The 50086-nt window shown below is 43.1% G+C and carries 51 protein-coding genes and 1 pseudogene; 25 read left to right on the top strand and 27 right to left on the bottom strand.

Annotated elements, in window-relative coordinates:
- From AACU59_RS05195 to AACU59_RS05145, 11 genes and pseudogenes are all read right to left on the bottom strand, one after another.
- Positions 1-452 (bottom strand): annotated as a pseudogene (locus tag AACU59_RS05195) (glycosyltransferase); the annotation flags it as partial.
- Complete coding sequence (locus AACU59_RS05190) at positions 439-1851, bottom strand: glycosyltransferase (RefSeq protein WP_094144754.1); 1413 nt, start codon at positions 1849-1851, stop codon at positions 439-441. The gene AACU59_RS05190 and the pseudogene AACU59_RS05195, both read right to left, overlap by 14 nt.
- Before the next feature lie 6 nt (positions 1852-1857).
- The gene (locus AACU59_RS05185; RefSeq protein ID WP_094144755.1) at positions 1858-2922 is read right to left on the bottom strand and encodes a DegT/DnrJ/EryC1/StrS family aminotransferase; all 1065 of its coding nucleotides are present in this window, start codon (positions 2920-2922) and stop codon (positions 1858-1860) included.
- Between the two features lie 6 nt (positions 2923-2928).
- The gene (locus AACU59_RS05180; protein WP_094144756.1) at positions 2929-3510 is read right to left on the bottom strand and encodes an N-acetyltransferase; all 582 of its coding nucleotides are present in this window, start codon (positions 3508-3510) and stop codon (positions 2929-2931) included.
- 47 nt (positions 3511-3557) lie between these two features.
- Positions 3558-4502: a Gfo/Idh/MocA family oxidoreductase gene (locus tag AACU59_RS05175; protein ID WP_094144757.1), complete on the bottom strand. Its 945-nt coding sequence runs from the start codon at positions 4500-4502 to the stop codon at positions 3558-3560.
- Positions 4503-4517: 15 nt separating this feature from the next.
- A complete protein-coding gene (gene tviB / locus AACU59_RS05170) occupies positions 4518-5792 on the bottom strand; it encodes a Vi polysaccharide biosynthesis UDP-N-acetylglucosamine C-6 dehydrogenase TviB (RefSeq protein WP_161437789.1) in 1275 nt (424 codons plus the stop codon).
- Between the two features lie 19 nt (positions 5793-5811).
- Complete coding sequence (locus AACU59_RS05165; RefSeq protein ID WP_094145292.1) at positions 5812-6852, bottom strand: Gfo/Idh/MocA family protein; 1041 nt, start codon at positions 6850-6852, stop codon at positions 5812-5814.
- Between the two features lie 97 nt (positions 6853-6949).
- Positions 6950-7162: a hypothetical protein gene (locus AACU59_RS05160; protein WP_237666641.1), complete on the bottom strand. Its 213-nt coding sequence runs from the start codon at positions 7160-7162 to the stop codon at positions 6950-6952.
- 12 nt (positions 7163-7174) lie between these two features.
- Positions 7175-7327, bottom strand: coding sequence for a hypothetical protein (locus tag AACU59_RS05155; protein ID WP_237666640.1), 153 nt, complete (start codon positions 7325-7327; stop codon positions 7175-7177).
- A 36-nt stretch (positions 7328-7363) separates the two neighbouring features.
- Positions 7364-7705 carry an ISAs1 family transposase gene (locus tag AACU59_RS05150; RefSeq protein WP_237666639.1) on the bottom strand — a complete coding sequence of 114 codons (342 nt, stop codon included), beginning with the start codon at positions 7703-7705 and terminating at the stop codon, positions 7364-7366.
- 98 nt (positions 7706-7803) lie between these two features.
- Positions 7804-8085, bottom strand: coding sequence for a transposase family protein (locus tag AACU59_RS05145; protein ID WP_237666638.1), 282 nt, complete (start codon positions 8083-8085; stop codon positions 7804-7806).
- A gap of 412 nt (positions 8086-8497) precedes the next feature.
- Between AACU59_RS05145 and rfaD the strand changes: the two genes are divergently transcribed.
- The 3 genes from rfaD (at position 8498) to AACU59_RS05130 (ending at position 12023) form a co-directional block, all read left to right on the top strand.
- Positions 8498-9439 (top strand): ADP-glyceromanno-heptose 6-epimerase, encoded by a 942-nt coding sequence (rfaD, locus tag AACU59_RS05140; protein WP_094144782.1) that lies wholly within the window; start codon positions 8498-8500, stop codon positions 9437-9439.
- A 191-nt stretch (positions 9440-9630) separates the two neighbouring features.
- Complete coding sequence (locus AACU59_RS05135; protein WP_094144781.1) at positions 9631-11400, top strand: polysaccharide deacetylase family protein; 1770 nt, start codon at positions 9631-9633, stop codon at positions 11398-11400.
- Between the two features lie 62 nt (positions 11401-11462).
- Positions 11463-12023 (top strand): acyltransferase, encoded by a 561-nt coding sequence (locus AACU59_RS05130; RefSeq protein ID WP_094144780.1) that lies wholly within the window; start codon positions 11463-11465, stop codon positions 12021-12023.
- Positions 12024-12114: 91 nt separating this feature from the next.
- Here the strand turns inward: AACU59_RS05130 and AACU59_RS05125 are convergent, their stop codons facing one another.
- The gene (locus tag AACU59_RS05125) at positions 12115-13320 is read right to left on the bottom strand and encodes an O-antigen ligase family protein (protein ID WP_202598890.1); all 1206 of its coding nucleotides are present in this window, start codon (positions 13318-13320) and stop codon (positions 12115-12117) included.
- A complete protein-coding gene (locus AACU59_RS05120; protein ID WP_198300499.1) occupies positions 13295-14032 on the bottom strand; it encodes a glycosyltransferase family 25 protein in 738 nt (245 codons plus the stop codon). Before AACU59_RS05120 ends, AACU59_RS05125 begins: the two co-directional genes overlap by 26 nt.
- Positions 14033-14210: 178 nt before the next feature.
- Here AACU59_RS05120 and waaF point away from each other — a divergent pair, with 178 nt between their 5' ends.
- From waaF to AACU59_RS05080, 8 genes are read left to right on the top strand one after another with little or no spacing between them, the layout of a single operon-like run.
- Positions 14211-15248, top strand: coding sequence for a lipopolysaccharide heptosyltransferase II (waaF, locus tag AACU59_RS05115; protein ID WP_094145532.1), 1038 nt, complete (start codon positions 14211-14213; stop codon positions 15246-15248).
- On the top strand, positions 15245-16285 hold the full coding sequence (locus AACU59_RS05110) for a glycosyltransferase family 9 protein (protein WP_094145533.1): 1041 nt from the start codon (positions 15245-15247) through the stop codon (positions 16283-16285). Before waaF ends, AACU59_RS05110 begins: the two co-directional genes overlap by 4 nt.
- An 11-nt stretch (positions 16286-16296) precedes the next feature.
- Positions 16297-17091 (top strand): glycosyltransferase family 32 protein, encoded by a 795-nt coding sequence (locus AACU59_RS05105; protein WP_161437788.1) that lies wholly within the window; start codon positions 16297-16299, stop codon positions 17089-17091.
- A 1-nt stretch (position 17092) separates the two neighbouring features.
- Positions 17093-18358: a lipid IV(A) 3-deoxy-D-manno-octulosonic acid transferase gene (gene waaA / locus AACU59_RS05100; protein WP_094145535.1), complete on the top strand. Its 1266-nt coding sequence runs from the start codon at positions 17093-17095 to the stop codon at positions 18356-18358.
- 14 nt (positions 18359-18372) lie between these two features.
- Positions 18373-18753 carry an HAD-IIIC family phosphatase gene (locus tag AACU59_RS05095; RefSeq protein ID WP_088732963.1) on the top strand — a complete coding sequence of 127 codons (381 nt, stop codon included), beginning with the start codon at positions 18373-18375 and terminating at the stop codon, positions 18751-18753.
- Positions 18744-20327 (top strand): capsular biosynthesis protein, encoded by a 1584-nt coding sequence (locus AACU59_RS05090; RefSeq protein WP_094144869.1) that lies wholly within the window; start codon positions 18744-18746, stop codon positions 20325-20327. Before AACU59_RS05095 ends, AACU59_RS05090 begins: the two co-directional genes overlap by 10 nt.
- Positions 20324-21067, top strand: coding sequence for a glycosyltransferase family 2 protein (locus tag AACU59_RS05085; RefSeq protein WP_094144870.1), 744 nt, complete (start codon positions 20324-20326; stop codon positions 21065-21067). The genes AACU59_RS05090 and AACU59_RS05085 overlap by 4 nt, the downstream gene beginning before the upstream one ends.
- Positions 21064-21993, top strand: coding sequence for a WavE lipopolysaccharide synthesis family protein (locus tag AACU59_RS05080; protein WP_094144871.1), 930 nt, complete (start codon positions 21064-21066; stop codon positions 21991-21993). The genes AACU59_RS05085 and AACU59_RS05080 overlap by 4 nt, the downstream gene beginning before the upstream one ends.
- A 3-nt stretch (positions 21994-21996) precedes the next feature.
- On the opposite strand, the gene AACU59_RS05075 is transcribed toward AACU59_RS05080, so the two are convergent.
- On the bottom strand, positions 21997-22956 hold the full coding sequence (locus AACU59_RS05075; protein WP_161437790.1) for a WavE lipopolysaccharide synthesis family protein: 960 nt from the start codon (positions 22954-22956) through the stop codon (positions 21997-21999).
- A 16-nt stretch (positions 22957-22972) separates the two neighbouring features.
- Positions 22973-23665, bottom strand: a complete 693-nt coding sequence (locus tag AACU59_RS05070) for a 3-deoxy-D-manno-octulosonic acid kinase (RefSeq protein ID WP_176428519.1) — start codon at positions 23663-23665, stop codon at positions 22973-22975.
- Between the two features lie 115 nt (positions 23666-23780).
- Between AACU59_RS05070 and AACU59_RS05065 the strand changes: the two genes are divergently transcribed.
- Both AACU59_RS05065 and AACU59_RS05060 read left to right on the top strand, forming a co-directional pair.
- Positions 23781-24851 carry a glycosyltransferase family 9 protein gene (locus AACU59_RS05065; protein ID WP_094144872.1) on the top strand — a complete coding sequence of 357 codons (1071 nt, stop codon included), beginning with the start codon at positions 23781-23783 and terminating at the stop codon, positions 24849-24851.
- A complete protein-coding gene (locus AACU59_RS05060; RefSeq protein WP_094144873.1) occupies positions 24848-25633 on the top strand; it encodes a glycosyltransferase family 2 protein in 786 nt (261 codons plus the stop codon). The genes AACU59_RS05065 and AACU59_RS05060 overlap by 4 nt, the downstream gene beginning before the upstream one ends.
- Here the strand turns inward: AACU59_RS05060 and AACU59_RS05055 are convergent.
- Positions 25602-26636 carry a glycosyltransferase family 9 protein gene (locus tag AACU59_RS05055; protein ID WP_094144874.1) on the bottom strand — a complete coding sequence of 345 codons (1035 nt, stop codon included), beginning with the start codon at positions 26634-26636 and terminating at the stop codon, positions 25602-25604. The two genes, AACU59_RS05060 and AACU59_RS05055, sit on opposite strands and share 32 nt — an antisense overlap.
- Before the next feature lie 123 nt (positions 26637-26759).
- Between AACU59_RS05055 and coaD the strand changes: the two genes are divergently transcribed.
- Positions 26760-27251, top strand: a complete 492-nt coding sequence (gene coaD / locus AACU59_RS05050) for a pantetheine-phosphate adenylyltransferase (RefSeq protein WP_026028196.1) — start codon at positions 26760-26762, stop codon at positions 27249-27251.
- A 15-nt stretch (positions 27252-27266) separates the two neighbouring features.
- Here coaD and mutM read toward each other — a convergent pair whose 3' ends face one another.
- The 5 genes from mutM to radC all read right to left on the bottom strand — a co-directional run bounded on the left by mutM (position 27267) and on the right by radC (position 30132).
- Positions 27267-28076, bottom strand: a complete 810-nt coding sequence (gene mutM, locus AACU59_RS05045) for a bifunctional DNA-formamidopyrimidine glycosylase/DNA-(apurinic or apyrimidinic site) lyase (protein ID WP_094132192.1) — start codon at positions 28074-28076, stop codon at positions 27267-27269.
- A gap of 83 nt (positions 28077-28159) precedes the next feature.
- On the bottom strand, positions 28160-28627 hold the full coding sequence (locus tag AACU59_RS05040) for a hypothetical protein (protein WP_013855728.1): 468 nt from the start codon (positions 28625-28627) through the stop codon (positions 28160-28162).
- Between the two features lie 135 nt (positions 28628-28762).
- On the bottom strand, positions 28763-28930 hold the full coding sequence (gene rpmG, locus AACU59_RS05035) for a 50S ribosomal protein L33 (RefSeq protein WP_010318992.1): 168 nt from the start codon (positions 28928-28930) through the stop codon (positions 28763-28765).
- Positions 28931-28943: 13 nt separating this feature from the next.
- Positions 28944-29180, bottom strand: coding sequence for a 50S ribosomal protein L28 (gene rpmB, locus AACU59_RS05030; protein WP_004397476.1), 237 nt, complete (start codon positions 29178-29180; stop codon positions 28944-28946).
- A gap of 277 nt (positions 29181-29457) precedes the next feature.
- The gene (radC, locus tag AACU59_RS05025) at positions 29458-30132 is read right to left on the bottom strand and encodes a RadC family protein (protein ID WP_010318993.1); all 675 of its coding nucleotides are present in this window, start codon (positions 30130-30132) and stop codon (positions 29458-29460) included.
- 221 nt (positions 30133-30353) lie between these two features.
- Between radC and coaBC the strand changes: the two genes are divergently transcribed.
- The 4 genes from coaBC (at position 30354) to lpxM (ending at position 34371) form a co-directional block, all read left to right on the top strand.
- The gene (gene coaBC / locus AACU59_RS05020; RefSeq protein WP_237666637.1) at positions 30354-31568 is read left to right on the top strand and encodes a bifunctional phosphopantothenoylcysteine decarboxylase/phosphopantothenate--cysteine ligase CoaBC; all 1215 of its coding nucleotides are present in this window, start codon (positions 30354-30356) and stop codon (positions 31566-31568) included.
- Between the two features lie 208 nt (positions 31569-31776).
- Positions 31777-32367 carry a nucleoid occlusion factor SlmA gene (slmA, locus tag AACU59_RS05015; protein WP_013855724.1) on the top strand — a complete coding sequence of 197 codons (591 nt, stop codon included), beginning with the start codon at positions 31777-31779 and terminating at the stop codon, positions 32365-32367.
- Between the two features lie 56 nt (positions 32368-32423).
- Entirely contained in the window at positions 32424-33371 is a 948-nt protein-coding gene (gene lpxL, locus AACU59_RS05010; RefSeq protein ID WP_017048263.1) for an LpxL/LpxP family Kdo(2)-lipid IV(A) lauroyl/palmitoleoyl acyltransferase, read from the top strand.
- A gap of 22 nt (positions 33372-33393) precedes the next feature.
- Positions 33394-34371 carry a lauroyl-Kdo(2)-lipid IV(A) myristoyltransferase gene (gene lpxM, locus AACU59_RS05005; protein WP_094144876.1) on the top strand — a complete coding sequence of 326 codons (978 nt, stop codon included), beginning with the start codon at positions 33394-33396 and terminating at the stop codon, positions 34369-34371.
- 101 nt (positions 34372-34472) lie between these two features.
- On the opposite strand, the gene pyrE is transcribed toward lpxM, so the two are convergent.
- Together pyrE and rph are read right to left on the bottom strand one after the other, a co-directional pair.
- Complete coding sequence (pyrE, locus tag AACU59_RS05000; RefSeq protein ID WP_013855722.1) at positions 34473-35114, bottom strand: orotate phosphoribosyltransferase; 642 nt, start codon at positions 35112-35114, stop codon at positions 34473-34475.
- A 469-nt stretch (positions 35115-35583) separates the two neighbouring features.
- Positions 35584-36300: a ribonuclease PH gene (gene rph / locus AACU59_RS04995; protein ID WP_017042236.1), complete on the bottom strand. Its 717-nt coding sequence runs from the start codon at positions 36298-36300 to the stop codon at positions 35584-35586.
- A 178-nt stretch (positions 36301-36478) separates the two neighbouring features.
- Here rph and AACU59_RS04990 point away from each other — a divergent pair, with 178 nt between their 5' ends.
- The 4 genes from AACU59_RS04990 (at position 36479) to AACU59_RS04975 (ending at position 40622) form a co-directional block, all read left to right on the top strand.
- Entirely contained in the window at positions 36479-37345 is an 867-nt protein-coding gene (locus AACU59_RS04990) for a YicC/YloC family endoribonuclease (protein ID WP_013855720.1), read from the top strand.
- A gap of 185 nt (positions 37346-37530) precedes the next feature.
- Positions 37531-38814, top strand: coding sequence for a tyrosine-type recombinase/integrase (locus AACU59_RS04985; protein WP_053037470.1), 1284 nt, complete (start codon positions 37531-37533; stop codon positions 38812-38814).
- A 115-nt stretch (positions 38815-38929) separates the two neighbouring features.
- Positions 38930-39703 carry a type IV toxin-antitoxin system AbiEi family antitoxin gene (locus AACU59_RS04980; protein ID WP_046127239.1) on the top strand — a complete coding sequence of 258 codons (774 nt, stop codon included), beginning with the start codon at positions 38930-38932 and terminating at the stop codon, positions 39701-39703.
- Between the two features lie 4 nt (positions 39704-39707).
- Entirely contained in the window at positions 39708-40622 is a 915-nt protein-coding gene (locus AACU59_RS04975) for a nucleotidyl transferase AbiEii/AbiGii toxin family protein (RefSeq protein ID WP_053037469.1), read from the top strand.
- A gap of 37 nt (positions 40623-40659) precedes the next feature.
- Here AACU59_RS04975 and AACU59_RS04970 read toward each other — a convergent pair whose 3' ends face one another.
- The 3 genes from AACU59_RS04970 to AACU59_RS04960 are packed head-to-tail and all read right to left on the bottom strand — an operon-like array spanning position 40660 to position 42828.
- Positions 40660-40905 (bottom strand): helix-turn-helix transcriptional regulator, encoded by a 246-nt coding sequence (locus tag AACU59_RS04970; protein ID WP_029550504.1) that lies wholly within the window; start codon positions 40903-40905, stop codon positions 40660-40662.
- A gap of 56 nt (positions 40906-40961) precedes the next feature.
- Positions 40962-42623 carry a DUF927 domain-containing protein gene (locus AACU59_RS04965; protein ID WP_094144877.1) on the bottom strand — a complete coding sequence of 554 codons (1662 nt, stop codon included), beginning with the start codon at positions 42621-42623 and terminating at the stop codon, positions 40962-40964.
- 16 nt (positions 42624-42639) lie between these two features.
- Entirely contained in the window at positions 42640-42828 is a 189-nt protein-coding gene (locus tag AACU59_RS04960) for a helix-turn-helix transcriptional regulator (RefSeq protein WP_041416689.1), read from the bottom strand.
- Between the two features lie 299 nt (positions 42829-43127).
- Here AACU59_RS04960 and AACU59_RS04955 point away from each other — a divergent pair, with 299 nt between their 5' ends.
- A complete protein-coding gene (locus AACU59_RS04955; RefSeq protein ID WP_168929840.1) occupies positions 43128-43277 on the top strand; it encodes a hypothetical protein in 150 nt (49 codons plus the stop codon).
- Here the strand turns inward: AACU59_RS04955 and AACU59_RS04950 are convergent.
- Positions 43274-43624, bottom strand: coding sequence for a hypothetical protein (locus AACU59_RS04950; protein WP_094144878.1), 351 nt, complete (start codon positions 43622-43624; stop codon positions 43274-43276). The genes AACU59_RS04955 and AACU59_RS04950 overlap by 4 nt on opposite strands.
- A 1316-nt stretch (positions 43625-44940) precedes the next feature.
- Here AACU59_RS04950 and AACU59_RS04940 point away from each other — a divergent pair.
- Positions 44941-46707 (top strand): hypothetical protein, encoded by a 1767-nt coding sequence (locus AACU59_RS04940; RefSeq protein WP_094144880.1) that lies wholly within the window; start codon positions 44941-44943, stop codon positions 46705-46707.
- Entirely contained in the window at positions 46704-49907 is a 3204-nt protein-coding gene (locus AACU59_RS04935; protein WP_094144881.1) for a hypothetical protein, read from the top strand. Before AACU59_RS04940 ends, AACU59_RS04935 begins: the two co-directional genes overlap by 4 nt.
- The last annotated feature ends 179 nt before the right edge of the window (positions 49908-50086 follow it).

The raw sequence follows: 50086 nt of genomic DNA, 5'->3' as shown, positions 1-50086 counted from the left end.
TCAATAACCTGAGGAAATAGAATACATATTTCAGGAGCTTTCATGTTTTCTGGATAGGTTGCTTGAAAGTACTCATATTTGCTGCTGTCATACTTCTGAAGTGCAGTTTTCCAAGGTTTGGTCATACATACTATACCATCAGCTTGTTCAAAGCACTCTTCATCATATGGGCTAGCAAACCAAAGTTTGGGAGAAGGTGAATCTAGGAAAACCTGCTTGTTGTTGCGAATGTAAACTAGATCATACTCCCCGTCTTTAGGCGTATGAATAACACGATTCTTATCACCAAAAGCCCTATCTTCAGGATTAACAATAACACCATTATAATATACTTCATACTCTTCGAGCATTGATCTAATGATATTCATTTCGTTTATTCTATCGCCAGACATTGGCTCAAGGTATGCTTCTGAACTCAGCAAAAAATATATTTTCTTCTTAGGTGCGATCATTTTTTCTGACTCTTTCTATAAATTCTAAGTATCTATTTGGTATATCTTCACTAAAAAAAACCATCGACTCGTTCTGATATTTACTACTAACATCATCATAGCAACTTATCGAATCTAATATTTGCTTTGCGGCTTCATCAACGCTTTCAATTGTATGACACATAGGGAACGCACGTTTCGCTCCATCAAAAGGAGCTAGCAGTGGCCAGTTTCTAACTACAGGGACACATCCATAAGCCATACCTTCAATAATAGATTCATGAGAACCTTCCCTTTCGCTAGTGGAAAGCATAAAGCCAACTTTTCTAAAGAACGAGTCAACATTAGAAATATATCCTAATTCCTGAACTACTCCGTCCGGGAGTAAGCTAATTTCCTTAAGCAACAATTCGTTTTCTTTTGAGTGTATTTCACCTAAAGTTTGACCACATAGCAATAGTTTAAACTCATTATCCTGTTGATAAACAATCTTAAAAACTTCAAATGCAAATCTAAAATCCTTGACGGGTAATGCATATTGCATCATTCCCAGAGTTTTTTTTCGACCTACAGTAAACTCTATAGAAGCAGGACAAACGCGTTTTTTACAACGAATATTATCAATAACATCAATAGGAAGATTAGCAGGGAGCAACCACCCCCACATTTCTAAAAACATATCTCGAATGCCGTTAGAAATGAAAACTAAGCCATCGATTCGACCAAAGTTTATTGTTGGAGGGAAAAATGAAAGAACTTCGTAGGAATGAATCCTGACGATAATTTTCTTGTCTGCACCACTATTTTCAAGCACCCAATTGGTATTATGATTAAGCCAATCAACAAATATCACGTCAGATTTCGCGTAATATTCATCAAATTCAACAGAAGTATACTGCCTGTTTTCTTTATTAAATTCTTGCTTTTTCCGAAATGTTATCGCAAGGTTTTTGAATGCTTTTTCCCTATGATATTTTGATCTATTCTTAATTTTATTCTCTTGAAAAAAGAGTGAATCAAAGTCATTAATATCATACTTTAGACAATCAATGCCTTTTTCCTTAAACGTATCATAGAGAGGCTCGATAAAGTGCCAGCTCCTTGTAGTAAAAAGGATACTTCCATTGAATGCCCCATATTTTACCCTACTCTCGGCTGTGTTATTCGCTTTTTTTGCTAGGTGGCGACCCAGTTTCGAACTATCCAAACCATTAAGAGCCTTCCTATAATTTTTGCCTAGTCCTTGGTAGGTATTCAGATCGTGCAATCTATCGTTGTCACCAGTTTTTTCATTAAAAATAGCAGATAGAATTTCTATCTTAGCAACATATCCAAGGTTAACGAAAAAAGGAGAAATGCGAATAACATATCTCAGAATAGTAACAATAAAAGACTTAATACTTCTTTCAACGTCATTCATTATTTTTTATAGATATCCATGCATTGGCAAGCTAAAAACCTGTTTTGAAAGTTTCTCTGCTATTGGGAAATCACCTTCTTTGTAGCCTAGATATTTAAATGCTGTCTGCATATGCATACATGTTTTATAGTACACCATTGTTGGTATACCTAAAGAACTGTACTCTTGCATTGAGCGTTCTCTATTATCGCTAACTACCGTATATTGAGCCCAAGAGCTGTAATAACCATCTGGTGTATAAGGTGTTATAAATTTATCTGATAGACATTTATTGTAACTTTCTGCAGCTTTATTTCTGTTTTCTAACTCCGTAGGGAATTCAGCTAATTTCTCAAGGAGGATCGCAGCCTGAATAGTATCTAAGCGACTATTTAAACCAATTCTAACATTGTCATATTTGTCTGTTCCTTTACCATGAACACGATATGACTCAATTAATGCAGCCAGTTTGTCATCATTGGTAAAAATAGCCCCACCATCACCATAGCAACCTAGTGGTTTTGCCGGAAAGAAGCTTGTTGTAGCGATATTCCCGAAACTGCCAGCTTTTTTTCCGTTTATGGAACCGCCGAAACCTTGAGCTGCGTCTTCAATCAGTTTCAAATTATATTTATTTGCAATTCTTTGCAGCTCTACATAATTAGCCGGAAGACCAAATAGATCAACGGATATGATTGCTTTTGGTTCCAGATCGCCTTGTTCTATAACCTTGACAATTTGACTTTCTAAGCTTTTAACGCAAATATTAAATGTACGCTCATCAGAGTCAACGAACACTGGAGTAGCTTTAGCATAAGCAACAACTTCAGCCGTAGCAAAGAAAGTGAACGTTGGACAGAACACGGCGTCTCCTTCACCAACTTCAATAGCCATTAAAGCTAACTGAAGTGCATCTGTACCATTAGCACATGTAAGGGCGTGTTTTACTCCTACATATTCCGCCAACGCATCTTCAAGTTCTTTAACTTCAGGACCCATAATATAATGACCGTGATTTAAAACGTCTTGAATCCGTTTATCGATTTTGCTTTTTAGATGCTTATATTGTGATTCTAAATCTATAAATTGCATGAAATTCTACTCTGAAAGCAATGAAACTGTATCACCGTCAAGCACATATTTTTCGCCGGTATGCTGACATGTAGCAATACCCGATCCCGATACTGGTAAATCGATTTGTTCGCCATACTTGCTCATCCAACCAATTTGCTGGGCAGGAACACCAACCATCAATGCATATGCTTTTACGTTCTTATTGACTACTGCACCAGCACCAACCAGTGCGTATTCGCCAATTTCAATACCACATATAATTGTACAGTTGGCACCTAGCGTAGCCCCCTTCCTAACAGTAGTCGTTAGATACTCATTTTTTCTCTCTATAAAAGAGCGAGGGTTGTATACGTTTGTGAAAACCATGCTAGGTCCACAAAAAACACCATCTTCTAACACTACATTATCGTAAACAGAGACATTGTTTTGGATTTTAACGTTATCCCCGATTACGACTTTGTTACCAACGAACACGTTTTGTCCAAGAGAAACACCCGTACCGATTTGGGCTCCCCCACAAACATGAACCCAATGCCAAATTCTTGAGTTTTCTCCGATAGATGCACCGTCATCAACAATTGCGGTTTCATGCACAAAGTAAGTCATTTTTTATTCCAATCGAAAAAGAACACCGAAGTGCTGCTTTTATATTTTCAAACTAGTTTAGCCATTAATGGATGGTGGTTTTTACTGGATGTTTCAATTGGCATCGTCCTGATTTCGTCAACAGTTCGAATTGCGGTTTCGTTATCATCCAATCCATAACCCTTTCCAGCAAGAATTCGTTCATAGCTTTTAGTGTGGAGGCCTGTAAAACCACCAGAGAACTCAAGTTGCTCACCTTCGATGTCAATACTTCGGTAGGTTTTCTTTTCTCCCTGCACTGCGTTATCAGGAAGATTACCTTCGTCGATAGATAAAAACCACTTAACGCACGCTTTTTCATATTCCAGATAGCCAGCGGTGGTCTTATCATCGCGATAGTGCACTTCATTATGCTTGATATCGCCAAAGATGAAATGGAGCATGTCATAGAAATGAACACCAATGTTGGTAGCAACACCACCAGACTTTTCTTCAAATCCTTTCCAAGATTTCAAGTACCACTTACCTCTAGATGTCATATAGGTAAGTTCAACGTCAAATATTTTGTCTCGTGGAGAGTTCTGTACTTTTTCACGCAATGCAATGATAGAAGGGTGCAGTCTCAGTTGGAGAATAGTATTGACCTTGGCACCATATTCTTTCTCATAAGCCTTTAACGTATTGATCTCTTCATAGTTAAGGACTAACGGCTTTTCACAAATCACATCAACACCACTTTTGAGTGCAAATTTCATATGTGGTGAGTGAAGATAGTTGGGAGAGCAAATTGAAACAAAATCAAGCTTTTCGCCTTTCAGTTTCAAGTCTTCAACATACGCCGAAAAATCTTCAAATTCAGTAAAAAATTCTGCATTTGGAAAGTAGCTATCCATTATACCAACAGAGTCGTTAACATCCATCGCCACTGTGAGTTCATTTCCTGTGTCACGAATTGCAGTTAAATGTCTTGGCGCGATGTATCCAGCAGCGCCAATTAAAGCAAACTTTTTCATTGTTCGAACTCCACATTACAGACGCAGATCAGCATCACCTGTTCCAAATACATACTTAATGTCGTAAATTACATGGTTAGCCTTTACCAAACCTTTAATAACGTTCAAACCCATCTCTTTAAATTCATTGTGGTCAACAGCCAAAATTACGCCGTCATAATAATTCCTCTTAAAGTTCTTAACTAATTCAATGCCATATTCTTCTTTCACTTCTATTGAGTCTGCCCAAGAGTCATAAATGTCGACATTGATATTAAAACTCTTCAATTCATTGACAACGTCGATAATCTTTGTATTACGAACATCAGGACAATCACCTTTAAATGTAAATCCCATAATCAGCACATTGGCTTCATCGATATGGATCTTTTTACTGGCAAGCTTTTTCACCATTTGTGTAGCAACATATATACCCATTCCATCATTAATACGGCGTCCAGCTAAAATCACCTCTGGGCGGTAACCTACCTCTTGAGCTTTATGGGTTAGATAGTAAGGATCAACACTGATACAGTGCCCACCAACCAACCCTGGTTTAAAAGGCAAAAAGTTCCATTTAGTCCCTGCAGCCTTTAACACCGCTTCTGTATCAATACCTAGCTTGTTAAAGATTTTAGCAAACTCGTTGATAATCGCGATATTTAAGTCACGTTGTGTGTTTTCGATTACTTTCGCAGCTTCAGCAACTTTAATCGAAGGCGCTTTATGGGTACCTGCTGTAACAATAGAAGCGTAAACTGAATCCACAAAATCAGCCACCTCAGGTGTCGATCCAGACGTGATTTTCATAATAGTAGTCAGTCGATTTACTTTATCACCAGGATTAATACGCTCAGGGCTGTAACCTGCAAAAAAGTCACTGTTAAGGACTAAACCTGACTGTTTCTCAATGATAGGAAGACAAACTTCCTCTGTAGCGCCTGGGTATACTGTGGACTCAAATACGACAATATCACCATGTGAAATCACTTTTGCTAACGCTTCAGATGCTTTTTTAAGTGGGTTAAGGTCGGGTGTTTTTTCGTCCGTAATTGGTGTCGGGACGGTGACAACATAAAAATTGCAGTTTTTAATATCTTCAAGCTGATGCGTGTAAGTCAGCAAAGGTGAACTATTGAGCTCTTCTTGGCTGCATTCTAGGGTTAAATCAACTCCAGACTGTAACTCAGCAATCCTTTTTTGATTAATATCGAAACCTGTGGTGCTGATTTTTTTACCAAATTCAACAGCAAGTGGCAAACCAACATAACCTAAGCCTATAATACCAATATTTAAGTTTTCTAATTTCATTTCTATTCTAACCCACAGTTCAAAGGTTCAATGGCAAACCGACTTCTTTATGATCACGAGCAGAACGATAAATACCAATCAGTAGCTCTAACGACTTTAAGCCCTCTCGTCCATCGGTTTCTGGTTCCGCATTTCCGCGCAACACATCAGCGACATTTTTAAAGTATGGTGGATGACCAAAACCATACACAGACGTCGTTTGATAATTCGCTTGGTCTATTTGCTGGTCATACTCTTTCGACTCTTCAAAATTCCATTCTTGTATTTCATTGACAGCCACGCCCCCAATACGAACTGTTCCTTTTTCACCAAGAATGGTAATAGAACCTTCTAAATTATTAGGGTAAGTACACATGGTGACGGCCATAGAACCAAGCGCACCATTTCGCCACTTCATATTCACTACACCAGTATCTTCCACTTCTATATCACGATGCGTTGATGTCATGGCATGTAAAGAGTCTACCGGACCAATTAGCCAGTGCATCAGATCAACATAATGAGTAGCTTGATTCATAAAAGCCCCACCATCCATGTGCCAAGTGCCTGACCAAGCTGCTCGGTCATAATATTCTTGCGGTCTAGTCCAAAACACATTTAAGTGAACCATATGAATTTTTCCAAAACGCTTTTCGGTTACCGCACGTTTAAGCAATTGCAGCGTTGAATTTCGTCTGTTTTGCTTAACAACAAACAGTCTCACCCCTGCTTCATCGCATGCATTCACCATAGCAAGACCATCTTCCCACTTTGTCGCCATCGGTTTTTCAGTAATAACATGCACTTTAGCCTTCGCTGCCTTAATTGTTTGGCTAGCATGTATTCCACTCGGTGTACAAAGCGTAACTAAATCTAACTGCTCAGATTCAAAAAGCTTATCGATAGAGATATAGCCAGGAACCTGATAACGTTCTGTATGTTCAGCTAGAACAATAGGGTTGTTATCACAAACAGCAACAAGCTCATATTCTGGATTCAGTTGTTCAATAGAAGCAAAATGGTTTTTTGAAATACGCCCACATCCAACAACGGCTATACGGATTTTCCTTTCTTTTATCATTAATTGTTCCACTCAAATTTCATGAAGTGATTCATTTTTGAATCTCGGTTTTTCACATCACCTGAGACACTTTCTTACCACGGAAATCGCATGAACATCACCGCCCTGTAAGGCTTTCGAGAACCTTACTTAGGTAGTTTTCGTCCATTGCGTAGTTCATCCGTTTACGTTTAATGCCACCTTTAAAGGTGGTTTCACTCTTTAATAGATTCAAACACATCTGCCTGATCCTTGCTAAAGCCTCTGCGCGATCATCGGCTCTAATACGAGAATTATCCTCACTAAATGCGGTATCAAGGGACCAATGCATGGCCTCTACGCCTCAATGAGAACGCGTCGCTTCAAGCAGCCTTTGAGCTTCTAATTCTTTAGAGCATATATAGTAACGAATACTCACATCTTGCTCTGTTGCTACAGCCGATTCTTGGCGAATTGAAGCGACGATGCCCATTGATTTTAGCTCGGGGCCATTCATTCTCAATATCACCTAAAACCGACAAATCACAGTTCACTAAAGCCACTCTCGTTTCCGTTCTTCCGTGACTTTTTTCTTGAGCACTGTAAGAGCTGCCGTCAAAGTCTTGAAGCATGTCCATTCGAAAATAATCATCAAAGGCTTGCTCAAGCATTCCCTGATACCTTTCACTGCTAACAAATAATCCGCTTCTTTATCGAGGATTTTCTGCGCTATTTTCTTTTGGCATCCCATTGCATCAATCGTAACCAAGCAGCCTTTTACCTCTAGCAAGTCAAGTAGCTTGGGGATCGCGGTAATCTCATTACTTTTACTATCAACCTTCTGTTGGCCGATACTCATTCCGTTTGCAATAGCAAAAGCAAAAGCGTTCACCATGTGGATCGTTCCTTTACCTTTCGAGCGGTCATAAGAGCCACATACATAATGTTTTGCCGTCGATAGCGATGGCTTCTCCATCCGTCAGTGTATGGCAGTCAGGCTATAAAGCTTCTTTGCAACCCTGCCGGATTAATCATGCCCATCACACGAGACAAAGTATCTGCCGATGGAATGCCTGCCTCAAAATGACCATATCGTTTTAGGAAATCTAAGCGAGCATTGCCAAAGTCAATAATGCCATCCCAACCGTCATGACCAGACAAGACGCCACAAATTGTCAGCAAAATAATATCTGATAATTTGTGATCTACTTTGCTTTCTTGTCGGTAGTCTTTAATGATTTGGAAATGCATAAATGGGTTGGTTAACTCGCTCATATTTAGGCTCCTATATTGTCTAGGAGCAATTAGAAAACAACGAAAATGATCTACAAGCAGATCTTTATTTTCATGTGGTTACATTCAATAGTTGGGATTAGTGATAGGTTCAAAACGGATTCTTAGCATCTTTGCAGCCCTTATATATCAACGACCTTCATGCGGTTTCCCTGATGCGGTTTCCTGTTTCTGCCATGCTACCGCCCTTAGGTCTAACTCCTACAAGCGGTTACTCCATATAAACGAACTCATCCCTTATGTAATCGGTGCGAGCTATTGGGCAGAAATACTACATCAAAACCATACATAGAGCGAGACTGTCGCTAGCCTAGATTAGATTTTGTGATTACAGCCACTAGCTAAGCCGCTATAATGCACATAATTGTTCGTATTATAACCATAGGAATTTTGTATGATCATCGTAACTGGTGGCGCTGGCATGATTGGTAGCAACATCATCAAAGCGCTAAATGAACAAGGCATTACTGATATTCTTGTTGTCGATAATTTAAAAAATGGTCGTAAATTCAAAAACCTAGTTGATCTGGACATTGCCGATTACATGGACCGAGACGATTTCTTGGTGCAGATCATGTCTGGTGAGGATTTCGGCTCTATTGAAGCGGTATTCCATGAAGGCGCTTGCTCTGCCACCACCGAATGGGACGGCAAATATGTAATGCTTAACAACTATGAATATTCTAAAGAGCTACTACACTACTGCTTAGAGCGCGACATTCCATTTTTGTATGCTTCATCAGCCGCAACCTATGGCGATACCGATACCTTCATTGAAGAAAAAGAGTATGAAGGTGCGCTGAATGTGTACGGCTATTCCAAGCAGCAGTTTGATAACTATGTGCGCCGTATTTGGCAAGAAGCACAAGCACACGGTGAGACTCTTTCCCAAATTACCGGTTTTCGTTATTTCAATGTCTATGGCCCGCGTGAACAGCACAAAGGCTCAATGGCTTCTGTTGCTTTTCATTTAAATAATCAAATGAATGCGGGTGAAAACCCGAAACTGTTTACAGGTAGTGAAACCTTCCAGCGTGATTTCGTTTATGTGGGCGACGTTGCGGCTGTGAATTTATGGTTTATGAACAGCGGTGTATCTGGTATTTATAACTTGGGTACTGGCAACGCAGAATCTTTCCAAGAAGTGGCCAAAGCCGTTATCAAGCACCATGGTAAAGGTGAGGTTGAAACCATTCCATTCCCAGATCACTTGAAAGGTGCTTACCAAGAGTTTACTGAGGCTGATCTGACGAAATTGCGCGCCGCAGGTTGCCAGCATCAATTTAAGACGGTGGCTGAAGGTGTGGCTGAGTATATGGCTTTGATTAATAAGTAGTGATAGCTGTAATCACCCCCTCCTAACCTCCCCCTAAAAGGGGGAGGAACTAGTAAACATATCTCCCTAAAAGGCTGCTCTCCTATTACTGGAAGACTAATATGGAGTAACCATTGGAAGGGGAAGAATGAAAAATTGATCATGTTTCTTAGACATATGAAAAGCATTGGCTGCTAACTCGTGGAGTATTGATGAACATATTAATGGCCTTATCTCAACTTGAGGTCACTGGGGCAGAGGTTTATGCCACAACCGTTGGCGATGAACTGACAAAGCGTGGGCATAAGGTATTTTATGTTTCCGATACGCTAACAAAACCTCACCAAGGGCTATTTTATAAACTCCGTTTTAATAAACGCAGTATTCCTCGCCGCTTTTGGCATGTGGGTTATCTTATTTATCTGATTAAGAAACACCATATCCAGCTAGTGCATGCTCACTCTCGCGCTTCCAGTTGGAGCTGTCACATTGCTTGCAAATTAACAAATACGCCTATGGTCACCACAGTACATGGCCGTCAGCCTGTACACGCCTCTCGTAAAAAATTTCACGCAATGGGTGACAAAGCGCTGCCGGTTTGTGAGGCCATTGAACAACAACTCATGACTGAATTGAATGTTCCACAAAGTTCGCTCGTCGTAAGCCGAAACGGAATTGAAACGCAAGAATTCGCTTGGCAAAATGCTCCTCAAAATAGCAAACCTGTTGTCAGTATTATTGGTAGGTTAACCGGCCCCAAAGGGGATCTTTGTTATCGGTTGCTCGATGAGTGTTTAGACTCAGCGAAATACCACATTCAGGTCATATCTGGATCTAAAATTGAAGCGCGTTTTAATAAGTTTACTTCTGACGTTCACTTTCTTGGTTATTCACAAGATGTCGTCTCGATACTTGCTCAATCAGACTTAATCATTGGGGCTGGCAGAGTGGCAATGGAATCTTTGTTGTGTGGACGGCCTACACTGGCAATCGGTGAGGCAAGTGCAATTGGTATTGTCGATGACGATAATATCGCTGCGGCCATGGCAAACAACTTCGGTGACATCGGGCCTAAAGATCTCGATATTAATTTTTCAAAAATTAGTCAATATGTAGAACAAGGGTTAAAAACGCCACACTGCTCGCCACAAGTCAGTGAAATAATTCAGCACAGCTACAGCTTAACCAATGTGGTCGATCAAATAGAAGATATTTATCAAACGGTTTATGTTGAAAAGCTGCGTAAAGAGATGCCGATTATTATGTATCATCGCTTTATTAAGGATGAAAGTGAAAAGGGCGTACATGGTACCTATCTGCATATTGACATGCTTGAAAAGCACTTCAACCTGCTAAAAAAAATGGGGTTTGAAACGCTAACCTTTAAAGATTTAGCGGATAAAGGGCTTATTCACCGCCTTGAATCAGGCAAGCGCTATATCATCTTAACGGTTGATGACGGGTATCAAGATAACTACGAATTGATGTTACCGCTATTACAAAAATACGGTTTTAAAGCGGTTGTCTATGTAGTAACGGGGGAGGATTTTAACCGTTGGGATGTTGAAGTACCGAGCAACCCAGAAAAACCAGTGCCTTTAATGTCTCGCAAGCAAGTCAAAGCATTACACGATTCAGGGCTGGTTGAAATTGGCGGCCATACAATGACTCATCCATTTCTCAGCAAACTCAGTGAATCTGAACAGCATAAAGAGATCTCACGTAATAAGCTTGAACTCGAAGAGCTACTAGGCGAACAACTAGTTTCTTTTGCATACCCTTATGGCGATCATGATGCGCTCTCAAAACAGATCGTGCATCAATGTGGCTATCAATTTGCGGTTGCTACTAACAGCGGCCCATTGTTAATGCATCAAGATCCGTATCAAATCCGACGTATTGCTATTTTCCCTAAAACCGATGTGTTTGGCCTATGGCGCAAAGTGCGCGGTAATTATACATTTCGTAAAATGGGGCACTAACTATACTTGTAATTAATAACAGTATTAGTTTATTAAGCGAAACTAATACCAAGGGGTTGAATATGTCTGGCTTTACTTTTCTAGCAAGATTACGTAATAAAATTCGAATTAAGCCGAACAATCATATTCAGGTTGGTCAAAATACTCGTATTCGTTATTGTAACATTCACGTCAATGGTAAAAATAATCACCTTATCATTCATGATGGTGCTAATTTAAAAGGCGTTTCAATTGAGTTGAATGGTGAAAACTGTACGTTAGAAATCGGGACAAATTGTATTATAGGGGAGAATTGCTTTTTCTCTTGCCGAGAACGCAACACTCGACTTGTTATCGGTGACAACTGTATGTTTTCACGTAATGTAAAGATAATGACGAGCGATGGCCACAATGTTTTACAAAATGGTAAACGCATCAATCTAGCTAAAAGTATTGATATAGGCTCACATGTATGGCTAGCGGATAATGTTACCGTCTTAAAAGGTGTATCTATTGGAAGTGGTTCTATAGTAGGTATTAACTCAACAGTAACACATTCCGTGGCCGATAACTCAGTAGCAGCGGGTAATCCTGCTCGAGTTATCGCTGATTCTATAGTTTGGCAGGAAGAGTTAACTTTTTAAACTAACCGTTTATTCAATAAATATTTAAAACAACTCTTATCACAAAAGCCTGTTTTATTCTAACGCACAAGTAGATAATAATAAATATCATTTAAACAGATGGCGGATTTTTATCCTTTCCTATCTCTGAAAAACGGATCAACAAGCCACACAAGATCGTTAGTAAATAAATAAGATGTGTATGGTGCAAGGGAACATCAGTTAAACCGGCAAGCATAAGCATAATGAGCATGCTATTAACTAGTGGATTACCGATATATTTAACACCCGAACGAGTAAAATTAATGATTAAAGTAAAACAAAATAAAAGCATTACCAGAGTTCCCACTACCCCATAGCGGGCTAAAGAATCTAAATATTGATTATGTAAATGGGGCTGAATAGCTGCACCACGATTTTTCATACCGGAAATGCTGTCTTGCAAACTGTCATCCCCAAGACCAAAAATAGGGTCATCAACAATCACATCCAAACTATGCTTCCATAAGTCCAAGCGAATACCGATAGAGGTATGATGGTTCCCTTTCTCTATCATCGAAATTTCGTATTGCGTCTGTTTAATCCGAGTATCAATTTCTTTCTCAAAAAATGCATAAAATAGCACCGAAATAACACATATTGAAAAACACCAAAAAATATAATGTTTAACGGTCGGCCTTACTGTAGCAATCATCAAATAAAGAATGACCACAGGTAAAAAGAGGACTACACCTCGCACATCGGTCATGATGATGGCTGTCAACGAAAGCAAGCCGCCTATACTAGCAAGCGTTTTTAATGTTCTATCTGATTGATTTAAAAAAAAGTAAACGCAACACAACAAAAGAAAAGAGACGTATAACGCATAAGGTATCGGGTTTGTCGCAATGCCAACACGCGCAATGTTCATCACAAAATGTTCATACAACGCATTCAGCCCGCAAATAACTGAAGCTAATGCAACAATATAATAAATCCACTGGCGTGATATTTTATTCCACGGTACAAAAAGCAAATAAACCAAACTTGCAATTAACGTTCTAGGCAAAGAAAATTCATCACTACGGAAAAAATGATAGCCAGAGAAAATCACTATTATCAATAATCCAGAGATAAAAAAACCTCTTAACTCTGAATGCCAGTTTTCCCTAATTGCATGTCGATATCTCAACAGACAATAAATAGAAACTATTGGTATTAAGCGTGAAAGAATAAACTTACTATCAGAGAAATTAAATATCACCATTAGAACAACCAATAATGGTGATAATAAAAATAACTTTTCTATATGATTAATTTTTTTGTTTTTTATAAGCATTATTTGCTAAAGCCATTTTTACTTTGCGGTACAGTGAGTACAATTCACGAGTGGGTTTTCTGTACAATGGAGCCTTGGGTTGCTGTTCGTTTTGAAACGTTGTGTCAAAGTATTGAGGATTTGCAACCACACTTGGTAGGAATAAGAATGAAGGCATCTGATGCAAATATAGTGACCCCATATAGTTATCAACAGGCATCGACCAGCACTGTGAAGACTTAAGTAATTTCGTTGCTGCATCAGGAGAAAGTGCATAAGCTCTAGCGCCACCAAAATTATTACTTAGAAAATAGATGTCATAGTTATTTTCCTGTTCCTTCAAGAACAGTTCACTGCGATCACAAGCTTCCTCCAATCTCAAAAAGCCATATTCTTGGGTTTTAATTTTGATTAGATCAATAAAATGTATAAAGCAGGGTAATAGCTCAGCATCATCCTCTAAAACAATGATCGGCTCATTCAACTCAACACTCTTTTGCCAGAGTAGATAATGGCTCGCGTAGCAGCCCATCTCCCCTTTTGAAGGCATTTTACCACTGGTAAACCATAACCGCTTGGTATAGTCATAATTGGCAAATAAAGGGTGTGGAGGAACAACTCGACCATCAATCGCATCAAAGAACTCAAAATCCAGGCCGTAATTAGCCATTTGTTGCTCAATGGATGCTCGTCTTTCTAGGCTGTTTTTAAGGCTAATAACGTAGATTTTCATCACAAAAACTCGAATTTCTATAATATGCTCGCCAATATGCTGCACAATACTTATTCTCAGATTGAGGCGGATTAGAGCATATCTTGCCTAGCATTTGAATGCATTTGTTAACAGAAATTGAGTTTTATCAAACGAACGCTGTGCTAGAATGGCCGTAAAATAAGAATGACGGTGAAAAATGAAGTTACTGATTGTGGGTCCTTCATGGGTAGGCGATATGGTGATGTCACAAAGTTTATATCAACGCCTTAATCAACAGCACCCTGATGCACAAATTGACGTTCTAGCCCCCGCTTGGTGCAAACCTATTTTGGAACGCATGCCAGAAGTGAATTGCGCGATTGAAATGTCGATTGGACATGGCGCTTTTAATCTTGCTGGTCGGTGGGCGCTCGCCCAAGAGCTAAAACGCAACAATTACACTCATGCCTATGTCTTACCAAATTCGGCAAAATCAGCACTCATACCGCTATTTGCGGGTATTCCTTCTCGTACTGGCTGGAAGGGTGAGTTTCGCTACGGCTTACTTACTGATCTTCGCCCTAATCGTAAAGTGTTCCAGTATATGGTTGAACGCTATGTGGCTCTTGCTTATTCAAAAGAAAGCATGCTCGATAAAGTACAGCTAGAAAACTGCCCTCATCCTTCTTTATTAGTTGATAGCAAAGCTCAGCAATATGCCATTTCAAGATTAGGCTTATCGACAACCAAACCAATTGTCGGTTTATGCCCAGGGGCTGAGTTTGGTCCGGCTAAAAGATGGCCTGACCACTATTATGCTCAAGTTGCACAACACGCTATTGAAAGCGGCTATCAAATCTGGCTTTTTGGCTCGACCAAGGATAGCAAAGTATGTGACCTCATTCGTTCAGCACTTAGCACCGAACAACAAAAATATGCCTTTAATCTAGCTGGACAAACCTCACTTGTTGAAGCTGTGGATCTGTTGGCTGCTTGCCATACCGTCATCAGTAATGATTCAGGATTAATGCATGTCTCCGCCGCCGTAGATTGTAATATCGTCGCAATTTATGGATCAAGCTCACCGCAATACACGCCACCGCTAACTGAGCGCTTAGAAATGGTATATACCGATATTGAATGCCGCCCATGCTTTAAGCGAACCTGCCCATTAGGGCACTTAAATTGCCTAAATCAACTGCAACCGGTGCAAGTTATTCAAGCTTTAGATAGATTTATTGGAAAAGATTCATGAAACACCTCTGGTTTGAAAAAGGGGCTTATGCCTCGAAGGCCGCGCGCCAATACTTGAATGGTTATTTTAATCCTTTAGCGATCAAGAAAATTGCCGTCATTCGCCATGCTGCGCTCGGTGATCAAGTCATTGTGCGCCCCTTTTTGATTGAAGCTCGGAAGTTCTTCCCTCATGCAGAAATAACATTAGTCACCGTTTCAAACTACCTCTATGGAACACCAGTAGAGTTAGCGGATAAAACAGTGGTAATGAAAAGCCGTGAGGATTCAAAACACTTATCACTCAAGCAAAAATGGCAAGACTACAGCCAACTGGAAGAGCAAGATATTATATTTGATGTCGCTGGGACAAATCGCTCTTACTGGATGACATTACTGACTAAAGCAAAACTCAAAGTTGGCTTTCCTTACACGCCATTTTTATGTGGCACCTTGTATAACTTGGCAGTATTTCGCTCTGACTTTCAACCAGAAGTAGAATGCATGCTCGATATGCTTAAAATCCTTGGCCACAGCCCAAGCTATCCTCTCGATTTTGCCTACCCAGACAACAGGCAACTTTGTGATTTTGAGACACCTTACCTTGTCTATTTCAGTGGAGCTTCGCAGCTGAGAAAAATCTTATCTAAGCCTGAAATGCGTGCTGTCATCGAGCAAACTATTGAGCAGCAACCCAATGTAAAACATGTCTTCCTTGAGGGAAAAAATGAGTTTGAAAAAGGTGAGTATCTACAAGATCTTGCAGAGGCTGGAAAATTAACGATTCAGCCATGCTTACCTTTAGATGAATTAGTCACGTTTATTGCGAAAGCAACATTAGTGATTGCTCCAGACACAGGCATACGCAATGTGGCCATATCGACCCACACACCAACTGTTGGTATTTTTTACGCTACCGTCCCTTTTCGTTATACACCATTGTATGAAGCACATACGATCGTGATGAATGCCAATGGTGAAAAGCCTTCTACTGAGCAAATTACTGCAGCGATTACTGCCACGTTGAAACAGCGCTCGATAACCGAAAAAAACAGATAGGATCAATCAATATGAGCCAAGTAACTGTATTAATCGCAAACCGATTAATCCGCTTGACCGGGAATATTTTTAAAATGCTCGCTTATCCATTTCATTGGGTGTTTCCAAAGTTGCGTTTTACCATTCCTGCCTATTCACCAGCAAAATGGGCACGCTCCAATCGCAGTGCTATTCCACGTACAATTTGGCAAACCAACTTTACCGATCAAGCCTCCCTACCCGTTTATATTAACTACTTATTTAATCGATTAATGTCGCTCAATTGTGACTATCGCTATGTAAGTACCGAAGCCCGTGGTGAGTATTTACGAACCCACGCATCAACTGAAATCTATGATGCTTACATGCGGCTAACCAACGGCGCTGCTCAAGCCGATTTATGGCGTTTAGTAGTACTCAATAACGAAGGGGGCGTCTATATGGACATTGACGCAACTTTGGTATGGTCTCTCGATAAACTGATTGGCGATGAGCAACAAGCGGTTTACATAAAGATTGACAACAATACTCGTTTTACCAACTACTTTATCGCCTCAGCACCCAATAATAACGACCTCAGCCAAGCGATTGAAAAAGTACTGCATAACATTGAGAACTACGACCCTAAAATGGGCGTTTATTATTCAACCGGGCCTGGCGTATTTGATGAATTACTTAAAGGCAGAGAAGATCTTTGCACAAAAGATAGAAAATACGTTTGTATTCAAGGTAGTTTTACCAATGAACATTTTCAATATATAGATCGCCCTCGTTCGAAATGGACTCACATTAATCCGGATGATTTGGTAAAGAAAAAGGAACAGTAGAGTGGTGATTCGTGCTCTCTATACCTTACTTCTCTGTGTAGCTTCTCCTTTTTTAATGTGGGGCTTGTACAAAAAGCGGCCGGGCAAGCCGTGTGTTGGTGCTCGCTGGAAAGAGCATTTTGGCTTCACACCACCGCTTAAAACTAATCAATCCCCTATTTGGATCCACGCAGTATCGGTTGGAGAAACGCTTTCAGTTTCTCCACTGATAAAAAAACTCAAATCACAATATCCTGATCAGCCGATTGTTATTACCACAACAACCCCCACCGGTGCAGAGCAAGCGGCTAAATTAGAAGAGCTTGCCGAGCATAGATATATGCCCTTTGACTTTTCTTTTGCCGTTCGTGGTTTTATAAAACGGATAAAGCCAAGCCAAATGCTGATCATGGAAACAGAATTATGGCCCAATACACTCAATACCGTAGCCAAAGCCAATCTACCCATTACAGTGATTAACGCACGTTTATCTGAACGTTCTTGTCAACGATACGCTAAATTTCAACCGATATTTAACTTATTAGCCTCTCACTTAACACGTGTACTTTGTCAGTATCCAGATGATGCACAGCGATTTATACGACTTGGTCTTACAAAGGAAAAAGTGTCTGTTACTGGTTCAATTAAATTTGATATTAATATTGATCAAGCAATCATACAAAGAGGCAAGCAGTTAAGATCTCATCTAGGGAGTGCGCGCCCAGTTTGGATTGCAGCCAGCACTCACCAAGGTGAAGATGAACAAGTGTTAGCCGCTCATGCCAAAGTACTTAAAGCACACCCTAGCGCACTGCTTATGCTTGTTCCGCGCCACCCTGAGCGATTTAATGCTGTTTTTGAGTTATGTAAAACACAATTTATGAGTGTGCGGCGAACTCAAACAGAGAATAAACTCGATCCAGAAGTACAGGTCTATCTAGCTGATACTATGGGGGAGATGCTAGTACTCATGGGATCTGCTGACATTTGCTTTATGGGCGGAAGCTTAGCGGGTGACAAAGTCGGTGGGCATAATTTACTCGAGCCAGCTGCGCTTGGTTTACCCATGTTGACTGGCCCAAGCTATTACAACTTCAGTGAAATCACTCAAGCCCTCAATCAAGCCGATGCTTGTGTGATCACACAAGATGCAGAGCAAATTGCACAAATGCTTTGTGAATGGTTCACTGATAACAAACAGCGTATTCATCGCGGCAAGCAGGGTTATCAAATCGTAGAACAAAACCGTGGCGCTCTTGCCAAAACACTTGAATATTTAGATTTATAAAGAGAATACTCTTAATGAAACGACTAATTGTTGATCTTGATGGGACACTAACTCAAGCCAATACTTCCGATTATAAAAACGTCCTACCGAGAATGGATGTGATTGAACAACTGCGCAATTATAAGCAAAAGGGGTTTGAGATTGTAATTTCAACGGCGCGTAATATGCGCACTTATGAAGGTAACGTCGGTAAAATCAATATCCATACTCTTCCTATCATTACTGAGTGGCTGGATAAACACCAAGTTCCGTATGATGAAATTTTAGTGGGCAAACCTTGGTGTGGGCACGACGGCTTTTATATTGATGATCGCGCCGTGCGCCCTACCGAATTTTCCTCAATGAGTTTGGAAGAGATCCACCAACTCTTCGAGAAGGAAAAATCATGTTCCTGATAATGTCTGGTGCCTACGTCGGGCAAGAATTGGAATCTGAATTTGGGCGTATTCCACCTAGCTTTCTACCTTTAGGCAATCGTCGCCTGTTTCAGCATCAAGTCGCTTTGGCACCACAAGGCTTAAAAGTCTATCTCTCTTTGCCTGAATCTTATGCTATCTCAGAAATCGACAGTCAGTGGCTTGAACAGCATCAGGTGACGATTATCGCTACGCCTGATGGACTGAGCCTTGGCGCTTCTTTGGTTGCTGCACTCAATATTAGTGGCCACTCACTTAATGCACCACTGCACATCCTCTACGGTGATACGCTTTTTAACCAACTTCCTGTTGGAGATGATATTGTCAGCGTTTCCACCGCGAAAGACAGTTATAACTGGGCCGTATTGACTAATGATGAAGTTGATTGGCTACAAGATGCCAACACTCCAATGAATAGCGAAAGTCAGCGGATTATCGATGGCTACTTTAAATTCAGCCGCCCACGTGAACTAGTTCGCAGTATTACACAGAGTGAATGGCAATTTATTGCTGGTCTTAACCGCTATCATAAAAACGTAGGCTTAAGTGCCGTCAACTCGATTGGCTGGCTCGATTTTGGTCATGTGAATACTTACTATCATTCCAAAGCTGAATTCACAACTCAGCGCGCCTTTAATGAGCTCACTATAACCGCCAAATGGATTGAAAAATCGAGCATAAAGAACCAAAAAATAGCTGCTGAAGCTTACTGGTTTGACAATCTGCCGATGACAATGCGTGGTTTCATCCCACAATATTTAGGTAGTCAAAACAGCGAGGGGAAAATTTCCTATCGCTTAGAATATCTCTACCTCACTGCGCTGAATGAGTTATTCGTTTTTTCCAAGCTGCCAAGTCAAATCTGGCAAAAAATCTTAGCCAGCGCGGTGGAGTTTTTAAGCCTGTGCCTTGAGCAACCTACCGAGCCGAATGATCCCATCAATACTCTCGACATACTGTTTGCCGATAAAACCACTCTACGCCTTAACGAATTCTGTGCATCGCGACGCATCACGTTAGAAAAAAAGTGGCAATTTGCAGGACAAGATGTCTCGCTCGCGCAAATTCTGCGCGATAGCCAAAAACATCTGCCTAATGGAGAACCCTTACTGGGCGTCTTGCACGGTGATTTTTGCTTTAGCAATATTTTGTATGACTTCCGAGCCAACAAAATTAAAACGATCGACCCTAGAGGGATGACGCCTGACGGGCAGAAAACACTGTATGGTGATATCCGCTACGATTTAGCTAAGCTGAGTCATTCAATTCTTGGTTTGTATGATTGGATTATTGCCGGTTACTACCATGTTGAGATTGGCGACAAAGCGATCGAATTAAAGATTGCAGAGCAGAGTCAACATAAAGAGACGCAGCAAGGCTTTATCGAACTAATTGAACAGACTTTTGGCCTCACGGCGAAAAATCTCTACGCGATGCAAATTCAACTTTTCTTATCGATGTTGCCTTTGCATGCCGATGATCGCCGTCGCCAAGATGCCTTGTTTGCCAATGCGTTCCGTCTCCATCAAACTTTATTGAGGCTTGATCAATGATTGTGATCCCAATGGCGGGAATGAGTTCTCGCTTCTTTAAAGCCGGTTATACCCAGCCCAAATATATGCTTGAAGCCCACGGTCAAACCCTGTTTGAACACTCGGTCAGCAGCTTTGCTGCGTATTTTGCTAACACTCCGTTTCTGTTCATTGTGCGCAATGTTTATGACACCGCAGCGTTTGTGCGCGAAAAAGCCTCTCAGCTTGGCATTAAACAGTTTTACATTGCTGAATTGCATACAGAAACTCGCGGCCAAGCCGAAACGGTGACTTTAGGGTTAGAGGAATTAGCAAAGCAAGGCGTGGACTATCAAGGATCGATCACGGTGTTTAACATCGACACATTCCGCCCGAATTTTGTATTCCCTGACATTAGCCAACACAGTGATGGCTACCTAGAAGTGTTTCAGGGCAGCGGTAACAATTGGTCTTTCGCCAAACCAGAACATACCGGAAGCACCAAAGTGATCCAGACCGCGGAGAAAAACCCGATTTCCGATCTCTGTAGTACCGGGCTTTATCACTTCAATCGTAAAGAAGATTACTTGGAGGCGTATCGTGAATACGTTGCCAGACCTAGCCAAGAATGGGAGAGAGGCGAGCTATACATTGCGCCGCTCTACAATTTACTCATTCAAAAGGGGTTGAATATTCACTACCACTTGCTCGCACGCCATGAGGTCATTTTTTGTGGCGTACCAGATGAATACACGGACTTTTTGAGGCAACCACAACCATGATCAAGATTGATGATGAAGCGATCACCTTTGTTGTGCAGGGGCCAGTGCAAGCCAGTGCCAGTCGCCAGCAAATCGCTGGCATCACAGAGCAATGTTTGAACTCCATACGTCGCTTTTTTCCTAAATCGACCATCATTCTGTCGACTTGGAAAGGGCAGCCGTTGGATGGCCTTGATTACGACCAAGTGTTGGAATTGGATGATCCCGGCTCAAATACCGTTTTTTATGACGGTCAGCCGCTCAAACTCAATAATAACCGTCAGATGTACAGTACCCACATGGGGCTGAAAGCGGTAAAAACGCCTTATGCGGTTAAGCTACGCACCGATAACCTGCTGACAGGTCGCCAATTTGTTGAGCTGTATGAACAATATGCCGATGTCCCCAGAGCACAGAATTATCAATTTTTGACTCAGCGGGTACTCACCAGCAGCACGTTTTTTATTTCGAGTCACTATGGGCATCCGGTTCATTTTCATAAAAGCGATCTGTTTGACTTTGGCCTGACCCGAGATCTCCTGACCATTTGGTCTGATCGCTGGATACCAGAATTACACTTTACGCTTAAGCCGGGCTACAAAGCACGCCACCCAGCAACAGAGCAAGTTTTATGTCTGAATTGGATCTCAGCGCTACTCAGTGAAGAGCACCATATCGAGAGTAAAACCTGCGATCATGCAGGGTTAGGTGAAGAGTTTTGGCCACAGTTTATAGCGAATAACTTACTGATTGATGGCCCAGAAAAACTGGGATTAGATGTGACTGAACGTTTCTATCAGCGAGGTAATCTAGCACTTGAGTATGATTTAAAAGATTGGCTGTATCTTAACCAAATAACATCAATCCCACGTGATAAGAAACGTCTGTACCGTTACTATAAAAATCAAGTTGGCCGTATACTTAAAAAGCTCCATTCTTTGATTTAAATATCACTCTCTAACTTTAATAACAATAGGGGTTAACATTTTCCTTAATTTGAGTCTAACTCCTTTTTTCAAAGTCTTAATCATGAATGAAAAATACCAAAAAAATTTAAATTTCAATGGAGTACTTTTAGTTTTTAAAAATTCTTTTTCATATAACCACTTCCATCTTTGAAACGTAATAAAATCGTAGGGATAGCCATTTGACTGTTGAAGGCGTTTTGGTACCTCTAATCCAAGTTCATCTCCGTCAACAATGATAAGATTATTGATCATAAAATTATATGACTGTTGCCGCGCAAAATGGTCACCATGTTCATCTGTTAATTCATCAGGATATAGCTTCCTTGCGGCATGGCTCCAAATCTTCTGTTCTACATTGACGCTATCATTTGGATAATGTTTGTGCTGTTTTTTACCACTCAACGCTGATTGGAAATCATAATCACTATACATATGACAATCCCATACTTTAAGTAGATCTTCCACCTCACCAAATTGGAAAAAATCAGAGAAGAAAAAAGGTACATGTAACCCCCTCTCAAACTCCTTCGCAAAATAATTAGAACAAACAAGCCGATTATTCAGTATTGCATAATTATCTCTGCGTAAAGGGAATTGCTCAAACAGTTCTAACATCCTTGTTTTGTTTAATATATTGTCAGCTCTCAATTTCGCAGCAAATTTAGTTTTAACATGACGTAATCCAGAAACAGTTGACACAATTTGCCTATTTATATTGATAGGTATAGGATCGTTTTGTTTGCTATACACAAATACCGTAGAACCTGGATCTTTGTTATAAATAATGAGATCAGCTTCAATATCTTGTGTATTTTCTCCTTCCCAAGTGGATATGATAATTTGGCAGCCGGGGAAAATTGATCGTAAACGTTGAACAGATATTGAGGTAATAGACGGAGCAATAGGTCCTTGAATAACGAATGTAATCTGCTCGAATAGCATATTTTTACTCTTCATTTTAGCACTTAGAAATAATGTGAAAAGCTTCAGGAATCCAATGAATCCCTCGCTTACGGACCTCTTTCTCAAACGATCGCTTCAATCTATCTAAATTTTCTTTCTTCCAGCTCTCGCCTTGTTGCTGGCAGCACTTATCAAAATCAATAATCCATACCTTCTCTTGGCCATCAATCAAGATGTTATGGATATTGAGATCGGTGTGATTGACTTGCGCATCATGCATTTTGCGAATTTCTAGGCCGATTTTCTCATACATTTCAGTCGGTAATGGACGTTCTTGTAAAATAGACACCAGATCGCGGGCGTTCGGGATTTTTTCGCTGAGTAAATCGGCCTGATAACAAAAAGTGCGCTTTACTGCTCGCGCGGCAATCGGGCGTGGAACATTTACCCCCGACTCCCTCAGAGTATTGAGCAATTCAAATTCTTGGAAGCTGCGCGTCTTCTGCCAACCAGAAAAAAAGTAGTGATCACTTACTAACTTACCGAACAATCCACCACGCTTATAGTGGCGTAGTGCTGCTTCTATTTTTTCAGCTTTTACAAACCATGTCGTACCGCGCCCAGTTGCACTACCTGTGACGCTACCAGCCTGCTGCCAAAACTCAGGGTTAAAACAGCGGAGCGGATCTTCAACTAGCAAATGCTCGTCATACCAAATTGTTTGATTCTCTTTTTTCAGCGTTTTCATCGTTTCACTTTTTAATGACGAGATTGAATGTGCTTCATCATGCTTGTTTGGTATTTTACATTTATCGGCGCTATCTGCATAATTCTTACTAACTTTCTCTATACCGATGTCACTTATGGCTCTTTTTTCTTCTGCTCCACGCTCTATTTGTGTGTTGCGTCTGTCGGCGATTGGCGATGTGTGCAATGCAGTGGCCGCCGTGCAAGCAATTCAGCACCAATGGCCTGAAACTCATATCACGTGGATCACAGGAAAACTGGAAGCGCAGTTACTCACTGATTTACCGAATGTAAACGTGGTTATATTCGACAAAAAACAGGGGTGGAAAGCGTATCAAAAACTGTGGGCAGAACTTAAAGGGCAATCCTTCGATGCGCTTTTGCATATGCAGTATGCCTTTCGTGCCAGTATTGCCACTCTGGGTATTAAAGCTAAATATAAACTCGGTTTTGATGCCGCCCGCAGCCAAGATTTCCAGCACCTATTTACCAATGTAAAAGTGGTATCGCCTCAAGCGCCTCATGTATTAGATGGCTTACTCGCGTTTGCAGAATGCCTTGGAGTCAGAGAGCTAGAAACTAAGTGGTCACTCACTTATTCAGATTCAGATCATCAATGGGCCGAGCAGCAACTTGCACATTCAAAACGTAATTTAGTCGTGGTTCCTGCCGCGAGTAAGGCTTATAAAAATTGGACCGCTGAAGGTTATGTAGAAGTGATAACGCATGCTCAACAACTTGGTTGGCATATCATTTTAGCCGGTAGCCCTGCGCAAATTGAAGTTGATCTAGCAGCCGAAATAGCGAGTAAACTTACTCAGCCGGTACTTAATGCCGTTGGTAAAAGCCAGCTTAAAGAGATGTTGGCACTGCTCGACTTAACCGATTTAGTGATAGCGCCAGATACAGGCCCTGCGCACATGGCCAATGCAATGAATACTCCCGTTATCGGTTTATACGCTCACCATAATCCGCAGCGCACAGGGCCTTATCAGTATCGTGATTATGTGGTGTCGGCTTATGACGAAGCACTGTTTGCCGAAACAGGAAAAACGAAAGAGCAAGTCAGTTGGCGTACTCGCGTCAAAGATGAACAAGCGATGCAGCGTATTCAAGCAAGCCATGTTATCCAAATGTTTGATAAGATAACGGCTGATTTTCAGCTAAACCCAATATCCGAGGAATGAATGTGAGCAAACCTACTTTAGCCGTTGCGCTGATCGTTAAAAATGAAGCGCAACATCTGCAAGCTTGCTTGGAAACCGTTCATCAATGGGTAGATGAAATCGTCGTCTTAGATTCAGGTAGCAGTGATAATACTGAAGAGATTGTACGCCGTTATACTGACAAGTTTTTTGTCAATTCGCAGTGGCCTGGGTTTGGCCCACAGCGCCGCTTAGCGCAGTCGTATGTCGAGTCTGATTATGTGTTGTGGCTAGATGCCGATGAACTCGTGACCAAAGAGTTAAAAGATAGCATTCAGCAAGCGGTCGCGGCTAATAAACCCAATACACTGTATCAATTTGCCCGTTTAAGTTGGGTTTTTGGCCGCTATATTCGCCACTGCGGTTGGTATCCTGATCGCGTGTTGCGCCTCTACCCGACTCAATTAACGCAATATAACGAGGCTTTGGTGCATGAAAAAGTCGAAGTCGCTGATGGCATGAAAGTCGAGAATCTTGCAGGTGATGCGATTCACTACACCTATAACGATATTCATCATTATTTAGTTAAATCCGCAGGTTATGCCAAAGCATGGGCAGAGCAACGAGAAAAACGTGGTAAGAAAAGCAGCATTAGCCAAGGTATTTTTCATGCGTTTGGCTGCTTTTTGAAAATGTACGTTTTAAAAGCAGGCTTTTTAGATGGTAAGCAAGGCTTCTTGCTTTCTTTATTATCGGCGCACTCAACCTTTGTTAAATACGCCGATTTATGGGTTAGAACCAGTACTGAGCCGCCCAAGGGTTAAGTTCAGCTAACACCGCATTAATATCAATGCGACTCATATCGGTCTGAGTTTCTTTGTCCTTTGCTTGTGGTGGACAAAAAGCGATATGGCGACCTTGTGAATTCAATGGTCGCCAACGCAGTGGCGTGGCTGAACGTTTGGCGGGGAAAAAGCCAACTGTGGGCACATCAATCGCCGCGGCAATATGCAAAGGCCCGGTTGAACCTGCGATAAAAATATCAGCGCAAGCAATCGAGCGTGAGAAATCAGCAAGCCCTTCATTTTTATCATACAGTGCCGCTCGCCCGCCCTTTTCTTCAATCAAAGCTTTTAACTGCGCGGCTTTCGCCTCTTCTCCCGGCCCGGCGGTGAGGATAATTTCTTGCTTGCCATCAATCCCCATCACTAACTGCGTGTATTGCTCTAGCGACAAATTATTCGCCGAACCGCCGCTTCCGGCATGAACAAACACCCACGGTTTACTTGTATCGAGATGAAGTTGCGTAGCCAGTTTGCTTTTTTGTTCAACAAGCTTCGCTTGATCAAATTGTAGATAAGGTGCGCTAGGCTCGATAACCTCTTTGCCAATATCATGCAAAAAAGCGCGTACCAAATCTAAGTTATACTCATATTCTGGTTTGGCTGATTGAGAGCGTTTTTGCTTAATTCGTTTGTTGTAAAAAATTTGAGCGAATTTAGTCGCCGGCGCTAAACGATAAGGAATACGAGATTTCCAAACTAATAGTGCATTGTAAGTGGTCGAGAAGAGGTTGATCGAGGCATCAAAGTGTTGCTGTTTAATCGCTTGAATACATTGCTTTTTCTGCGCAGAGGACGCGTTTTCCGTTGGGTCGACCATCACCGCATCAATCCACGGGCAAAGCTCGGCCAGCGCGACAGTATAGTTGGGGACTAACGCGGTAATATGGCAATCTGGCAACGAGGCTTTTAGCATCGCAAAACTTGGCCAAGCCAGCATGAAATCACCAATTTTATCGTTACGGATCACCAACAACTTGTTCATCGTCTCTTCTCTCACTCGCTAAGTGTCACAGTTTAATGCGGGCTACATCATACCGAGTTCAATAGGTAATTTTGAGTCTTTTTGTTAATATCAGTGCCAGTTAACCAATATGAGCCTTCCACTGTGAGCCAAAAAAGAATTTCGCGTGTGATTTATCCCGGCACTTTTGATCCCATCACCAATGGTCATTTGGATCTGATCGAACGCGCCGCCAATATGTTTGATGAAGTGATCATCGCCGTCGCCGCCAGCCCAAGCAAAAACACCATGTTTACTCTGCAAGAGCGGGTCGCCTTTGCCAGCGCCGTCACTCAACATTTAGAGAATGTCACTGCCAAAGGATTTGCTGGGTTAATGGTCGATTTTGCGCGTGATGAAAAAGCCAATGTGCTGATCCGCGGTTTGCGTACTACGGTTGACTTCGAGTATGAATTTGGTTTGACCAACATGTACCGCCGTTTAATGCCGGGGCTGGAAAGTGTGTTTCTTACACCATCAGAGGAGCATGCGTTTATCTCCTCCACCATTGTGCGAGAAGTGGCGATTCATGGTGGAGAAGTGGATCAATTTGTTCCTGACATTGTCGCTAACGCCTTGCATGGCAAGAAAATATAGCCTTTAGGACGTACCTTATTTTTGGCAAGCAGAGCAGAAAAAGGTGTTACGCTGACCAATTTTCAGCGCTTCAATCGCTTGCCCACACGCTGGGCAAGGCTGCTGCGCTTTGCCATACACATTAAGCTCTTGAGCAAAATAGCCCGGTTTGCCATCCGCTTGTGCAAAATCTTTTAAGGTTGTGCCACCTTGTTGAATCGCCGTAGCTAAGACTGATTTAATTTCTCGCACGAGGCAATTCCACTCAGTCAGTGTCAGCGAATGAGCGGGCCGAGTGGGGAGAATTCGCGCATTAAACAGTGATTCACTCGCGTAGATATTGCCTACGCCAACCACCACTTTATTTTCCATAATAAATTGCTTAACAGCGATACGTTTATTGTTCGCTTTTTGCACAATATAATCTGCATCAAAATCATCGGTTAATGGCTCAGGACCGATATTACTCAACACCGAGTGGCTTTCTCCTTGCTCGCACCATAGCCAAGCGCCAAATCGACGTGGATCGTGGTAGCGCAGTACCTTGCCATTGGTTAATCGCAGATCAACGTGATCATGCTTGCCTGCCGGAAAATCACACTCCAATACTCGCAATGAACCTGACATTCCCAAATGAACAATCGCGCTGCCAATATCGGTCTCTATCAATAAATATTTGGCCCGGCGGGCAATATTGCGGATCACTTGCCCTTCTAACTGTTTCAGCTCTTGAGGGATGGGCCAACGTAATTTTGGCGTGCGAAATGTCAGTTGCTGGATCGTTTGCCCAACTAGATGCGGGCTAATCCCCATTTTACTTACTTCAACTTCGGGTAACTCAGGCATGATAAATCTCGATTCTTCGTTCGTCGTTATTGGGTATTGGTTATTCGTTCTTTGTTTGTTCAACGCTCGCGAGAAATAATGACTCAGTTCGGAAAAAGAAAAGCTTCTTCTACCGAAAGTGCCACCCATTTCTCTTGCCAATTTTTCAATAACCAAAACTGGGGGGTTTGGTAGTAGGTGATCCTTTGCGGCTCTTCGCGATCCTGATACCACACCTCCACGGTTTGTGGGTTACGTAGTAGAGACGCAAGCGACTCGTAAGTGGCATCATCAACTTCAGTACCAACTAAACTCTGCCAGCGTTGTGCCAATATTTCAGGAGCAACTGAAATTGCTTTGCTTGATCGCCAACGATTCTGATTCAGTTCAAGTGACCAGTCAGTAAAATGCAGTGCTTGCAGCTGTGCATTTGGATTAATCACATAAGGATAAGGGCTAGCAGGCGGTTCAATAAGATAAGTTTTGATGACTGTGGGTAAATTCAAAATGGCAATAAAAGCAATAACAGCCAAGATAAGAATATTATTCCAACGGCGGCGATTGATACGCATAAGTGATCCCTAAGAGTTTATCTTTGAGTAACTTAGCACATTATAGTGAGAGCTGACATTGCAGGGTACAAATTCCAGACAATAAAAAACCCAGCCAAAGCTGGGTCTTTCAATGCTTACAAAGCGTAAAATCAATTACTTGATTTTGCCTTCTTTGTAAAGAACGTGCTGGCGAACTACTGGATCAAATTTCTTGATCTCAAATTTGCCTGGCATGTTGCGTTTGTTCTTGTCAGTTGTGTAGAAGTGACCAGTACCTGCAGAAGATATTAGTCGAATTTTCTCACGAATGCCTTTAGCCATTGCTCAATTCCTCTTAAACGTTTTCGCCACGTGCACGGATATCAACAAGAACAGCATCAATGCCTTTCTTATCGATGATACGCATGCCTTTAGCAGTTAGACGTAGTTTAACAAAACGTTTTTCGCTCTCTACCCAGAAACGATGAGTTTGTAGGTTCGGCAGAAAACGACGCTTAGTAGCATTTCGTGCGTGTGAACGGTTGTTACCCGTTATTGGACGCTTACCAGTTACTTGGCATACTCGGGACATGAATGTCTTCTCCAAATCGTTTCAGCTCGATATCAACCTTGGTGGCCGAACCTCGTTCTCGATGTATTAAGAAGTTTGAGGTTAAAAACCGTTATGGAAAATCCATACAAGGCTATCAAAGGTCGCGTATTATACTAACTTGACATGCATTGCTCAAGACCCGAACAGATCCTTTTTACGGATTTGGCGATCTTTTTTTAAGCAGAGCTGATTTAGGTTGATAATTTAGTGCGCGAATCATACCAGAATAATCTTAAGTCACAACCTAAAATGTGATTCAAATCCACCCTCTTTCTGCAAAAGAAATTACCTCGCCATCACCCACCACAAAATGGTCCAAAATACGGATGTCCACTAACGCTAGTGCATCGGTTAATCGACGTGTGATTCTGCGATCAGCTTGGCTAGGCTCAGCAACGCCTGACGGATGATTATGGGCCAATATTAATGCCGCCGCATTATGGTGGAGTGCTCTTTTAACTACCTCTCGAGGGTAAACGCTGGCCGCGTCAATCGTCCCCTCAAACAATACTTCATCGCTGATCACTCGGTGTTGATTATCCAAAAACAGAATATAGAAGGCTTCTCGATGGCGATCGCGTAGCACACTCGATAAATAAAGCTTGGTTTGCTCTGGGCTAGTCAAAGCGCCACCTCGTTTGAGCGTTTCGGCCAAATAGCGCTGCGTCATTTCAAGCACCGCCTGCAATTGAACGTATTTGGCTTCGCCCAACCCTTTATGGCGGCAAAACTCTTGCTGGTTGGCCGAAAAAAGCGCTCGAAGTGATCCAAACTCACGCAGCAGCAGATCCGAGAGAGCGAGCACATTCATTCCTTGAGTGCCAGTACGAAGGAAAATCGCCAGCAGTTCAGCATCCGATAATGCCTGAGGACCGCGAGCAAGCAATTTTTCGCGTGGCATTGATTCTGTGGGCAGTGATTTGAGGCTCATTAAGCACTCCTAGGGTCTAAGATACCCAGACAACATAGAGAAATAGCCAAGCCTGCAACTTTGCTTCTCTTTATTTAGGCTTGATTCATGGTTTTTTGTAATTGATAAGTGATGAAAGACGCAGAAACACTCGTCCAATATGAAAGGATTGAGCGGATCATAAGGTCACTCGATGCGAGAGTTGTGCTAACATAATGCGCAGAATTTTTGAGGAAAAGATAATGCAAACACTGGCAGGAAAAAAGATTCTGCTCGGCATTAGCGGCGGTATTGCTGCGTATAAATGTGCTGAGCTAACGCGTCGCTTGATTGAACGAGGCGCTCAAGTACAAGTGGTGATGACCCACGCTGCAAAAGAGTTTATAACGCCACTGACCATGCAAGCCGTCTCTGGCAGGCCAGTTTCAGATAGCTTATTAGACCCAGCCGCCGAAGCGTCTATGGGCCATATTGAACTTGCCAAATGGGCAGACTTAGTCCTACTGGCTCCCGCGACTGCGGATCTCATCGCGCGCGTCGCCGCAGGGATGGGTAATGATTTACTCACCACTTTGATTTTAGCTACCAATGCGCCAGTGGCCGTCTCGCCGGCAATGAATCAGCAGATGTATCGCAATATCGCCACACAAGAGAATATTGCCACGCTTAAACGCCGAGGCATGATGATTTGGGGCCCAGCAGCTGGTGAACAGGCGTGTGGCGATGTTGGCCCGGGCCGCATGCTTGAACCAATGCAATTGGTTGAGCGCTGCGAGTTTTTTTTCCAAACAGAGGTGGCAAACAACACACTGCTCGCCGGTAAGTCACTGTTGATTAGCGCAGGCCCAACCCGTGAAGCACTCGATCCAGTTCGCTATATCAGTAACCACAGTTCAGGCAAAATGGGCTATGCGATTGCGCAGGCCGCCGCTCAATTGGGCGCGAAAGTGACTCTGATCAGTGGCCCGGTCAATTTGCTCACACCGCCACAAGTACAACGTATTGATGTGGAAAGTGCCTGCGATATGCATCAGCAAGTGATGGCGCAAGCGCAATCACATGATGTGTTCATCAGTTGCGCCGCCGTAGCCGACTATCGCCCTGAGATCATCGCCGATCAAAAGATCAAAAAAACCGATGCGAGCGATCACATGCTCATCACCATGGTCAAAAATCCCGACATCGTCGCCAGCGTAGCCGCACTGAAAGAAAACCGCCCGTTCACGGTAGGCTTTGCTGCTGAAACGCAGCAAGTTGAAAAATATGCCCGCGCTAAACTGCTCAACAAAAAACTGGATATGATCTGCGCCAATGATGTTTCTGTTGCGGGCCAAGGCTTTAATAGTAACGACAATGCGCTGACCGTTTATTGGCAAGGCGGAGAGCAAGCATTACCTTTGAGTTCAAAATCTGCATTAGCTCACGCGCTGATGCAACTGATCGCGAGTCAACTGTAGGCTACAAACAGACGTTCTAAGCTTCTTTTAGGGTTCATAGCGTTTATTGGGTGGTAAAATCACCACCCAGTTCAATCATTTTCATTTTTACGCTACGCAGTCCGAAAACTGTCCGTTAAACTACTGCGCTTAATGGACAATACCCAAACCATCTGAAGGGTATAAATATTTGCTCACAAGCATGTGGTAACTAAAAGGAAATCGGGTCATGGCCGTCAATAAGAAAATCAATCGTCGTGAAGAGATTCTACAAGCACTCGCTGAAATGCTGGAATCTAACGATGGTGCATCACGCATCACCACAGCAAAGCTAGCCAAACAAGTGGGCGTTTCTGAAGCGGCTTTGTACCGTCATTTTCCGAGTAAAGCACGGATGTTTGAAGGCTTGATTGAGTTTATTGAAGAGTCTTTAATGTCGCGGATTAATCGCATTTTGGATGAAGAGAAAGATACACTCAACCGCATCCGCTTAGTGCTACAGCTTATCTTGGCTTTTTCGGAACGTAACCCGGGCTTGACACGAATTTTATCCGGCCATGCTCTAATGTTTGAAAATGAGCGACTGCGTGAACGGATCAACCAACTATTCGAACGCATAGAAACGTCACTACGTCAGATCCTTCGCGAACGTAAACTGCGTGAAGGTAAATCCTTCCCCGTCGACGAAAGCATTTTAGCAGCGCAACTGCTTGGCCAAGTGGAAGGAAGCCTAAATCGCTTTGTGCGATCTGACTTTAAATACCAACCGACGGCAAATTTTGAAGAGTATTGGGCATTATTAAGCGCTCAGATTCAGTAAAAACAAACCACCACCGTCGTGACAAAGAATCATCATCAGTGAAAGAATCAAGAGTAATGAGCAAAGAAAAATACGGTAAACCTGAGTTTTCCCTCTCGCTACTGCACCCTAAATATTGGGGCGTGTGGCTTAGCTTTGGGCTACTCGCTTTAGTGGTCAACCTGCTTCCTTATTCTGCGTTACTAAAAATAGGACGCAGCATGGGCGCGTTTGGAATGCGCTTTGCTAACAAGCGAGTACACATTGCCACGCGTAATCTACAGCTATCTTTTCCAGAGAAAAGTGCAGGTGAGATTGAGCATATTGTTAACGAAAACTTTAAAAACACCGGCATGGCACTGATAGAAACCGGAATTACTTGGTTTTGGCCGACTTGGCGTTTTGCTCGCCTACTTGATGTGAAAGATGTCAGCGCCCTTTTGCAACTCAAACAAGAAAAACGTGGCGCACTGCTGTGTTGCGTACATGCGTTAAATTTAGAAATTACGGCACGTGCTTTTGGTGTAATAGGCCTTGAAGGCTATGGCGTTTACCGCCCACACAGCAACCCAGCGTATGAATTTATCCAATACCGTGGTCGCACACGCAATGGCAATAAACTAATCTACCGCACCGACATTAAACAGATGATCCGCGTACTCAAACAGGGCGAACGCCTATTTTATCTACCCGATCAAGATTACGGCCATAACAAATCGGTGTTTGTTCCCTTCTTTGCGGTCAAAGAAGCGTGTACCACCACAGGCACCAGTATTCTGGCTTATACTAGCCAATGCGCGATTGTCCCTGGTTCAGGGTTTCGAAACGCCAACGGAAAATACGAAATCATCGCCGATAAAACCATTGATGGCGACTATCCAAAAGATGACATGACCGCCGCCGCCGCTTACATGAATAAATACGTTGAAGAAGTGATTCTACGCGCACCAGAACAGTGGATGTGGCTGCATAAGCGTTTTAAATCTTTGCCAGATGAAACGTTAACTAACTCTCGCTATTTATAACTAGAAAAAGGTTTTGCTTTCAATGAGCAACAACGAAAACAGCACAGACAAACACTTGCACAACCCCACATTCCAATGGGCTTTTTTACACCCAAAACATTGGGGAACTTGGATTGGGATCTTCTTTGCCGCTCTGTTCGCCTTTATGCCACCCGTATGGCGAGATAGGCTAGCACGCAAATTATCCACCTTTGCGGTACGCAAAAACGGCCGTGTTGTACGCCGCACGCGAGTGAATCTGGAAAAATGCTTTCCTGAAAAATCCCCGCAAGAACGCCAGGCTATTTTGGAAGAAACCTTTGTCAAAGCAGCACAATACATGCTCGGTTATTCGGAGTTTTTGGTTCGTTCCACAAAACACAATCAGCAACGCGGCATCATGATTGGTGAAGAGAACTTATTGCCATTGTTAGATGCTGGCGAGAACGTGATTATCCTCGCTCCTCACGCTTGGGCGGTCGATTACCCTGCGGTAATGCTTGCTGCAAAAGGCTATAAAGTAACCACCATCATGAAGCCACAGCGCAATCCTATCGGTGATTGGTTAATGCACGTCCAACGCATGCAATATGGAGGGCGTATTTTTGCACGTGATGCTGGTGTAAAACCGTTTGTACGTTCAATTAAAGATGGATACTTAGGCTACTGGCTGCCCGATGAAGACTTTGGCCCGGCCAACTCGGTCTTTGTTCCATTCTTTGGCACTGAAAAAGCTACGTTAAAAGGTTTTGGTAAAATGGCGCGCCTATCAAAAGCGAAAGTCGTGCCAATTTTGCCTGCTTATAACGATAAAACCTGTAAGTACGAAGTGCATATTTTGCCTGCATTAGAAAACTTTCCAACGGGCGATGAAGAGCAAGATGCACGCGCTATGAATAAGGCGATTGAAGATTTAGTCACACCACGCCCAGAACAGTACATGTGGAATTTATCACTGTTGAAAACGCAGCGTGATGGCTCGGAAATTTACGATAACTCGCACCATGGCGATCAAAGTTAATCGCTAGAATCACTGAACTCATAACAAACAAGCCCCGAGCGACAAACTCGGGGCTTTTACTTTTCAACAAGTAGCTCTACGATTCGCAAATAAGTTGATGCTTAAATTCCGTACTGCGCACGATACGCTTTTACCGCCTCAAGGTGCTTAGCATCTGCCCCTTTCTCTTCAAGGTAAGTAACCAGATCGGTCAGGCTAACAATTGAGATGATCGCGCAACCAAAATCACGCTCGACTTCTTGAATTGCAGAAAGCTCTCCTTTGCCTTTTTCTTGGCGGTCAATTGCTACCAAAACACCAGCAAGATCCGCACCGTTAGCTTGAATGATTTCCATCGACTCACGAATGGCAGTACCAGCTGTAATGACATCATCCACCAGCATAATGCGCCCTTCTAATGCGCTACCGACCAAGTTACCGCCCTCACCGTGGTCTTTCGCTTCTTTACGGTTAAAGCAATACGGCGTATCAACATCATGATGATCAGCCAACGCTACTGCAGTTGTAGTCGCAATTGGGATCCCTTTGTACGCAGGTCCAAATAGCACATCAAACTCAATCCCAGAATCGACCAAAGCAGCGGCATAAAAACGCCCTAAGCGCGCTAAATCACGGCCAGTATTAAACAAGCCAGCGTTAAAGAAATAAGGGCTTTTTCGGCCAGACTTCAAAGTAAACTCGCCAAACTTCAAGACTTCTTTTTCTAGTGCAAATTCAATAAATTCACGCTGGTATGCTTTCATGATTTTCTCTCTCTTAACTCATACACTTTGGTTTATTTCGCTTTCCCAACAAGAACAACCCCCTCCTAGCCTCCCCCTAAAAGGGGGAGGTACTAAAGTGGTGCTCACCTCCCCCGAAAAGAGAGAGGTACTAAGCTGGTGCTCACCTCCCCCGAAAAAGGAGAGGTTCTAAGATGCTGCTCGCCTCCCCGAAAAAAGAGAGGTACTAAGATGGTGCTCGCCTCCCCGAAAAAAGAGAGGTACTAAGATGGTGCTCGCCTCCCCGAAAAAAGAGAGGTACTAAGATAATGCTTGCCTCCCCTAAAAGGGGAGGTACTAAGATGATGAATTCCCTCCACTCAAGGGCAATATTAGGAACACTTCCTTTATTCCCTCCCCTTATAGGGGAGGGTTAGGGTGGGGTCATCACGAACAACAATACAATGAATAAAACGGGCAAAAAAATAGCCCCCAACCGGGAGCTACTTGATCAATCTAATAACGATGCTTTCTGCGCTTCAACAATATCAGCGATGCCTTTCTTGGCAACGGCCAGTAAATCCATCAGCTCTTCATGGCTAAACGGTTCACCCTCTGCGGTGCCTTGAATTTCAATCATCTTACCGTTTTCAGTCATCACCACATTCATATCAGTGTCGGCGGCAGAATCTTCCACGTATTCCAAATCACATAAAATGTTTTCACCCAAGATGCCAACTGAGACAGCAGCAACATGGCCTTTCATTGGATTCTTCTTCAATTTACCGCTAGCAACCAGATGAGCAAACGCATCCGCCAGTGCCACACTTGCGCCCGTAATTGATGCAGTGCGAGTACCGCCGTCCGCTTGAATAACGTCACAGTCAACCGTGATCATCACCTCTGGCATTGCCTCTAAATCCACCACAGCACGTAAGCTGCGAGCGATGAGACGTTGGATCTCCATGGTGCGGCCACCTTGTTTACCGTTGGTCGCTTCACGACGAGTCCGTGAATGGGTTGCACGTGGCAGCATGCCGTATTCGGCAGTAACCCAACCTTTACCCTGACCTTTCAACCAGCGAGGAACACCCTCTTCGACAGTGGCATTACACAATACTTTGGTATTACCAAATTCCACCAATACTGACCCTTCAGCATAAGCAGTGTAGTTGCGAGTGATTTTAATTGGGCGAATTTGATCGGCCGCGCGGTCATTTGGACGCATAGTGCATCTACCTTTTATCGGGTGAGACGGAATCGATTGGGGCGAGATTATAGCGGATTAGCCGCCTTGACGCTAGGTTGGTCACCCTTTGCATTGGCGTGAACCTAGTACACGCGTGAAGCTAGTGCTAACATATCTCTCGTTTGATATTTCATCTTCGTGAGCAAAGGACAAATCAATGATTTACAGCATGACCGCGTACGCGCGTAAAGAAGTTAAAGGTGATTGGGGTACCGCGGTATGGGAAATTCGCTCGGTAAACCAACGTTATCTTGAAACCTACTTCCGCCTGCCGGAACAATTTCGTGGTCTTGAGCCTGTACTGCGTGAACGCTTTCGCCAACGTTTAGCGCGCGGCAAAGTAGAATGTCACTTACGTTATGAAGCAAACCCTGCGGCTAAAAGTGAGCTGAATATCAATGAAGCACTCGCCAATCAAGTGATTAAAGCCGCCAACCAAGTAATGCACATGACGGGCGAGTTAAGCCGCATTAATCCATTTCAAATCATGCAGTGGCCCGGCGTAATGGAAACGCCAGAACAAGACATGGACAGCATTAATAAAGCCTTATTAGCAGGCTTTGATGACGCAATCATTGAATTCATTGACGCACGTGGCCGTGAAGGTGACAACATGAAGGCGTTAATCGAACAACGCCTGACGGCGATCAGTGAAGAAGTGGTAAAAGTGCGCGCACGCATGCCAGAAATCCTGCAATGGCAACGTGAACGTCTATTGACTAAGTTTGAAGAAGCAAAGATTGAGCTTGATGCAACGCGCGTCGAGCAAGAGCTGATTTTACTTGCACAAAAATCAGACGTTGCCGAAGAGTTAGACCGCCTCGATTCGCATGTCAAAGAAGCACGTAATGTGCTCAAAAAAGGCGGTTCATGCGGCCGTAAGCTCGATTTCATGATGCAAGAATTTAACCGCGAATCGAACACGTTAGCCTCGAAATCAATCAGCACCGACATCACGGCCTCCGGCGTCGAACTTAAGGTTCTGATTGAGCAAATGAGAGAGCAGATCCAAAACATAGAGTAACCTTCACCAGTGGTCAAAGACGGACTTAAAACCATTGTAAATCATTAAATTATGAAAAAATGACACTCATAACATCCATTGCAAACCTACTAAGTTTGGGTAGTTATGGGTAGTAGATTGGGGAGTATTTTCTCGCTATAGTTAGTTAAGCGAGACTGTACTCCCCAATTTTTTGAGGTCGAGAAATGGGCAATTTGCATGACAAAACCGTTAAAAAACTGATTAAGGAAAAATCATCCGTCCGACACTCCGATGGCGATGGACTGTATTTGATGACTCCCAAACGCGGGGATGCCTACTGGATGCTGCGCTACACCACACCAGCAACTAAGCTTCGGCGCGAGTACACTATCGGTAAAGTTGATGACTGGTCACTGGCCGATGCTCGTGATGAGGCCGCCAAGCTGAGGTTAGCGATCAAACGTGAAGGAGTTGATCCCGTCCAAGAACGCAAGAAAGTTAATCAGAATCCCTTTAAAACACTGAATGATTTGTATGCTGACTATCATCAGCTCCGCCAGCGACAAATTGCTACCCACGAAAAAGAAAAGAGCCTTTACGAACGAGAGGTGGCTTGGCGTATCGGTAAAGTCGAGCTAGATAAAATAAGACCACTCGACATCAGTGAAATCCTACGGGATATCGCTAATGGTTATGGTGATAAACCACCAAGACCAACCATATCTAACGACGTAATGCGTATGCTCAAGCGCATTTTTGATCATGGCATCAAGCTCGATGTTACTCAGTTCAACCCTGCAAGCCCTTTTCGACCCAAAGATGCAGGTGGGGAGGAACAAGCTGCAAACGACCCTATGACCGAAACCGAAGTCGTTGAGTTCTTTACCAAGCTCAGAGCGATCCCTGCGCAATTCAGTCGAGAGAACTATTTGGCTTGTGCTTTGTTGATTGCGACTTGTACTCGGAAAATGGAGTTATTGGCCGCACCATGGCATGAGTTTGATTTGCCAAATCGAGTGTGGCATCTGCCGAAAAAACGCACCAAGAAACGTCGCGCAATCGACATTCCTCTCAGTGATGCAGCCCTGTTGTGGTTGGAAGAGCTGAAGATCCGCAGTTGTGGTAGCGAATGGGTATTCCCAGCCAGACGAATAAGCAAAAAGGCACGTACCCCACATGTCTGCGAGAATACCTTAAACCATGCACTGAAGAAGTTGTTTGAACAGAACTTTTTCTCGTTTGAAAAGCGCCGGGTGCATGACCTAAGAGGCACTGCCAGAACCCGAATGGGTAAGATGAATATTCCTGACAATATAGCTCAACGATGCCTTAACCAAATTCCAGGTAACCGAACTGATGGTATCTATAACAAAGATGCTTATTTTGAGGAGCGCAAAGTGGCTCACAACATGCTTGGTGAGTGGCTGGCTCCAATTGTTAATGGCGATGGGGAAAATAAGATTGTCAATTTTGACACGGTTTTTAAATCACAATTTTCACGGCAATAATTGACGTGAAATTACAAACTTACAAACCCAAAATTCAAATTAGTTTGAAAAGTCTGAAAATCACGTCGATAATCAACGTGTATTTTCTTTTTTATAAACCAAAATGGGATCAGTTATGCTGAACACTGAAGCCAGACAGCAACTACAGAAACTGCTGCCGTTGGATATGATCGCCACCAAATCATGGCTGGAGACGCAAGGACTCAACCTGCATTTTCTGGACAATGCAGTCCGGAGCCAAACGCTGATCCCTGTCGCAGCTGGTGTTTACACTAGGCAAGAAGCGAAGCTATCCTGGAAAGGAATCGTTGCTTCGTTGCAACGCATGGCCGATGTCCCTGTCCATGTTGGAGGTCTGACAGCATTAGAGCTGGAAGGACTTGGCCATTACCTGTCCAAAGGAAACAAACCCAAGATTCACCTCTATTCTACTGAGATGCTGCCTAGATGGCTGGCTAGAATCGATGCGCCAGCACAATTTAAGTGGCATGGCACTCGTCGCCTATGGCCAGAGACGCTAATGCAAGACAACCAGTACCTGAGGCAAGATAGCTGGCAAGCATCTCTTCCTTCATTACATTATTCCTGTCCAGAGAAAGCCATTTTGGAGCTTTTAGCTATAGTGCCCAATACCATCAGCTTTGAACACGCTGACCAACTTATGCAAGGATTACACAACCTATCGCCTCGTAAGCTGAATTCCTTGCTGAAAGCCTGTAGCAGTATCAAAGCAAAGCGACTCTTTCTCTGGCTGGCAGGAAGACATCAACACGCTTGGCTTAAATACCTCACACCAGAACAGTATGCACTGGGCACTGGTAAACGACTGATCGCTAAAGGCGGCAAACTAGAGCCAACCTGGCAAATAACAGTGCCTAAGGATATGTGAAAACATGAATAGACAAAGCCACTACTACCGACAAGTGCAGCTACTACTCAGGATTATTCCTTTTGTTGCGCAGCACGACTGTTTCGCTCTCAAAGGTGGAACCGCTATCAATTTGTTCGTTCGTGACTTTCCTCGACTTTCGGTTGATATCGACTTAGTTTTTCTGCCCATGATGGAACGGAATGAAGCCCTGCAGACCATCAAGAGCAACCTAGATACCCTGGCCTCCACGATAACGGCTAACATCGACAATACTCGTGTTGTCCGCTCCTTCCTGGATAAATCAGATGCTCTGCGTTTATTGGTGGAGCGAGATAACGTTCAAATCAAAATTGAACTCTCCCCTGTACTACGCGGTACGGTTTACGACCCCCAAGTCATGCCAGTAAGTGGGGCTGTTGAAGATGAATTTGGTTTTGCAGAGATGCCAGTGGTGAATTTTGCCGATTTATACGCGGGGAAAATCTGTGCAGCACTGGATCGTCAACACCCGAGGGATCTTTTCGACGTCAAGCAACTACTTGATAACGAAGGACTCACCGATGAGCTTCGCAAAGCCTTATTGGTTTATATTATTAGCCACCCACGTCCTATTGCCGAACTACTTAGACCAAACTTCAAGGACATTTCAGGTGTTTATGAAGGAGAGTTTCGGAATATGGCCGATCAAGACATTCCCCAAGCGGAACTCGAAGCAACTCGCGAGCAGCTGGTGAGGCTCATAAACTCGTCTTTGACGCCTCAAGAGAGATCATTTTTACTATCTTTCAAAAATCGTTCCCCCGACTGGTCTCTTTTGGAGCTTTCAGGAATCGACCATTTACCTGCTGTTCGTTGGAAAATGCAAAACCTGGCCAAAATGAACCCAGAGAAACATTCAGAAGCTTACCATCGGCTTCAACAAATATTGACGATATAAAAGCCCCACCCTACACAGGACAGGGCTCTAACTTTACTCAAGCGGCTTTTCTCTGCTCAATCCACCACAGCAGATCTGAAAGCCGCCAAGCCACACAATGGGCGCTCAGCCTGACCCGTTGGGGGGCTAAGCCTTGCCGTTCCATCATCCACCACTGAGTGCGACTGACGCCAGTGATCATCTTACGGTCAGGCTCTCTGACCAGTCGCTCACACTGACCTGATTGACTGAGCACTTGAGTACGAACTTCTTCACTAGGCAAAACGAAGGTTTGTTCACTCATTACATTTTCCTCCGAAGACTAACTGGGAAAAGTGGGAAACTGGGATATAAACTGTGCTAGTCATCAATTTCCAGCTCCTGTATCCCCGCAAAAACTCGGTCTGGCAAGAGTGCAAAAAAACGTCTCGATCTGCCATTTACCGTAAGCTTTAACGTTGCACGTTCGGGCTCGTTGGTAGTTAGCCATCCTCGTTGGAGTAAAGGCATTACCTCGCGCATATACTGCCCTGGCATTTCCAACTGGCGCAAAAACTGGCTTTTATCGATGAGCCATTGCCGCTCGCCATTTACATCTCTGGAATATCCGATCAATGAAGCAGTATTCTGATGACCGATAGGAGATAGAGCCTTTTCCCATTTTGGCAGCAAGACTTTTAAGCGGGCCAAGACCTGATGTTCCTCTGTGTTCATGACGTGGCCACGAGCTGCTAACCACTGACCCAAGACTTGCTTCACAGAATCAATAGACTCTTCCTCATCCCAAGGCACCAAATAATTGCGCGAAGCTAAAGCAAGCGCAGTAGCGACCAGAGCAAAGCGTTGCAATACCCGAATCACTTGGGAAGACATACTACTGGTACGCCATTGATCAACCAGCCGCTGAATCTCTGATTTGGTATAATGAGCAAGCTCATAGGTTGATGTCAGCAGATTCATCCATTCGGGAAACAAGCTTCCGTAGTATCGGCTGGTCTGAGACTTCACATGATCGACAAACAATTGCGGACGTTGAAAGCGATGCAATACATCAAAAGCTCCGAACTGACCAAATACCGGGATTTCAACTAAACGAATCTGTTGACCGGCCTTAGGCCGCTTCCCAAGCGATTCAAATACCTCTGACAACCATATTTCACCAGTACTCAATGCCAACGTTCGCCAGTGGGATGGTTTTGCTAATCCCCCACTCTCTGTAGCCCGCAATTTACTGGTACCGGCGACAATATGATAAGTTGCAATATCAACATCCTCAGGACGCGCTAAGCCAATTTCATCAAGCCCCAGCATCATATCGTGTTGTTCAGCGGCAACAGCAGCCAAGCCATTGGCCGTCGAAATCCAACTGCGGACGAAAGATCTATCACTATAGACAGATGCTGCCAGTTCAAGCAGCGATGTCTTGCCAGTCGACGAAGGCCCTACCAAATGAAAAATACCATTCTCTACTGCGGCGGGATGCAGTAGCGGTGCAGACAGTGCCACGCCCACCACAAAAATCATCAGCGGATTTCCAACACATAAGGCCCCAACCTGAGACTGCCACTGTGATAAAGTACCGGCGCGTTTAAGCATCGACTCATTGAGCTGACCCGCGTAATAGTATGGTTCTGAGTTTGTACCAACGCACCAATCCTGAGTGACATAAACACTGTCATGCCATCCTGTTGAATCGACACAAATTCCCGCAGGGGCTTTTAGAATCTCTTGCAGCAAATAGCGCTGCAAACGCGACCAGCTTTGTGGATAGGGCTCTAACCAATAGCCAGAATCAATCAGGGCGTCCCTAATCAAGCGAGACTGGTCACCATGTAATACCCGGTTGAATACTATGTCCTGTAGCAAAACGCCATCCATGTTGCGCCACTGGATTAACGCACCAAACCCATGCTTCTTGGATTGCTTTCGAGTTCTGGCGATTACTTTTATCCACCCACCTACAACTTGGCGTTCTTCTTTTTCCAGACATTCAAGGTGAGTCTCTGTAAGATGAAATCCCATTCTTACCTCCCGCCAATTAGAGCTCAGCCATCCAGCGACGAACATCACTCGCTCTAAATCTGACGGCCTTACCTTCTGGATTGGGCTTAATAGGCTGAGGAAACTTGCCTGCTTTGACATAGCGGCGCAAAGTGGGCTGGGACAGTTTGGTTAGTGAACACACTTCTTCATACGTGAGTAGATTGTTCAGTAATGCGATATTCATATGTAGGTTTCTCCCATAACATCTTGATTTGTCATGAGCGATCATACCGTTCACCGAGTACAATCCTCGTCGCTGGAATTGTCCATTTTGGGCACATTGAGCGATATTTATCAGTGCTGCAAATACAGGAATGAGAACAAAGAATTAAAACATCGAATCACAAACCAGAATGTAAAAAATTGAATTTTAACGACTAAACCTAAACTGTTACATGTCACATTGTTCATTCGTGACATGTAACGCCAGAATTTTTATTCTAAACACTCACAGAACTGTTCAGAATATTCATGGAGAGCGCTATGGCTAAAACACTGAAACAAATGCTGGAAGAACAGCCTGAGCATATCGTTGCGGCAGCAAGAGAAAATGCATCATTGATACTGGCGGAGCTGGATAAGGGAAAACAGCCCGAAGAAGCAGGGAAAATGGATGGAAGTGATGAAAGTTAATCGTCACTAAAGGTCCGGAAGTCATAATCATAGCTTCCCAAAAGGCATTGTCTCTGTTGCCGACGCTTCGCTGGCGTTTCCCGAGCAATGCTATGCCACTGCTTGAACATCAACACGATAATCACTGAAGCGCTCAATCCTAACGCTGCTGGCCATTGAAAACACAGCAGAAAAAACCATGCGAACGCCATAAGCCTTGGAAAGCGCACGCACCAACCAAGCACATGCCAGAACCATACGACTAAGGGCAAACAAAGCAGAAACCAAGCAAAACTAGTATTGCCATACGCTGCTAATCCGATGACAAAAACCAGCATAAAGAAAATATTACTCAGGTGTTTCATCATCAGACCCTCTCTAAAACTTTCACATGTGAAAGTCAGCACGTTTAAATGAGTGTGACTACAGACTAACACCACATTGAAAAATGCAAGTTCCAGCCACTAATCGCCACCCTTGCCACCCTTGGAGTTCATCTTGTTGGCTCTGTAACTGTATAAACTCCAGACGAACACCAGCGTGAAAAACACCCAGAGCCCAAACATCCCCCATTCAAAAGCTGTCATCCTTTTTCCTCTCACAGTTAGTTCTCAATAAATCATGGTCCCGACACAGAGAAAAAACAATAACCGACTGAAAAATAATAACTTTGCTCCGTTAGAACATTTTACGAAAACACAAAGGACAACATTCCACACTGGAAAATATCTGATTATTCCCGCCCAATACCTAGCCAATAACTTTCCACATAACTATCTATCTGGAATGTTCCTCATCAAATTCCACATAAGTGGAATATCACGGCTAAATCATCGGCTGGAATAAATCGGCAGGGTTTCCTATCTATCTGGAATCTTAGTGCCAACATTCCCTCTGGATTACTGTCACTAATATTCCAAAGTAGAGTGACTTTATTCTTGCTATGGAATGATCTTGAAAAGCTTCCTATCTATCTGGAATTTCAGGGAAGAAATGATGACTCCAGCACTCATCGCTCATCAAACCAAAAATCCGTTCACAAGACTGAGCTTCATATGGGTCATCAAAAAGCCACCGAAAAGCCATCTCTCAGTGATAGGTGTTAACGAACGCAGGGCGGTGGCACCCGCCTTCCATCAAAAAGCGATCTGTTGGTAGCTTTTGAGTGCTATATCGAACTGACGCACAGCTTGGGAAATTGCTGGCCAATTGCTGGATAACGACATGGCCATCTGATAGTGCAAATCTTGTCGATTTGAATCGACTGCGTAGATGGTGACAGCAGACCTCTGGCAGCTTAGGTCTAATCCAACTCAATATCCAGTTACTGCAGATGTGGTTCTAAGGCTTCACAAATTGCTGTTTAGGCAACAAAATTTAACTTCAACTCGCAAAACACTATGCAAGCAGTGGTATGATCGAATCCAGTTCCTAAAGCCAGACAGTTAGTTCAAGGGGACGATCATGATGCGCTGCCATCTCGCCCGCATGATGGGCGAATACAAGATACGTATTGCTGACGTTGCCAGAGAGACAGAATTTAGCCGCGCTACGTAACTCTGGTCTATAAAGAGACGGCGCAAAAAATGGATCTGCATACCGTTGAAAAACGCTGCCTACTGTTTGAATGCCAGGTAGGTGCCCTACTTGAGCAGACATAACAATAAAATAAGGATGTTAGGCGATGACCATAAGTCAGATTGAGATACGAAACATCAAAGGCATTTCAAACGAATGCTTTAAGACGCAATTAAAAGCCTATAAACCCAATCTTTTGGTTGCACCTAATGGCTTTGGCAAGAGTTCGATCGCTACTGCTTTCTCGTCAATGAGTACAAAGCGAATAGATCTTGCTGAAAACGATCATCATAGAGGGGACGAAACTCTTGTGCCCGAACTGAGTATTACTGTTGACGGGCAGAAATTAAGTGCAGATAGAACGAAAAACGAGATTCGACAACAGTTTGATGTGCTTGTAATTAATAGCGGCCTGACCCCGAAAGCAAAAAAGCTTTTCAAGGGAGCAGTATCCTCCACCATTGAAGTGAAGCCCATAACAATCTGCAAAATTCCGGCGAAAACAGACTTTTCGTATAAACCTGCTGACGCTAGAGCCAACTTTGGTCAAAACGGAAAAATTTTGCCAAACATTGCCAACTTATTAAAAGATCCAAGACTTTTGGATGCAATTCAAGACGTCGACTTAACAAAGTTCACTCAAATTCGAATACAGACAGCAGTTCATGCTATTGCCGACAAGGTGAATAAACAAAATGGAAGTACAGCTGTCATATCACAATGGATATTGGATAACTGTATAAATGAACTAAGAGCAGTAGCTCTTTTAAATGGTATTTCTGATCAGTTAATCCAGAGTGGTACTGTTACTACTGAGGTCGAAGGCTTTTTTGCGGCTTACCAAATCGCCGCCCTACATGCTGCCGATCCTAAAACATTTTCCGCTGCGATAGACTGGCTATATTACGTTACAGTAAAAGCAAGGTATCAAGACTTACTGACCAACTTCAAAAGCTCTACTTGGCAATGGGCTAAGCTCGAAGAGACCAAGAAAAAGAAAGACTTAGTTATTGGTTTCCCCAAAGCACATCAATTATCCAACGGTCAACGTGACATAATTACGCTTGTTATTCAACTCCATAAAACCTTGTATGATGGCAGCAAGAAGCCTCTTATACTGGTTATTGACGAGGTATTTGACTACTTGGATGACGCCAATCTAGTAGCCTTCCAATACTACGTCACTTCAATTATTGAAGCGTATAAAGCACGTAATCAGGTAATCTACCCAATTATTCTGACACATCTTGATCCCGGCGTATTCTTTGATTTCTGCTTCAACAAACATAAGATCCAGATCAATTACTTGTCATCGAAACCCGTAGGTAAGTCCAAGGATATTTTAAGATTAGTTGAGTTCAGAGATTCTGAACAATATGAAGAGGTGGTGAAGCCAGTTAGGGATTATCTCGATAGGCACTGGTTCCATTTTCACCCAAAGACTCATGCAATTACTGATGAATGGCCCCATTTTTTACCCAAAGATTGGAGCAATTCGGATTTATTCAAAAATTATGTCAACAGCGAACTCGACAGATATCTGAACAATAAAAACTATGATTCAGTCGCTGTTTGCTTCGCTATGCGGCTCGCTATTGAGCATCTAGTCTATTGCTTATTGCCCAATACCGATTCCCAAGAGAGATTTATTTCAGAGCACGGAACATCAAACAAGTTGGATATAGCTTCTGGGGTTGGAATTGATATTCCGGAAAGCTATTTTTTACTTGGCTTAATTTACAACACCAATTTACATTGGAATCAAGGCCGTGACTATGTATCACCTCTAGTATCCAAACTGAGCCACCCTACAATTAGGCAGTTAATTGAACAGGTTGTAGCAGCAGCTGATAACCAAAGGAAACAACAATGAGTTATCAGGCAAAATTTACGGGATGGGATTCACTCACAATAGAAGATCTTCTAGTAGCATACAGAAAGGCCAAAGCCGACTGTTTCTTCGAGAATACCTTCCCCACGGCTATAAAGTTCGCTGAGTACGAGCAAGACTTATTAGCTAACTTAAATGAACTATTAACTCAATTAAAGAGAGACGCAAGTTTCGAAGATAACGGGACATTACTTGGGCATTTTCGATTGCTTCCAAAGAAACTCTCTACAAATAAAAAATCAGATACTACCGATAATGGTCATGTGCACTTCTCCAAGCCAGAGAGAGCAGTAGAAAGTCTGTTCAATAATTACGATATAGTCCCAGAATTCCGGATTGTGGGTGACTTTCCGGTAGATACCCACATAATTTCCGCACTGTGGATCAATATGATTGGTCACCAGTTTGACGCCAAGTTCAATGATAGCTGCTACGGAGCTAGACTAAAACGTATCCGTAATGATGAGTTATTCGCGGACCAGGATGAAAATCCATTCCACATTAGCTCAATTGGCTCATTTGTCCCTTATTTTCAACCCTATCAAAAATGGCGCAGCGACGGCCTAAATGCCATCAGGGACGAGCTAGAAAAAGACCGAGATATTATTGCCGTATCCCTCGATCTGAAATGTTATTACCACTTTATTGACCCTCTGGCGATTTCGCGCAAAGCTTTGTTTGAATCGCTTGATCTAAAACTGACCGATGAAGAAGAAGCATTCACAGAACAACTATCTAAATTCCTTAACAACTGGGCAGAAGGTGCTAAGGAATTTGGCAAAAATGTTGGTGGCCGAAAAGCCAAGATCAGTGGCGGCTTGGTGATTGGCCTGACGTGCAGTCGTATTATTTCTAACGCGTTACTGCACAAATGGGACAGGCTTGTTCTGGAAAAGTTGTCGCCTATTCATTACGGGCGCTACGTAGATGACATGTTTCTCGTGTTACGTGATACAGGTAAGATTTCCAATAGCCTAGATTTGATGAAACTGATTCAGGCTCGAATGGGTGAAAAGGTTATTTCGCAGAATGCCAAAAACAAAAAGGTTTGGGAAATAAACCAAGACGCCAGCATCCAAGGCGATTCAAAAATATCGCTTCAGTCTGACAAGCAAAAGTTATTTATATTGCAGGGGCGAGCAGGGCTCGATCTGCTGGATAGTATTGAAAAAGAGATATATGAGCTTTCTAGTGAACATCGCTTGATGCCGTCGCCAGACCAATTGGAGCATTCGACAGCAGCTAAAGTACTTTCCGCTGCAGGTAGTGTAGGCGAAAATGCCGATACATTGCGCAGAGCTGATGGCTTGACTATTCGCCGTTTAGGCTGGTCCCTACAATTACGCCACGTAGAAACCCTTGCGCGAGATTTACCACCTCATCAATGGAAAGAACAGCGCGAAGAGTTTTATCAGTTTGCTCATAATCATATCTTACGCGCAGATAATCTATTTGCTCATTTCAATTACTTGCCAAGACTACTTGGATTTGCGATCAGCATGAATGAGTGGGAGCAAGCTGAACAGATAGCAGTGAAGTCCTATCGAGCTATCGATACATTAGCCATCGAAGTTGGTAACGGTAAGCAAATTCGAATTAATGGTAGTGATGCCAAAGTATTAAAGGATCTCTGGGGCTACATCAAGGGAACCCTAACATGGCTATTTATCGATGCTGCGACCAGATACCATGATCCGAGCAAGCTATTTCTGGGTGAACGCTCGAGTAAGAAGAAGCGCTTAGCCGACCTTTTTCTTAATCAAATAGTGACCAACCTTTTTGATGTTAAGTCACTACTCAATCTTCACTTTGACGTAGCCGACTTCGCGACAAAAGCGCCTCTCGTTGCTTCAGCAGATCTAGCTAAAGAAGCCTATAAATACATTCTGAATAGCCAATCTGCTGAGAAACTGGTTGGCAAGCGTAATAGCAAGAAAGAAAAGCAGATCCTAAATTTTCTTGGCAGCTCAGGGCTGATCGATGTGGATACATTTGAGAAGTTTATCGACTCTACCCGCAAAACAAGATTGGGTAAGGTAATCAAAGGCCCCAGAAAAAATGATAGCTATCTGCCTTACCTATTCCCAACTCGACCATTGTCGCCGGCTGAAATATCCGAACTTGCTCCCGAGTGTGTAGGCTTGCCTTCGGCATCTGGAAAATCTCCGATTTATGGTCCAGCTGTTATCTGGGCTAAATACACCCAAGTGCTACGTGGAGTTTGGATAAAGCCCACCCTTCTGGCAGCTGAACAGGATGCTAACGACAAAAAATCAAAACAGCGCAAGAAATACCTGAGAATAGGAACTGATAGCAAAGAAAAAGTCATCGTTGCCTTAACCAACTTACGTACCGAAGACACCGACTGGGCCGCTACCGCCTGTAATAAGCCGAATTTAAGCCGTAATCGCTACCAGAAAATATCAAAGCTGGTTAACGATGCTTTGAAACTAAGCCCGAAGCCTGATTATGTTATTTTCCCTGAACTATCTATTCCTCTGCGCTGGCTGAACAGTATTGCTAGCAGACTCAGTGCTGCGGGTATCAGCCTGATAGCAGGAACCGAGTATCGACACAAAGATGGTAACAAAATCCTAAGTGAAGCAGCTCTGATCCTCGCAGATAACCGGCTTGGCTATCCAACCTTTGTCAAAGTATGGCAGCCAAAGCTTGAACCAGCAGTTGGCGAGGATAAAGAACTAACTGTGAAATATGGTAAGGAGTGGGATACACCAGAGAAAGCACTAAAGCCGATTTATATCCATAATGGCTTCAACTTTGGTGTAATGGTCTGTTCGGAACTGCAAAACAGCAAAGCACGCATTCGTTTCCAAGGCGCTGTTGATGCCCTTATGGTTCTTAGCTGGAATAGAGATCTAGATACATTTTCCTCTCTAATCGAATCCGCAGCATTAGACGTTCATGCCTACACCATACTGGTAAACAACCGAAAATACGGCGATAGCCGTGTCCGATCACCATCCAAAGAGAGCTTCCTGCGGGATATAGCTAGACTAAGAGGTGGAGACAATGACTTTGTGGTTGCAGCCACCTTGGATATTGGCGCACTCAGAGCATTTCAAAGTCGAGCAAAACGCTGGCCTGAAGAAGGTGATAAGTTTAAGCCTGTACCTGAGGGATTTCGAATATTAGGTGACAGGAGAAAACTGCCGCCCAAGTAGAGTCATGATGAAAAACTAAAGAGTGGCAATAAATTCCCAGTTTCCCACTTCTCCCAGTTTGTTATTATGGCTAGTAGCTTCCTAGAACTACCCAGTAATGAGATAGTCTTTATGGGTAGTAAATTGGGTAGTGAATATAATAAAAAAACCAACAAAACACATAAGGCATTGTTTTTATT

This window comes from Vibrio sp. V23_P3S9T160, assembly GCF_963886625.1.
Lineage (GTDB): Bacteria > Pseudomonadota > Gammaproteobacteria > Enterobacterales > Vibrionaceae > Vibrio > Vibrio anguillarum.
The sequence above is the reverse complement of the archived record's forward strand: the minus strand, read 5'-3'. Positions and strand labels throughout refer to the sequence as shown.

What these genes read in the sequence shown, in the direction of transcription:
- AACU59_RS05190 (WP_094144754.1), bottom strand. Translation starts at nt 1,851, where the DNA reads ATGAATGACGTTGAAAGAAGTATTAAGTCTTTTATTGTTACTATTCTG.
- AACU59_RS05185 (WP_094144755.1), bottom strand. Translation starts at nt 2,922, where the DNA reads ATGCAATTTATAGATTTAGAATCACAATATAAGCATCTAAAAAGCAAA.
- AACU59_RS05180 (WP_094144756.1), bottom strand. Translation starts at nt 3,510, where the DNA reads ATGACTTACTTTGTGCATGAAACCGCAATTGTTGATGACGGTGCATCT.
- AACU59_RS05175 (WP_094144757.1), bottom strand. Translation starts at nt 4,502, where the DNA reads ATGAAAAAGTTTGCTTTAATTGGCGCTGCTGGATACATCGCGCCAAGA.
- tviB (WP_161437789.1), bottom strand. Translation starts at nt 5,792, where the DNA reads ATGAAATTAGAAAACTTAAATATTGGTATTATAGGCTTAGGTTATGTT.
- AACU59_RS05165 (WP_094145292.1), bottom strand. Translation starts at nt 6,852, where the DNA reads ATGATAAAAGAAAGGAAAATCCGTATAGCCGTTGTTGGATGTGGGCGT.
- AACU59_RS05160 (WP_237666641.1), bottom strand. Translation starts at nt 7,162, where the DNA reads ATGCATTGGTCCCTTGATACCGCATTTAGTGAGGATAATTCTCGTATT.
- AACU59_RS05155 (WP_237666640.1), bottom strand. Translation starts at nt 7,327, where the DNA reads ATGAATGGCCCCGAGCTAAAATCAATGGGCATCGTCGCTTCAATTCGC.
- AACU59_RS05150 (WP_237666639.1), bottom strand. Translation starts at nt 7,705, where the DNA reads ATGGTGAACGCTTTTGCTTTTGCTATTGCAAACGGAATGAGTATCGGC.
- AACU59_RS05145 (WP_237666638.1), bottom strand. Translation starts at nt 8,085, where the DNA reads ATGAGCGAGTTAACCAACCCATTTATGCATTTCCAAATCATTAAAGAC.
- rfaD (WP_094144782.1), top strand. Translation starts at nt 8,498, where the DNA reads ATGATCATCGTAACTGGTGGCGCTGGCATGATTGGTAGCAACATCATC.
- AACU59_RS05135 (WP_094144781.1), top strand. Translation starts at nt 9,631, where the DNA reads ATGAACATATTAATGGCCTTATCTCAACTTGAGGTCACTGGGGCAGAG.
- AACU59_RS05130 (WP_094144780.1), top strand. Translation starts at nt 11,463, where the DNA reads ATGTCTGGCTTTACTTTTCTAGCAAGATTACGTAATAAAATTCGAATT.
- AACU59_RS05125 (WP_202598890.1), bottom strand. Translation starts at nt 13,320, where the DNA reads ATGCTTATAAAAAACAAAAAAATTAATCATATAGAAAAGTTATTTTTA.
- AACU59_RS05120 (WP_198300499.1), bottom strand. Translation starts at nt 14,032, where the DNA reads ATGAAAATCTACGTTATTAGCCTTAAAAACAGCCTAGAAAGACGAGCA.
- waaF (WP_094145532.1), top strand. Translation starts at nt 14,211, where the DNA reads ATGAAGTTACTGATTGTGGGTCCTTCATGGGTAGGCGATATGGTGATG.
- AACU59_RS05110 (WP_094145533.1), top strand. Translation starts at nt 15,245, where the DNA reads ATGAAACACCTCTGGTTTGAAAAAGGGGCTTATGCCTCGAAGGCCGCG.
- AACU59_RS05105 (WP_161437788.1), top strand. Translation starts at nt 16,297, where the DNA reads ATGAGCCAAGTAACTGTATTAATCGCAAACCGATTAATCCGCTTGACC.
- AACU59_RS05095 (WP_088732963.1), top strand. Translation starts at nt 18,373, where the DNA reads ATGAAACGACTAATTGTTGATCTTGATGGGACACTAACTCAAGCCAAT.
- AACU59_RS05090 (WP_094144869.1), top strand. Translation starts at nt 18,744, where the DNA reads ATGTTCCTGATAATGTCTGGTGCCTACGTCGGGCAAGAATTGGAATCT.
- AACU59_RS05085 (WP_094144870.1), top strand. Translation starts at nt 20,324, where the DNA reads ATGATTGTGATCCCAATGGCGGGAATGAGTTCTCGCTTCTTTAAAGCC.
- AACU59_RS05080 (WP_094144871.1), top strand. Translation starts at nt 21,064, where the DNA reads ATGATCAAGATTGATGATGAAGCGATCACCTTTGTTGTGCAGGGGCCA.
- AACU59_RS05075 (WP_161437790.1), bottom strand. Translation starts at nt 22,956, where the DNA reads ATGCTATTCGAGCAGATTACATTCGTTATTCAAGGACCTATTGCTCCG.
- AACU59_RS05070 (WP_176428519.1), bottom strand. Translation starts at nt 23,665, where the DNA reads ATGAAAACGCTGAAAAAAGAGAATCAAACAATTTGGTATGACGAGCAT.
- AACU59_RS05065 (WP_094144872.1), top strand. Translation starts at nt 23,781, where the DNA reads ATGGCTCTTTTTTCTTCTGCTCCACGCTCTATTTGTGTGTTGCGTCTG.
- AACU59_RS05060 (WP_094144873.1), top strand. Translation starts at nt 24,848, where the DNA reads ATGAATGTGAGCAAACCTACTTTAGCCGTTGCGCTGATCGTTAAAAAT.
- AACU59_RS05055 (WP_094144874.1), bottom strand. Translation starts at nt 26,636, where the DNA reads ATGAACAAGTTGTTGGTGATCCGTAACGATAAAATTGGTGATTTCATG.
- mutM (WP_094132192.1), bottom strand. Translation starts at nt 28,076, where the DNA reads ATGCCTGAGTTACCCGAAGTTGAAGTAAGTAAAATGGGGATTAGCCCG.
- AACU59_RS05040 (WP_013855728.1), bottom strand. Translation starts at nt 28,627, where the DNA reads ATGCGTATCAATCGCCGCCGTTGGAATAATATTCTTATCTTGGCTGTT.
- rpmG (WP_010318992.1), bottom strand. Translation starts at nt 28,930, where the DNA reads ATGGCTAAAGGCATTCGTGAGAAAATTCGACTAATATCTTCTGCAGGT.
- rpmB (WP_004397476.1), bottom strand. Translation starts at nt 29,180, where the DNA reads ATGTCCCGAGTATGCCAAGTAACTGGTAAGCGTCCAATAACGGGTAAC.
- radC (WP_010318993.1), bottom strand. Translation starts at nt 30,132, where the DNA reads ATGAGCCTCAAATCACTGCCCACAGAATCAATGCCACGCGAAAAATTG.
- coaBC (WP_237666637.1), top strand. Translation starts at nt 30,354, where the DNA reads ATGCAAACACTGGCAGGAAAAAAGATTCTGCTCGGCATTAGCGGCGGT.
- slmA (WP_013855724.1), top strand. Translation starts at nt 31,777, where the DNA reads ATGGCCGTCAATAAGAAAATCAATCGTCGTGAAGAGATTCTACAAGCA.
- lpxL (WP_017048263.1), top strand. Translation starts at nt 32,424, where the DNA reads ATGAGCAAAGAAAAATACGGTAAACCTGAGTTTTCCCTCTCGCTACTG.
- lpxM (WP_094144876.1), top strand. Translation starts at nt 33,394, where the DNA reads ATGAGCAACAACGAAAACAGCACAGACAAACACTTGCACAACCCCACA.
- pyrE (WP_013855722.1), bottom strand. Translation starts at nt 35,114, where the DNA reads ATGAAAGCATACCAGCGTGAATTTATTGAATTTGCACTAGAAAAAGAA.
- rph (WP_017042236.1), bottom strand. Translation starts at nt 36,300, where the DNA reads ATGCGTCCAAATGACCGCGCGGCCGATCAAATTCGCCCAATTAAAATC.
- AACU59_RS04990 (WP_013855720.1), top strand. Translation starts at nt 36,479, where the DNA reads ATGATTTACAGCATGACCGCGTACGCGCGTAAAGAAGTTAAAGGTGAT.
- AACU59_RS04985 (WP_053037470.1), top strand. Translation starts at nt 37,531, where the DNA reads ATGGGCAATTTGCATGACAAAACCGTTAAAAAACTGATTAAGGAAAAA.
- AACU59_RS04980 (WP_046127239.1), top strand. Translation starts at nt 38,930, where the DNA reads ATGCTGAACACTGAAGCCAGACAGCAACTACAGAAACTGCTGCCGTTG.
- AACU59_RS04975 (WP_053037469.1), top strand. Translation starts at nt 39,708, where the DNA reads ATGAATAGACAAAGCCACTACTACCGACAAGTGCAGCTACTACTCAGG.
- AACU59_RS04970 (WP_029550504.1), bottom strand. Translation starts at nt 40,905, where the DNA reads ATGAGTGAACAAACCTTCGTTTTGCCTAGTGAAGAAGTTCGTACTCAA.
- AACU59_RS04965 (WP_094144877.1), bottom strand. Translation starts at nt 42,623, where the DNA reads ATGGGATTTCATCTTACAGAGACTCACCTTGAATGTCTGGAAAAAGAA.
- AACU59_RS04960 (WP_041416689.1), bottom strand. Translation starts at nt 42,828, where the DNA reads ATGAATATCGCATTACTGAACAATCTACTCACGTATGAAGAAGTGTGT.
- AACU59_RS04955 (WP_168929840.1), top strand. Translation starts at nt 43,128, where the DNA reads ATGGCTAAAACACTGAAACAAATGCTGGAAGAACAGCCTGAGCATATC.
- AACU59_RS04950 (WP_094144878.1), bottom strand. Translation starts at nt 43,624, where the DNA reads ATGATGAAACACCTGAGTAATATTTTCTTTATGCTGGTTTTTGTCATC.
- AACU59_RS04940 (WP_094144880.1), top strand. Translation starts at nt 44,941, where the DNA reads ATGACCATAAGTCAGATTGAGATACGAAACATCAAAGGCATTTCAAAC.
- AACU59_RS04935 (WP_094144881.1), top strand. Translation starts at nt 46,704, where the DNA reads ATGAGTTATCAGGCAAAATTTACGGGATGGGATTCACTCACAATAGAA.